This is a genomic window from Stenotrophomonas sepilia, from assembly GCF_003244875.1.
Lineage (GTDB): Bacteria > Pseudomonadota > Gammaproteobacteria > Xanthomonadales > Xanthomonadaceae > Stenotrophomonas > Stenotrophomonas sepilia.
Window position 1 is genome coordinate 1 of sequence record NZ_LXXZ01000063.1, and the last position, 56,910, is coordinate 56,910.

The window sequence follows — 56,910 nt, forward strand, 5'->3', positions numbered from 1 at the left end:
CGTACTTGCAGCGTCCCCGTACTCCGACACCGCCGCGCCATCCCACGGAGAGCGCGCTTTTGATTTTGCTGTTGAAGTTGCCGGCCAGCGGCCGGCACTACCGCGGGTGCAGGGCTGCAAGCCCTGCCGACAACCCCCTAATCGTGACCGCTGTCGTCCAGGCTGATGATGCCGCGCCGCAGCGCCTGGGTTACCGCATGCGTGCGATCACCCACGCCGAGCTTGTCCATCAGGCTTTTCATGTGCGCCTTCACCGTCTGCTCGGAAATCTGCATGCGCTCGCCGATGCGCTTGTTCGACAGCCCTCCGGCCACGTGCCGCAGTACCTCGGTCTCGCGCGGCGACAAGCGATCTTCCACCACGTGCGCGGCGATGCTGGCTGCCACCGCCGGGGGAATCGGTGCGCGCCGGCCGCCGGCGACCATGCGGATGGTGTCGACCAGTTCATGGCGCAGCATGTCCTTCAGCAGGTACGCGCTGGCGCCGGCCTGCAGCGCCCGCACCGCACGTACGTCACCGCGGTAAGTGGTCAGCACGATGATGCGCGCGCGTGGGTCCAGCGCGCGGATCCGCACGATGGCTTCCACACCATCCAGGCGGGGCATCTGCAGGTCCATCAGCACGACGTCGGGCTGCAGCTGCTGGTAGCGTGCGATGGCTTCCTCGCCATCGGCGGCCTCGCCGAGCAGGCGCAGGTCGGCATGAGCGCCCAGCAGTGCCGCCAGTCCATCACGCAGTAGCGGGTGGTCGTCGACCACCAGCACGCCGATCGGGGCAGGGGACTCAGTCATGGTTTTCTCTACTCCAGGGCCAATGCCAACGCGATCGGCGGCGGTGATACAGCCGCCGGGCCGGGACTGCCAGCGCGACTTCGGTACCCAGCCCGGGGCCGGTCCACAGCTGCAGTTCCGCGCCGAGGCGCTGGGCGCGCTCACGCATGCCCTGCAGGCCCCAATGGCCATGGCCGGCGTTCTCGTCGGCAATGCCGGCACCGTCGTCGCGCACGTGCAGCAGAAAACAACGCGTGCCATAGGACAGTTCCACTTCAATGGCACTGGCATTGGCATGGCGCAACGCATTGCGGATGGCCTCGCGCCCGATCAGGAACACCTCTTCGGCCGCGTCGGCCTGCAGCGGTGGCGTCGCGCCTTCCACGGTCAGGCGCAGGGGATTGATGCCATGCCCGGCGTATTCGGCGTGCACATCGGCCAGTGCCGAAGCGAGGTCGCGACCCGCGAACGGCCCCTCGCGCAGCGCATTGACCCGCTCGCGACCCTCGGCCAGGTTGCGCTCGGCCAGCTGCATCGCTGACTCAAGCTGGCTGCGCACCGGCTCTGGTGTCTGCGCTGACTGGCTGATCGCGTGCAGGCGCAGGATCAGGCCCTGGCTACCCTGCAGCAGGGTGTCGTGCAGGTCGCGCGCGATGCGTTCGCGCTCGCCATTGCGTTCCTGCAGGCGCGCGCGGAACAGTGCGGCCAGCTGCCCGCTGCGGATGCGCACCGCCAGCACCAGCAGTGCAAGCACGGCGGCGGTGCACAGCAGCTTGAACCACACGGTCTGCACGAAGGTGGGAGCGATGCGGAAGCTGCGGCTGGCCGGTGCGGTGCTCCAGATGCCGTCCTCGTTGGCGGCTTCCACCTCGAACCGGTAGCCGCCGGGCGCGAGGTTGGTGTAATACGCACGTGTGCTGCTGCCCGCGTCCTGCCAACCATCATCCACGCCCGACAGGCGGTAGCGGTATCGGTTGCGCTCCGGACGTGCCAACGACAGCGCCACGTAATCGATCTGCAGCTGGCTGGTGCCTGCCGGGAGGCGCAGGCCATCGCGTAGCGGCGCGTGCTCGCTGCCATACAGCACCTCGCCGATACGCACGCTGGGAGCCATCGTATTGACGTGCGAGCGGGTGGTGTCCAGCCAGGCCAGGCCCTGGTTGGTGGCCAGCCACAGCAGGCCGTCGTCGGCCAGGGCGGCGGTGGAGATCGGTCCGCTCTGCAGGGCGATGCCGGGCATGCCGTCGATGGCATCGAACAGGCGTGGCGTCACTGGCAGGCCGGAGCGCAGGGCACGGCGCAGCAACCCGCTTTCCATCCGTACCAGGCCACGGCTGCCGTTGAGCCACAGGTGTCCATTGGCATCGGCGACCATGCCGGTGATGCCTTCCAGTACGCCGGCCATGTCGGTGCGCACCGGAACGAACCGGCCGTTGCCCAGCCGTGCCGCCAGCCCCGCTTCGCCGGCGACCAGCAGAAGGTCCCGGTGGTGCAGCATCGCAGTGATCGGCCCTACCGACAGGCCGTCCCCGGCGCCGAAGCTCTCGGTGCCATTTGCACCCAGGCGGCGCAGGCGGCCATCGGCATAGCCGAGCAGCAGCTGGCCATCGGCATCCAGCGCCAGCGATGAGCAGGCCTGCTCTGGCAGGCGGATTTCACGTTGCCACTGGTCATGCTGGTAGTGCAGCACCCCGCGTTCTCCGGCGCAGACCCAGGCCTGTCCGTCATCGGGGAACAACAGGGCATGCAGCGGCTGCCCGGTGAACGGCGCCGGCAGCGGGATCAATGTGGTGCGGCCGGCGACCGTGCGCGCGAGGTTGACCCAGTCGAACTGCCAGATCGGCGTGGGTGCCTGGCGCGCGGCGGCCTGCAGCTGCGTGGCGCTGCCATCCAGCAGGGGGCGCCGCAGGTCGTAGGGCTTGAGGTCTTCGCCATAGCCATACACGCGCCCATCGCTGGCCCGTACCAGCGAGCGGTAGGGATCGCTCGGGCCGACCACCAGGGCGTGCACGCTGCGTGCGCGGAAGCGGTTGAGGCCGAGATTGGTGCCGACCCAGAGATTGCCTTCGCGATCGACGATGATCGGCACTGCCGATGTGGCGGTCAGTCCTTGCGGCGTATCGAAGCGTTCCATGCGCACGGCCCGGGTGCCGTCGAAGGTGATGCGGGCGACGCCGCCGTGCGGGCTCATCGTGGCCCACAGCGCGCCATCGGCAGTGAACTGCAGGCGCGCAGCAACCAGTTCCGGCAACCGCCGCGCCTCACGTTCGCCGGCCGCCAGCAGACCCTGCGCGTTGGCCAGCGGCGAGGTGCCGCGCACCCGGTCGGCCAGCCATACTTCACCCTGCGGGCTTTCGGCCAGCGTCGCCATCTGCGAGACCGCGATGCCGGTGTCCTCGAACGCGGTCTGGCCCGCCGCACGCATCCAGATCTTCAGGTCGGCCAGCACCCAGAACCTGCCCCGGCTGTCGTGCAGCACCCACTGCGCACGGCGCTCTGGCAGGCCGGCAGCGGCCGGCAGTGGCTGCCAGCGATGTCCGTCAAAGCGGCGCAGCCCGCCATTGATCGCCGCCCAGAGCTGGCCCTGGCGATCCTGGCTGAAGCGTGGGACCACGCCGACCGGCACCCCCTGCTCGCGGCCGTAGCTGCGCAGCTGCCCATGCGTGAACTGGCTGATGCCGGCCTGGAAGTAGCCGATCCACAGCGCACCGCCGACGGCATGCGCCAGCGTGACCATGTTGGTGGACGGGAACTGGCTGCCGGCGGGCGCCGCCTGCCGTTCGAAGCGTCGGCCATCGAAGCGGTACAGGCCCGAGCCGGTAGCCAGCCACAACAGGCCTTCGCGGTCCTGGGCAATGTCCCAGATATCGCCTGGCGCGCCCTGGCCGACACGCCAGGCAGTGTGCTCGTAATCGGGCAGCCCGCCGCTCACCGGCGGGCGCTGCACGGCAAAGGCGGGCAGGGAGGTCAACAGCAGCAGGCACGTCAGCAGCGTCGGCAGGCGACGCACGGACGGGAAGGGGCGGCCACGCATGGCGCGCATTCTGGCAGGTGTGGGGCAGTCCGGGGTGACCCGAACGGGGTAGGCGGCGTGCGTCGGCGTCCGTTATCACGCCGGCATGCCCTCCGGAGCCCCGCCATGCAGCGCCTGTTCGTGATGTTCCCCGACCGCGGTCCGGGCATCGGCCTGCTGTGGTTGCGGTTGTGCCTGTCCGCTGCGCTGTTGATGCCCGGCATGCAGGCGGGCGGGTGGTCGGCGTTGTGCCTGCTGGCAGTGCTGATGCTCGTGCTGGGTGCGTTGACGCCGCTGGCGGCGCTGATGGCGGCCGTGGGCATGTTCGCGCAGCAGGCGCCGTGGCCGCAGGCGGCGCTGCCATTGGCGCTGTTGATGCTGGGCCCTGGCGCCTATTCATTGGATGCGCGGTTGTTCGGGCGCCGCCTGCTCGGCCGTCGGCCTCCCCCATTCGGGTAGGTGCTGGCCTCGACCGACGGGGGTAGGGCATCACGCAGGGGTCACGCACCATGGGGCACCCCTTCGCGGCGTCCCGCATGGCCACCCTCTTCCCGCCTGATCCGCCCGCCGCTTCACTGGCACCGCAACAGGCCGCCGCGTTGCAGCGCGCCCTGCGCTATGTCGATGAGCATCTGTCGCAGCCGCTGCGGGTGACCGAGCTGGCGGCGGCCGCCTGCGTCAGCCGCTTCCATCTGGTACGCCTGTTCCGCGCCGGTACCGGCGCCAGCCCGCTGCGCTATGTCCGCCGCCGTCGCATCGAGCGCGCGCGCGAGCTGCTGCCGGGCGCGCAGCTGCCGATGGCCTGCCTGGCCCAGCAGCTGGGCTTCTTCGACCAGAGCCATTTCGTCCGCAGCTTCCGCGCGGAGACCGGCTGCAGCCCCGGCCAGTACGTTGCCGGCGATGCCGCCCTGTTGCATCCCCTTGATCGTGTTTCCAACGGAGTCCACCCATGAGCCTTGCCACCGCCACTCCCGCCCCGGCGCTGCTGTCGCCGACCGACCACGCCCTGGTGCTGATCGACTTCCAGTCGCAGATGGCGTTCGCCACCCACACCATCGACATCTCCGCGCTGCGCAACAACGTGTCGCTGATCGGCAAGGGCGCCAAGGGCTTCAATGTACCGGTCGTGCTGACCACAGTCGCCGAAGCGTCGTTCTCCGGGCCGATGTTCCCGGAACTGCCGCAGATCTTTCCGGGCCAGACGGTGTTCGATCGCACCTCGATGAACACCTGGGAAGACCAGCCTGTGATCGATGAGATCAACCGCATCGGCAAGCGCCGTCTGGTCATCGCCGGCCTGTGGACCAGCGTCTGCATCGTCGGCCCGGCACTGTCGGCGCTGGCGCAGGGCTTCGAGGTGTATGTGATCACCGATGCCTGTGGCGATGTCAGCGAGGAAGCGCACGAGCGTGCGATCACCCGCATGGTGCAGGCCGGCGCGGTGCCGATGACCAGCGTGCAGTACCTGCTCGAACTGCAGCGCGACTGGGCACGGGGTGAAACCTACGACCTGACCACCGGCATTGCGCGCGACCACGCCGGCGGCTACGGCATCGGCATCCAGTACGCCAAGCGGATGTTCGGTGCGCAGGAAGGCGGGCACTGAGCATGGTTGCCGGCCATGGCCTCGACCTGGCCCTGCTGATGCTGCGCGTGGCGGCAGGAGGCTTCCTGCTGCCGCACGCGCTGGGCAAGCTGTTCGGCTGGTTCGGGGGGCCGGGGCTTTCCGGCTTCGCCACCGAGCTGCGCGGTTTCGGGCTGCCGGCAGTGGCACCGTTGCCATTGCTGTTGGCCTTGCTGCAGGTGTTGTCCGGGCTGGCCGTGCTGCTGGGGTGGCAGACCCGCATCGCTGCGCTTGCAGCGGCTGCCTTCATCGGCTTCACCGTGCTGTTGGCCCTGCCCAAGGGCTGGTTCTGGATGCGCGGCGGCAGTGAGTACCCGTTGATGTGGACCACGGTGCTGCTGGCCCTCGCGCTGGCCGGCCCCGGCGCCTGGGCGCTGGACGGCCAACGCTTTCCGGGAGAATTCGCATGAGTCACGATCCCCTCGATCACGGCCGCCGCAACGTGGTGCTGGCCAGCGGCGCCGCTGTTGCGCTCGGCCTGGCAGGTCGTGCCGGTGCCGCACTCGATTCCACTTCCAAGGAGCGTCGCATGAGCACGCTGGTCATCCGCAATGCCCGCATTACCACCCTCGACCCGCAGCAGCCGCATGCGCAGGCGCTGGCTGTACAGGAAGGCCGCATCGTGGCCGTCGGCAGCGACGAGGAGATCATGCGCGGCTGGGGCAATGAAGCGACCTTGATCGACGCCCAGGGCCGGCGCCTGCTGCCCGGCCTCAACGACAGCCACACTCACCTGATCCGTGGTGGCCTGAACTACAACCTGGAGCTGCGCTGGGACGGCCTGCGTTCGCTGGGCGACGCCCTGGACATGCTGAAGGCCCAGGTAGACCGTACTCCCGCGCCGCAGTGGGTGCGCGTGGTCGGTGGCTTCACCGCCGCGCAGTTCAACGAGAAGCGCCTGCCGACGCTGCAGGAGCTCAACGACATCGCACCGGATACGCCGGTGTTCCTGCTGCACCTGTATGACCGCGCACTGCTCAACCGCGCCGCGCTGCGCGCCTGCGGCTACAGCAAGGACACACCGGATCCGCCGGGTGGCCAGATCGTGCGCGATTCGCTGGGCAACCCGACCGGGCTGCTGCTGGCCAAGCCCAATGCGCTGATCCTGTACGCCACGCTGGCCAAGGGCCCGCGCCTGCCGATCGAATACCAGGCCAACTCGACGCGCCATTTCATGCGCGAACTGAACCGGCTTGGCATCACTTCGGTGATCGACGCCGGCGGTGGCTTCCAGAACTACCCCGAGGACTACCAGGTCATCGAGCAGCTGCATCGCGATGATCAGCTGACGGTGCGCATCGGCTACAACCTGTTCACCCAGAACAAGGGCAGGGAAGTGGATGACTTCCGTGGCTGGAGCGAGATCCTGCAGCCGCGCCAGGGCGATGACCTGCTGCGCCACAACGGCGCGGGCGAGATGCTGGTTTTCTCTGCCGCCGACTTCGAACTGTTCAACGAGCCGCGCCCGGAACTGCCGCCGGAGCTGGAGCCCGAACTGCACGACGTGGTGAAGCTGCTGGTCGAGAAGCGCTGGCCGTTCCGCATCCACGCCACCTACGACGAGAGCATCACCCGCATCCTGGATGTATACGAACAGGTCAACCGGGAGGTGCCGTTCGATGGCCTGCACTGGTTCATCGACCACGCCGAGACCATCACTCCGCGCAATATCGAGCGCATCCGCGCGCTGGGTGGGGGTATCGCCGTGCAGCACCGCATGGCCTACCAGGGCGAGGCCTTCGTCGAGCGCTACGGCGTGCAGGCGGCACGGCACACGCCGCCGGTCAGGCGCATGTTGGCCGAGGGCGTGCCGGTGGGCGCAGGCACCGACGCCACCCGCGTGGCCAGCTACAACCCGTGGGTGGCGTTGTCCTGGCTGGTGACCGGGCGCACCGTGGGCGGGTTGGCCCTGTATGGCGAGGAAAACCTGCTCGAACGCGAGCAGGCGCTGCGCCTGTGGACCCAGGGCAGCGCCTGGTTCTCCGGCGACGAAGCAGTGAAGGGGACATTGACGGTTGGTCAGCTGGCCGACTTCATCCTGCTCTCGGCCGATTTCTTCCGCGTCGACGACGCGCAGATCGCCGACATCACCAGCATGCTGACCGTGGTCGGCGGGCGCATCGTGCACGCCGACGGCGATTATGCTGGGCTGGCGCCGCAGCTGCCGCCGGCGATGCCGGACTGGTCGCCGGTCAACCGGTTCGGTGGTTACCATGTCGGCGGTGCTGCCACCGGGTTGGCAGCTGCCCATCGCCACCATCACGGTGTGGCCTGCAGTACGCATGGTGCTCACGGGCATGCCGCGCAGCATGCGGCGCCCACCGATGACCTGACCGCCTTCTGGGGCGCGATGGGATGCTCGTGCTTCGCGTTCTGAGCCTGGCGCTGCTGTCCGTGCCCTCGCTGGCGCTGGCCTGCGAAGGCGGCCGCTGCAGCGACGCGGGCAACGGCGAGCTGCAGCTGGACGCATCGCTGCGCCTGCGTGGCCTGTACTACGACCCGACCCGGTTCGGTATCGGCGGCGGCGAAGATGGCTATGGCCTGCTGCGTGCACTGGCTTCGGCCACCTATGTGGAGGACACCTGGCAGGCAAAACTGCAGCTGGGCGTGCATGCCGAGAATGGCAAGGCAGGCGGCCCGGGCCGCACCGACCGTGGTGCCTTGGACGTGCAGCAGGCGTACTGGCGCTGGCAGCGCGGTGGCTTCCATGTGCAGCTCGGCCGGCAGGAAGCCGGCTATGGCAGCTCGCGGCTGTTGTCGGTGCGCGATGGGCCGAACATCCGCCTGGCCTTCGACGGTGCGCGCCTGGGCTGGAAGGGGCGGCTCGGCACGCTTGACCTGATGGCCCTGCGGCCGGTCGAGAACCGGCCGGGTGCCTTTGATGATCGCAGCGAACACGGTGCGCACCTGTGGGGTGCCTATGCCACCGCGGCACGCGGGCAGGGCGTGGGACAGTGGGATCTGTACCTGCTGGACTACCGCCGCGACGGTGCGCGCTTTGCGGCGGGCTCCGGAACCGAGCGCCGGCAGACCCTCGGTGCACGCTGGTTCGGCCAGGTTGGTGCACTGGACTGGAACAGCGAGCTGGTGGCGCAGGGCGGTGAGCTGCGTGCCGCCACCGGCACCCTCGACATCCGTGCATGGACGCTGGCGACCGACACCGGCTGGCGCTGGAGGGATGTGCCGCTGCAACCGCGCGTGGGCCTGAAGGCCGACGTCGCCAGTGGCGATGGCAACCTGCACGACCGGCGATTGGGCACCTTCAATGCACTGTTCCCGAAATCGGCCTACTTCAGCGAGGCCAGCCTGCTGGCCCCGGCCAATCTGATGGACCTGCAGCCGACCCTGTCCCTGCGCCTGCACGACGCGGTGACGACGGAACTGGGCGTACAGGTGGCCTGGAAGCATCGTCGTGCCGATGCGGTCTACACCACGCCGGCGCCGCTGGTGGCGTTGCCGGGCAGCGCCGGTGGCGCGCGCCGCATCGGCACCCAGTACAAATCCGAAACCCGCTGGCAGGCCAGCGAACACTGGCAATGGCAGCTGCAGCTGGCCTGGGTCGACGCCGGTCCTGCACTGAAGCAGGCTGGAGGCCAGGACACGCTGTTCGCCTCGATCGTTGGAGCATGGCAATGGTGAACGCAACCGCGTCGCAACCCCCCGTACAGGCCGCAGGGGCCTGGTCCCCGCTGAAGATCCAGATGTTCCGTTCGATCTGGCTGGCGATCCTGGCCAGCAACATCGGCACCTGGGTCAATGATGTGGCCGCCGCCTGGGTGATGGCCGAGCGCACCGGTTCGCCGTTGATGGTGGCCCTGGTGCAGTCGGCCACCACAGTGCCGATCGTGCTGCTGGCGCTCGCTGCCGGCACCCTGGCCGACATTGTCGATCGTCGGAAGTACCTGTTGGCGACCCAGGGCTGGATGCTGCTGGTGGCCGCAGCGATGGCTGCGTTGACCGCGATGGACCTGCTGACCCCGCAGTTGCTGGTGCTGCTGACCTTCTGCATGGGCTGCGGTGCGGCGATGGCAATGCCCGCGCAGGCCGCCATCGTCTCCGAACTGGTGCCGCAGCCGATGCTGGCCTCGGCGGTGGCGCTGAACTCGATCGGCATCAATATCGCCCGTTCGATCGGCCCGGCCATCGGCGGCGTGATCGTCGCCCAGCTGGGTGCGGTCTGGGCGTTCGGCTTCAATGCCATCACCTTCGCCGCAATGCTGTTCGTGGTGTGGGGCTGGAAGCGCGACCCAAAGCAGTCGAGCTTGCCGCCGGAAGGCTTCGGTGCCGGATTGAAAGCGGGCCTGCGCTACGCCAGCCGTGCCGGACGGCTGCAGGCGGTGCTGATCAAGTCGGTCGGCTTCTTCTTCTTCGCCGCGGCAATGAACGCGCTGTTGCCGGTGGTGGTGCGTGGGCAGATGCAGGGTGGGGCGGGGCAGTACGGCATGCTGCTGGGCTGCATCGGCATCGGTGCAGTGGGCGGTGCGTTGCTGCTGCCGAAGCTGCGCGCACAGCTGGATCGCGACCTGCTGGTACTGCTGGCGACGTTGTCGCTGGCCCTGAGCCTGGTCGGGCTGGCGCTGACCCGCAGCTGGTACGTGCTTCCGGCGGTGATGCTGGTCAATGGTTTTGCGTGGATCACCGTGCTGTCGTCGCTGCAGATCGCTGCGCAGACTGCGGTTCCGGCATGGGTACGTGCGCGTGCGCTGGCGCTGTACATCATGGTGTTCTCTGCCGGCATGGCCGCCGGCGGCCTGAGCTGGGGCGCGCTCGCTCAGCGCACCTCGCCCGAACTGGCGTTGCTGGTGGCAGCGGCCGGTGCGGTGATCGGCGGATTGCTGGTGTGGCGCGTGCGCATCGCCGGCACCGAGGACCTGAACCTGCGCCCGGCCGGGCACTGGCCGGCACCCGAGCTGTCGGTGCCGGTGTCGAACGATCGAGGCCCGGTGCTGGTCACCATCGAGTATCGCATCGATGATGCTGATCGTGCCGCGTTCCAGGCGCAGATGCGCGCGATGGGATCCATCCGTCGTCGCGACGGTGCGGTGGTCTGGGGCGTAGTCGAAGACGTGGCAACACCGGGAATCCACCTTGAGTATTTCGTGACCCCGTCCTGGCTGGAGCACCTTCGCCAGCACGAGCGCATCACCGCCGACGACAAGGCGATCCAGGAAGAACTACGCGGATTGCATCGGGGAGAGCGCGCGCCGGTGGTGCGCCACTTCGTGGGTGGCCATGATCCGCTGCCCGCCTCCGTGCCACATCACCATGCCGACATCTGAGCCGTCGCGGCTAGAGCCGGCCGCTCGCCGGCTGCGCAGGATCGCGATGGATTGATCGGGGTGCCGGCCAGTGGCCGGCACTACCGAAGGGGCGGCGGTTGACCTGCCAGTGGTAGAACCGGCCGCTGGCCGGCTGTGCAGGATCGCGAAGGATTGATCGGGGTGCCGGCCAGCGGCCGGCACTACCGAAGCGGAGGCGGTTGACCTGCCAGCGGTAGAGCCGGCCGCTGGCCGGCTGCGCAGGATCGCGACGGGTTGATCGGGTTGCCGGCCAGCGGTAGAGCCGGCCGCTGGCCGGCTGCGCAGGATCGCGATGGATTGATCGGGGTGCCGGCCAGTGGCCGGCACTACCGAAGTGGCGGCGGCACCGTTGCGGCGCCGCCGCGATACCTCACTTGCGTGCGAATGCCAGCAGGTCGGCGTTGAACTGGTCGGCGTGGGTGATGGTCAGGCCATGCGGCGCACCGGCGTACACGTTCAGTTCGGCATCCTTGATGATCTGCGAGGACAGCTTGGCCGAGGCATCGAACGGCACGATCTGGTCGTCATCGCCGTGCACGACCAGCGCCGGCACGTCGATCTTCTTCAGGTCCTCGGTGTAGTCCACTTCCGAGAATTCGTGCACGCAGTCGTACTGGCCCTTGACGCCACCGAGCATGCCCTGCAGCCAGAACGCATCGCGCATGCCCTGGGTGACGTTGTTGCCATCCCGGTTGGCGCCGAAGAACGGGGTGGTCAGGTCCTTGAAGAACTGCGAACGGTCGCCGCCGGTACCCTTGCGGATACCGTCGAAGACCTCCAGCGGGGTGCCGGCGGGGTTGCCAGCGGTCTTCAGCATCAGCGGCGGCACGGCGCCGACCAGCACCACCTTGGCCACGCGCGCGCTGCCGTGGCGGCCGATGTAATGGGCCACTTCACCGCCGCCGGTGGAATGGCCGACCAGGATCGCGTCCTTCAAGTCCAGCGCTTCGATCACCGCGGCCAGGTCATCGGCATAGGTGTCCATGTTGTTGCCGTTCCAGGTCTGGCTGGAGCGTCCGTGGCTGCGGCGATCGTGGGCGACCACGCGGAAGCCGTTCTGGCCCATGAACAGCATCTGCGGATCCCAGGCATCGGAAGACAGCGGCCAACCGTGGGCGAACACGATCGGCTGGCCGGTGCCCCAATCCTTGTAGAAGATGCGGGCGCCATCGGCGACGGTGACGAAGTTGCTCATTGCAGGTTCCTTGGCGGAAGGGAGGGAAGGCTTCGGCAGGATGCCGGTGCCTTCGGCAGTACAGCGCAGGCGCAGGCGACCGACTTGCACGGCTGTGCTGGATTGCATCGGATGTGACGCGTATCGCTCTGGCAGGACGGGAGCCGTATGCCGAGGATGAGCGCAGCCCGCCACAGGAACGCACGGATGCCCGCCATGCGATGGTCGCTGATGCTGTGCCTGCTGCTGCCCATGGCAGCGCCGGCACAGACCCATGTCTACAAGTGCGTGGATGGACCGCACCCGGTCTACCAGCAGACACCCTGCCAGGGGCGCGCCGCATGGCGCTGGGACGTGCCCGCGGAGCAGTCATTGTCCCGCGGCGCTGTGGCGCCAGCGGCCTCGACACCGAAGCCATCGCCCCGGCCACGGCGTGCGGCGCGGGCGCACGGTGCGCTGATCACGATCAGCACGGATGCGGCGGCCTGCGAGCGTGCCCGGCGTCATCGCGAGCAGGCGTTGCTCAAGCGTCGGCGCCTGGATTTCGTGCAGCGCCGGCAGCTGGATGACGCGGTCTACGGCGCCTGCCAGTGACGCGGGGACGCTGAAGTGCCGAAAACGACAACGGCGCCATAGGGCGCCGTCGCGTGGAGTACCGTGAGTGCAGCTCTCAGCGACCGTCGCTGGCGGCCGCCGGTGCGGGCACGCTGTCCGGCTTGGGCAGGCTCAACTCCGGGTTGCCCTGTTCGGCCTGCAGGATCTGGATGCGGCGCTGCAGGGCGTCCAGCTGGCTGTTGGTGCTCTGCACGTCGGTGCTGAGGCTCACGGCCTGCTGCTGGGCCTGCTGCAGGGCGGCGCTGACCTGAGCCGACTGCGCCTGCTGCTGTTCCATTTCCTGCTGCAGGGTACGCAGGCGTTCCTCGTTGTAGGCCACCAGGCGCTCGGTGTAGCGCTTGCCGGCTTCAAGGCGGGTGGTGTCGATGTAGACCTGGGCCAGCTGTTCGGACTGCTGCGCGAAGGTGCGATAGACGCGCTCGGCGTTGTCCACCGCATCGGTCTTGATCACCCGCCAGAAGTTCTTCTCCTGGAACAGGGCGACGTAGTAGGTCAGGGTGTTGGCATTGAACAGCAGGCTGGCGCCGTAGTTGCCGTTGTAGGTGGTGCGCAGCTCGGTCAGCTGGCGCGAGTCCATCAACTGCTTGAGTTCGTCCACGGTATTGCGCACCACCGGCGCGCTGCGCGCCGGTTCGGCTGCCGCCTCACGGTCGCCACGTGCAGCCATCGCTGCCGGTGCCACCAGCATCATGACCACGGCCAGCACTGCCGCGCTGCGCGCGTGCCGGGCAAAGACCGCGCCCCCTGAAGTTTCTCGCATGTCTAGACCATCCACGGATGAGTGTGGGTTGATATGAAGGTGGTTCCCCGCCGGGAGTCTAGCATGGGTGTGGGCGCCGCCAAGGGCGCCCGTCACGGGTCAGTAGACCAGCTGTGCGGCGCTGCACTGGATCGACTGCACGTTGACGTCGGTCCGGCCCAGTTCAAGGCCCAGCACGCTGGCCAGCAGGTTGGTCAGCAGGGTGCCGACACTGTTGAGCACCGGCCGCAGTGCGGCCAGGATCGGCTTCAGCACGGTGCACAGCAGGCCGCTGCAGCTGACGCTGCCATCGGGGTTGGTGACACCCGTTCCCCCCGCACCATCGAGAAAGCCGGCCGGTGCGGTCTGGATGTACGACGCCAGATTGTTGCGCACGCAGCCGTTGTAATCGATCAGGTTGCCGAGCAGGCTGTCGCAGCGGTTGATCAGCAGGCCGCCGACCAGCGAGCCAAGCAGGCCATCGAGCAGGCCCAGGCCCTGGCCGGTCACGGTCGTCCTGTAACCGGTCCACACCGAACCGTCTTCCCAGCAGGTGGTCAGGCCCAGCAGGCAGGGCTTGGGGACGCCATTCTTCACCGTCCAGTTGCCCAGCGGGGCGAGATTGCGTGCCGGATCGCCATCGCGCAGCAGCGGGATGACCTGGTCGACGTTGTAGCGTCCGCCAGTGGGAAAGGCCGCCTGCAGGTAGCGATCGGCCAGCGCCTTGGCGGTGTCGTTGGCGTTCATGCCCTGCTTGGGCGAATTGAGCATGCCCGACAGCACCCGTAGCAGTTCGTTCACCAGGCTCGACACTGCGTCACCGATCGCGAGCGGGTTGAACCGGGTCGAGCCGGTCTCACCGGCGGCCAGGGTCAGGGTCTGCGTGCTGGTCAGGGCAGGCAGGGTAATCCTGTCGTTGATCAATGGTTGGCCCAGCAGCTTCAGCAGCTGTTCGTCCTGCAGCGTGGCGTCGCAGACATTGGCCTTGGAGAAGCGCTGTGCAGGGTCGACATTGCCGACGCAGGCGCGCAGCACCGACGAGTCCACCTGGATCGTGGCCTTGGGTGGATTGCCGCCGCACTGGATGCCGGTCAGTGTGCCCATGCCGTTGGCCACGTCGACGTGCACCGGCAGGTGCAGGCGCGTGCCAAGCAGGTTCAGCAGCGGCCCCAGCGCGAACAGGTTGTTGCTGTCCACGTCCGCCATCAGCCGCACCTGCGCGTTGTAGGCACGGCTGCCGACACCGCCGATGGCGATCGATGGCGGCTCGACCACGCCTGCCTGGATGCTGATGCCCAGCAGGTCCAGTCCCTTGACCGCCACGCCGTTGCCATCGTTGGCGATGGAGATCGCGGTGCTGATCAGGTTGAGCACGTTGATCTGTGACTCCAGTGCGCTGCCGACGGTGCCGTCGGGCGAGACAACTTCAGCAAACAGGCCACCGCCGCCGGACTGGCTGCCAAGCACGATGTTGAGCTTGTTGATGTCCAGCTGGGTGGCAACCAGATCGGACAGGGCGCGCAGCTGCACCCCCACTGCGGAGTCACGGCCGACCACGGTGGCAGTAGCATCTACCAGCTGTGCCAGCGAAATCTTGTTGACCGACAGCAGGCGGTTGAAATCGGCCACGCTGAGGTTGGCGCTTACCGGTATGTTGAGCGCTTTCAGCAGGCCGGACGGAGTCACGTTGGCCTGCGCCAGGCCGTCATAGGACAGCACCGTGGCATTGGTGACGTCCAGGCCAACCAGGCGCAGGGTGGACAGCAGCACTGAATCGCCATTGGTCCGTAGCAGCTGCGAGCCGACCGCAAACACCGCGGTGGGTTCGGCACGGCGCGCCACGGCCTGCACGCTCACGGTGGGCAGGCCGGAAGTCTGCCCGAAGAAGGGCAGCACGCTGCGCTCGGCGATCACCTGAACGGCATTGCGGGGATTGCTGGCATCGACGCTGGTGACGAAGCGGGTGCCGGTGCCACGGCTGGCGCTCCAGTTGCCGCAGCGGATCTGCAGGGTGCCTGCGAACCCGTTCTGGGCCACCGCATTCTGCCGGGCAGCGCTGTTGTCGCTGTTGTCCGGGCTGCACAGCTCCAGTCGCTGTGCGCCGGCCAGAGCGGCAAGGTCGGCCACCTTCTGCGCATCACGCTTGGCCCAGAACAGATAGCCGATCTCGATCAGGCCCAGCATGGCCAACAGCGCCAGCATGACCAGCATCATCGTGACCGACATGCCGCCGCGTGCGCGGCTGAAACTGAACTGGCGTGGGCGTTTCATGGCCGACCTCAGCGTCCGGAGGAGGAGGCGTCCTTGGACCGGGAGACATCGGTCTCAAAGAAGTCCGGGATCTCGTGTTCAAAGCTCTTCAGGTAACGCGCATAGCTCAGCGTGGCCTGGTCACCCAGGATCGGCAGCCGCTGGCCGGCCTGCTGCCCGGAGGCCTGCAGGCGGAACAGATTGCGGGTCGCCTCGCCGCTCTGCAGGCGTGCACGCGGTGCGGCGGGCGGTGCTGGTGCGACGTCGTTTGCGACGGTTGCCGGTTGCGCGCCAGTCACCTCGGCGGATGCGGCCGGTGCGGCCAACTCCACGGTGGGGAGCGGTTCGGCCTGCATGGGCACCGTGGCCGCTGGCGACGGCGAGGGGCCACCGAGCATCTGTCCGGTCAATGGCTGTTGCTGCGCCTGCACGGCACCGGCAACAAGCAGGCAGCACAGCACGGGCAACAGGCGTCGGATCTGGCGCATCGTGGTCATGGTGTGCTTCCGGTCGGGTGGTCGGTGGCGCTGAAGCGTTCCAGCATCGAGGGTGGCAGGCGCTGCGGATCGCGTTGGTCGCGCGGGTCGCGGTGGGGTTCGCCCGCCAGCCGTGCGCCGCCCGATGCACGAGCGCCACTCTCGACGCTGGCCGTATGTGCAGGTGTGGCTGCGTTGGCGGCAGCAGCGGCCTGTCGTTGCTGCAGGCGCGTCCGGATCTGCTGGGCCTGCTGCTGGATGCTTCGGCGCGTTTCCTCGTTGAGGCTGGCCTGTGCCGATAGCCGCTCCGCCGTGGCCTGGTCGCCGCGCAGTACCGCCCAGAGTGCAAGGTTGGCCGTTGCCTTGGCGTTGCCCGGTGAAAGCTCCAGGGCCTTGGCCAGCGGCTCGCGGGCCTGATCGAACCGGCCGGCACGCAGCCGTGCATAGCCCAGGTCGCCAAGGTAGTCGGTGTTCAAGGGCTGCAGCTGCGTAGCGCGCGCCAGGGCCTGTTCGCTGCCGGCATCGTCGTCGCGACGTGCGGCGATCAGGCCCAGGCCATGTGCCGCAGCGGCGGCCTGCGGCCCGCTGGACAGCTCGCGATACAGCGCGACCGCCGCGTCGGTCTGGCCGGTCTCACGCAGTGCGTCGGCCTGCAGCAGGCGCAGGGCAGGACGATCACCATAGCGCTGGCGGAAGGCCTCCACATGGGCCAGCGAGGCATACCAGGCGCCCTGCTGCTGCATGCGTTCGATCAGCTCCAGATAGGCGTTGCGGCTGTCCTGCGGATCGGGTTCCGGCGGCGCAAGGCTGGGCGCCCGCACATACTTCGGCGTGGTCGAGGCGCAGCCACTGGCCAGGGCGGCGAGGGTGACGGCAAGCAGCAGGCAGGAGGTGTGCAGGGGAGGCATCAGGGGGATCCCATCTTGGACAGGGTGGTGGCCAGCGCGACCAGCGCCGGGCCGGCAAGCACCAGCATCAGTGCCGGCAACAGGGTCAGCATCATCACCACGGTCATCTTCACCGAGAGCTTGCCGACCTTTTCCTTCAACGCGTTGCGGCGCTGTTCGCGCAGGCGGAGGCTGAACTGGCGCAACGGCTCCTGCACTGCGCCGCCGTGCGCATGCACCTGCAGGATCAACTGCATCAGCCTGGCCAGGTCATCATCGGCGTAGACCTCGCTCAGCCGCCGCAATGACTGCGCGCGCGTGCGGCCATGGGTATAGGCCACATTGGCTTCCTGCAGTTCGCCGCCGAGTACCGGCAATGCATCGCGCAGCTTGTCGCCCAGCGTCTGCAGGCTCTGGTCCATGCTGAAGCCCACGCCCTGCAGCAGGCGCAGCAGGTCGATCAGCAGGGGCAGCTCGTTCTCGACCGCACGGCGGCGGCGCTTGACCCACGACGACAGCACGAACTTCGGCAGCAGCAGCCCGGCCGCCAGCGCACCGATCACCACCATCACCTTGGCAAGCCCGTGCGCGCTGCTGAACGCCAGCGCCAGCGCCAGCACCAACAGGGCAAGCAGCAGGCGCAGGCCGAGATAGATCGCGGTGCCGCGGCGCGTGTTCCAGCCAGCCAGGTCCAACAGCAGCTTGTCTTCGTTGGCAAGCAGTGCGGCCTCCAGGCGGCCGCCACTGAGCGAGCGCCCGAAGCGCTCGATCCAGCCCAGTGAGTCGCGGCGCGTGGCCTCGGTGTCGCGGCCTTCTTCACGCGGCTGAAGGGCGGTTTTCAGTGTGGCTGAGGTGCGGTGCTCGCGATGGCTGCGCACCCAGCCGGCGATACCGAGCAGGGCGACGCCGGCTGCCAGCACCAGCAGCGAAAGGGCGAACCAGGCGCTGGCGCTCATCGGGCACCTCCGGGGCGGCTGCGGGCGGTCATAGCGATTTGGCCAGGCGGTACAGCAGGAACGCCCCGAGCAGTTCCAGGCCCAGTGCGATCAGCAGGATCCTGTGACCGAGCGGGTCGTGCAGCACCGGCTGGAAGAACGCCGGGCTGGAGATCGCCATCAGCACCGCACTGGCGGGTGGCAGCAGCCCCAGCACCCAGGCCGACATCCGTGTTTCCGAGGTGGTGGCCGCCAGTTCCTGCTGGGCCTGTTCCAGGTCGCGCATGAAATCGCCCATGCGTTGCAGGATCTGGTCGGCGCGGCCACCGATGCGCACGCTCACGCCGATCACCACTGCCAGCACCTTCAGTACGTCCATCCGGTACGGCTGCGCGGCCAGGCTCAATGCACGATCCAGGTCCATGCCGCTGCGCGCATAGCGCACCGTGGTGTCGAGCAGGCCGCGCAGTGGCGCGCTGGTCTGCATCGAAGACACCTGGAACGCGGCCTGCAGGCTGTTGCCCAGCGCGGTGAGGCGGACCAGGTTGTCGAGAAAGTCCGGCATCTGGTGCAGCAGCTGCGCGCGCAGCTTCGTGATCCGGCGCATCACCCACAGCCAGCAGCCCAGCAGGTACAGCAGCAGGGTCAGCGGAAACATCCAGGCCGTGCCCAGCCGCATCGCCGCCACGACCGCAAGCACCAGTCCCGGCACCAGCAGCATCAGTGGCAGCTTCCAGCCCGGCTGAAGGCCGGCGCGCTGCAGGACACCGTCCCACGGCAGTACACGGGTTCCGGCGCTGGCCGGGCGGGTCGAATCGTTGGCCGCCGCAACGGCAGGCCCGGCCGGTACCGCGCCGGCCGCGCTGCCGCGCGCCAGCTGTTGCTCGGCATGCTGCAGCGAGGCCTGGCGCTGCTCACGGCTGGCGGCGGTGCCCCATAGCCAGACGGCCAGCGCCAGCAGCACCGAGATGATGCTCAACACGCCCAGCAGCAGGCCGGTGCCCATGCTCAGAAGTCCCCGTAGAGCGATTCACGCAGTTGCTGGCGGAACGGCTCCAGCTTGTGCGAGTGCGGATGGAAGCCCAGGCCGATCCAGCGGTCGGTCTCGCGGCCGGCGGCGTCGATCTGCACCTCGTGGCGGAACATTTCCTGGGTGGTGATCAGGTTGTCACTGACCCCGGTGATCTCGGTGATCGAGACCAGCACCCGGCGCCCGCTGCCCAGCCGCGAGATCTGGACGATGAAGTCGATGGCGCTGGCAATCTGCCGGCGCAGGCTGTCCTCGCTGCCCTGGAAGCCGGCAAAGCCGGCCAGCATCTCGATGCGGTACAGGCAGTCGCGCGGCGTGTTGGCGTGGATGGTGGCCATCGATCCGTCATGGCCGGTGTTCATCGCCTGCAGCATTTCCAGCACTTCCGCGCCACGCACTTCGCCGACCACGATGCGGTCCGGGCGCATGCGCAGACTGTTGCGCACCAGGTCGCGGATGCTGACCGCGCCCTGGCCCTCGGCGCCACCGATGCGGCTTTCCAGGCGCACCACGTGCGGATGGTTCAGCGAAAGCTCGGCGGTGTCCTCCACGGTGATGACGCGCTCGCTGGGTGGCACGTAGCTGGCCAGTGCGTTCAGCAGCGAGGTCTTGCCGGAGCTGGTGCCGCCGGAGACCAGGATGTTGCATCGGCCCAGCACCATTGCCTTCAGCAGGGCCTGCATCGGTGCGTCGAAGGTGCCCTTGGCGAGCAGTTCGTCGGGGGTGAACGGGTCCTTGCGGAACTTGCGGATGGACACCATCGGCCCGTCCACCGCCAGTGGCGAGATGATCGCGTTGAGGCGGCCGCCGTTGGGCAGGCGCGCATCGACCATCGGATTGGAATCATCCAGCCGGCGGCCAAGCGGCGCGAGGATGCGGCGCAGGATGCGCAGCAGGTGGGTGTCATCGGTGAAGCGCTGGGTGGCACGCCGGAGCTGGCCACCCTGCGAAACGTGCACGTCCTTGAAACCGTTGATCAGGATGTCTTCGATGGAGGGGTCGTGGAGCAGGTCGTCCAGCGGGCCGAAACCGGTCAGCTCCTTGACCAGGCCCTCGGCAACCACCTGCATCTCTTCTTCGTTGATCGGGATGCGCCATTCCTGGATGAAGCCCACGGTCTGTACCTGCACCCAGCGGGCGATGGTATCCGGGGCCCAGGAATCGATGTCGATGCGCTCGTCCTCGATGCTGTTGAGCAGGTGCTCATGCGCGGCCGACAGCACCTTCTGGTACTGCTCGGTCTGTGCGAACGGCAGGTGGCCCGGGCTTTCGTGCAGCAGCGGGCGGGCAACGGCATGCGGGAACGGGGTTACCTTGTCTTCCATTGCGATCCACCCAGGGCAAGGGAGAGTCTTTCCCGCAGGCCATGCGGCTGGACCGGGCAGGCAGCCGGGTCCAGCCGTGACACAAGCGGGGCGAGGGCACGCAGGTAGGGATCGCGCGGCGCATCCTGCAGCAGCAGGCGGCCCTGGCTGGCGGCAAGGCGCACACGCGGTCGTTCAGGCAATGTCGCCAGCAACGGCAGTTCGAAGCGGCGTGCGATCTGTTCCGGGCTCATGCCGCTGCTGTCGTCGTGGCGGTTGATCACCAGTTGCAGGCGTTTCTCGCGCTCGCGCTGGCCTGCAAGATGCTTCAGTGCCTGGTCCAGCGAGACCAGCGTGGCGATCGACGCATCGGTGACCAGCCAGATCTCGTCTGCCTGGTCCAGCAACAGCGGCGGCAGCTGCCGCAGCGGGCAGCCGCCGGCATCACACAGCACGCTGGCGAACACCCCGCGCAGGCGCTGCAGCAGCGCGCCAGGGTCGGACGGGGGCACGGCATCACTGCCGCCGGCACGGTCCAGCAGCACCAGCCCGGAGTCATGGCGCGCCATCGCGGTGCGTGCAAGGGTGGCGTCGATGCGGCTGGCGTTGCGCAGCGCATCCTCGTAGTGGAAGCGGCTGTCGAGATTGAGGTACAGCGCAAGGTCACCGGCGGGCTGCGCCAGTTCCATCAGCAGGCCGTCCTGCTGCACTGCATCGCCCTGGGCGAGGGCCCGCGTCTGTTGCGCCAGCACCGAAATATGTGCGGCCAGGGTACTGGTGCCGACGCCTGCGCGCACGCCCAGCAGCACGATCAGGCGCGCCTTGTGCGCGTGCTGCGCCACCGCGGCCGGGCGCGGTGACAGCGCACGCCGCAGGGCCGCCTCGATGCCGGCGTTGTCACTGTCCAGGTCCAGCACATCGCGCAGGCCGGCGCGCAGCGCGATCACCACGCCTTCGACCTGGCCGGCGCTGGTGGCGCCGACCGCGACCAGCGCCAGGTCCGGTTGGGTCTGCTGCAGCTGCTGTGCCAGCACGCTCGAGGCAGCCGCGTGCTCGGGCCGGAAGTCAAGCAGCACCAGGCTCTGCGGGCCGCGTTGCAGGTCCTGCGCAGACGTCGGCGCACTGCTGTCCTGCCAGTGCAGGGTGGTGGTCGGCGGCAGCTTGGCGGCCAGCCGGGGCAGCAGTTCGCGGTCAATGCCGTACAGGACCAGGTTCATCGGCGGTCCTTGCGGATGCAGCGGCTGGGCGGTGGCGTAGGGCATGGGCGTGGTTCCGCAGGCGTCATGGAAGTCAGCGCGAGAAGCCGGGCACCGGGTCCTGGCTGACCGGCCCCAGCAACCACGACCCCCATTCGGGAAGATGCGGCTTGGCTTCGCGCTCGCCAGGCAGCGGCAGTTCGGTGTTGCGTGCCAGCGGCTGCACCAGACGCGGGGTGACGATGATCACCAGCTCCTTGTCCTGGCGCTTGTAGTCGAAGTTGCGGAAGAACGAACCAATGATCGGCAGGTCGCCCAACAGTGGAATCTTGTTGACGTTGGAGACGATGTTGGAGCTGACCAGGCCACCGATGACGAAGCTCTCGCCATCACCCAGCTCGACCGTGGTATCGGCGCGACGAGTGGTGATCGAGGGAATCTGCACGTTGTTGAGCACGATCGCGTTGCTGTAGTCCAGGTCGCTCGCCTCCGGCGCGACCTTCAGCGCGATCCGGTTCGGCGCCAGTACCGTTGGGGTCACGGTCAAGCCGATGCCGAAGGGCTTGTAGGTGATGGTGGTGGTGCCAAGCCCCTGCGGCTCCAGGATCGGCAGCTCGCCACCGGCCAGGAAGCTGGCGCTCTGGCCGGACAGTGCCACCAGCGTCGGCTCGGCCAGCACGCGCGCCATGCCATTGCTCTGCAGCAGTTCGACATCGGCGTTCCACAGTCCCTTGGTCGAGCCGAACACCAGCCGGAACGCCGAGGAAATCGGCGACACGGCCTCGTTGCTGCTGTTGCCCTCCTTCATGCCGGGCAGCAGGCCGGTATTGCCGGGCAGGCCAGTGCCGGGCCGCGCGAAGCCATAGGCGAAGCCGCCGTTACGGTTCTGGAAGTTGATGCCGATCTGCTTCATCGCGGTCTTGTTGAACTCGACCACCTTGACCTCGACCTGGACCACGCCCCCACTGTTGATGGTGGACGCATCGGCAAGCACCCCGTCCTTGCCCAGCGCCATGGCCGCAGTGCGCTGTTCCTGCATGTGCGTGAGCATGCTGTCGGTGCTTCCCTGCAGGAGGCCCTGCTGGTCCTGCTGGGTGAACACCAGCCCGGTACCGCCGGTGCTGGCGGCGCCCTGTACGGCGCTCTGCACCCGTACCGTCAACCGCTGTGGCTCGGCCTGTCTGCGGTGCCACAGCAGCAGGGTGGTGGTGCCAGGCGTCTTGCCGACCAGCAGCGCCTGGCGCTGCCCGCGCAGCATCACGATGTCGGCTACACCCGGGTCGGCAATGGCCACCCGCTCCAGGTCGGCCGGCAGGTTCCAGGGACGCTGCTCGCGCGCCTGCAGCACCAGGTCATCGGCGGCCACGCTCGCTGCCGGCGCCAGCAGCACCAGCAGCAGGGCCAGCCAGCGCTGGCGGAGGGAGAGGCGTGGACGGCGGCGACGTTCGGTCATGGATGCACTCGATGCAGGTCAAAGGGAGGCACGGGATGCGGAACTGTCGCCGCGGATGATCTCGATCCCCGACGCGCGCGGTGCACTGCGACGTGACGCCGGCGCGCGCGCCGGTGCATCCGGGGTGCTGCGTGGCGGTGCACTGCCACGTCCGGCCAGCGCGTCGCTGTCGATACCGGCAAAGGCGTGGTTCTCCGGCCGCTGTAGGGCGAGCTGCTGTTCGGCGTCGAGCCCACGCAGCGGGTCGATCACTCCGCGCGATTGCGGGAACAACGCCAGGTCGGGCAGGCCGGTATCGGCGGGATTGCGCAGGGCCAGGAAAAGTTTGCCCTGCTGCGCACCCAGCAGCAGCCGGTTGGCGTCGGCCACCGGTACCGCAAGCACCGCGCTGCGTGCGGGTTGCGGCGCTTCATTGCTGCTGCTCTGCGTGCTGCCACTTCCGGTGATGTCGGCAGCGCGCGGGTCGTTGCGGGTGTCGGCCTCGCTGTCGGAAGTAGTCTCTGTGGCCAGCGGCACGATGTCCTGCTGGCCGTAGCTCAGAACGCGCAGGCGCGACAGCAGCAGGCGCGTCTGCGCCGCTTCGCCAGGGCTGTTGATGTTGGGCTGGGCGTTGCGCAGGTTGAGGAAGACGTCGACGAAATCACCGGGAAGGATGCGGTTGCCGGCACCGACCAGTTCGTCCACGGGTACGGCCAGGGCACGCTCGCCCGGCCGCAGCTGCAGCGAGAAGCCCTGAGCCAATGCGCTGCCGTTGATCACACTGCCTTCGGCAATGTCCTGCACCGGCACCTTGCCGGTCACGGCGGCAATGCTGGTAGCGGCGCCGGGGACGGGTGCGGTGCGCTGGGCCAGGCGCAGGCCGTTGGCGCTGATCGGCTCGCCCGCAGGCAGGCGTGCCACGGCTTCGACCACGGTGATCGCCTGGGTCTCGTTGTGAGCGACCGGCGCGACCGTTGCAGGTGCGGCGGGTTTGCGCCCGATCATGAAGGCGATCAGCGCCAGCAGCACGGCCAGGCCGATCAGGGCGACGGCAGCGATGCGGGTCAACTTGAGCATGGAACCATCTCCAAAGTACCGATCATCAATTGCCGCTGCCGAGATCGAGCTGCGCGACCGCGACGCTGCGGATGGGGGCCTGCATCACCCACTTGTAGAGCGTGGCGGTGCCGGGCAGGAAGGGATGGCTGGCGTAGTCGTAGCTGACCGTCACGGTCATGCACTGGGCCGTGGCCAGACCGGCGCAGGGTGCCTGTGCCGACACCACGATGGCGTTGCTGCCCCCCGCGCTGCAGTCCACGTTCTGCCTGGAAAACTGCAGCAACCATTGCATCGAGGTGCGTGCGGCGACGCAGGCGGCGGTGCGTCGTTCGCTGGCGGTGCCGTAGCGCAGCGAGGCACGCGCGCCTTCGGCCGATGCGGTGGCCAGGGTCTGTTGCGCCGCCATGATCATCACCCCGGAGAAGGTGAACAGCAGCAGCGGCAACAGGCCGAGCATCAGCATCAGGGCGAACTCGATGCTGGCGACACCGCGTTGCAGGCGTGGGCTGCGGATGTTCATGGTGCACCTCCGTAGATGCTGGCCAGCACCCAGCCGATGGCGGCCAGTGCCAGGTAGGCTGCATAGGGAATGCCACGTCGTCCCTGGCGGGCGGCCTGCATGTCACGCAGCACCGGATGCGCTTGCCACTGCGTGCTGGTGCGATTGACCTGCATCTGCAGGTGACCGGGCAGCAGCACGCCCAGGCGGCGACCGGCCAGCACCAGTACGGCATGCAACCCAGCCGCGAGGCTTGCCACCAGCCAGACCGGCAGCAGCGCCTGCCAGCCCAGCATCAGGCCCAGCACGGCAAAGAACTTCACGTCCCCGGCGCCCATCAAGCGCAGGGCATGGAACGGCAGCAGCGCCAACAGGCCGATCGCCGCGCCGGCAAGGTGGGGCAGCCACGGCTGGCGCGGCGCACTGAACTGGCCGACCACGATCACCGCAGTGGCGATCACGCATGCGGCGACCAGCCAGTTGTTGGGCACTCGACGGGCATACAGATCACTGATCGCGATCCGCAGGCACACGCCGATGGCCAACAATCCCAGCACTGTCATCGCACACTCCATCGTCCGTCACTGGACGGTCTTCGCCTGGTTCCATGCGCCCCGCCGTCGCGGCTCTGCCGGCCGCGCGCGGTCGCCGCTCAGGTCGTCGAGCCCGAAGCCTTGGTGGCCAGTGCGGAGAGGTTCTTGAACAGCGTTTCGAAGAACCCCTTGATCTGGTCGTTGCCGACCGCAATCAGGACGCCAGCTATCACGGCAGCCAGCAGCCCGTACTCGAGCGCGGTGACGCCGTCTTCTTCCTTCAGGAATTTGCGGATCGATGCGTTCATGACCAATGTCTCCCTCTACCTGTCTGCGGATGCAGTACACCTGCGTTGGGCGGTGGCCCGGCTCCGCCGGGATCGTCCGTGGGCCTCCGCGCGTCCTGGCGGAGGAGGCACGGCGGGATAGGCCCGCTGTGCTCAAGCAGGGTGATCATTTCCAGGCGGGACATCGGCCGCACGGTCGCGACCGGACGGCCCGGGGCCGGTGGTCGAGGCATCCAATGATGCGTGCGTGGTCATGCTGTCCCCCTGGGTGCGGCCAGATCAGATGGCTCGATCACCGTAATGTCGACTTTGCCTGAATGGCGGTTGGCTGCAACCGGAACCTATATGCAAATTCGGCAGAAACCCCGGAATCCTGAAAATTTCAGATGGTTTTTGTGACGAAAATCCGTTCGCAGGCAAAACGATTCATTGTCGTGCAGATAATGTGATTCGCCTTGTGGTTCCATGCGAAAACCGTGCCACCTGCTCAGACATTTTCTTCACTTGTGTATCCCGTTTCATCATTCAGCGCCGCGGGTTTACCTTTGCCGATTATTGGGCATACTCGTATTCAAGCTCTTGCATTGATTTGTACGATCGCATCGACGCCGGCGCTGTCGGCGTGGCAACGGAAATGGATTCTGGATCGTTGCGCGCCCTGTCAGGCAGTGGGGGCCGCAGCGGATGGCGGATCAACGGGGGGACAACACTGTCATGGTCGATGGTGGGGTAGAGGACAGCGACGACAGCGGCCTTCGGTCGATAGACCTGGCCACGCTGAGCGGCGTGCTTCGCGTCTGCGATGTCGAACTGCTGCTGCTGGATGGCAACGGGCCACGGGCGGCGTTCGCTTCGCGCGTGCACGAGGAAGCCCTGTTCTGCAGCATCAGCTGCGGCTTCCATTGCCGTGGCCGTTTCATGCTGCCGCCGGACTGGGTGATGCTGGGGTACCTGCACGCCACCGATGAAACGATGAGCTGGTGCCACGGCGTGCGGCTCTCGCCGGGCATGGCGCTGACGATCATGCCGGAGGGCATCAGTGAGTTCACCCTGAGCCCGGGCACGCACATGACCCTGATGCTGGTGCCGGTGGCCCGCGTCCAGCGCAAGCTGACCGAACTGAGCCTGCGCAGCACGCCACCTGCTGGCCAGGCACTTTCGCTGTTCAACCTGGCCAGCGATGCCACGCCGCTGGCACGCCATTACCAGCAGCTGCACCTGCAGCTGGGGCAGGGTGCAGGCCTGCAGCCGGATGAGACCGAGAACCTGCTGCATGAGCATGTGCAGGCCCTGCTGGGCGCCGGTGCGGCGGATCGCCCGGGCTGCACCCGTGCGCGGCGCACGCATTATCTGATCGCGCAGCGTGCAGAGAACTTCATGCGGCTCAACCTGCGTCGCAATATCTACATGACCGAGATCTGCGATGCCGCCGGCGTCAGCGAGCGCGGCCTGCGCTATGCGTTCGAGGACCTGTTTGGAACCTCGCCGAACCGCTACCTCTCCATGCTGCGCCTGTGCGCGGCCTGCCGCAGCCTGTCGATGGCGGACTCCAGCCGTCGCTCGGTGAAAGCGATCGCCCTGAGCTGCGGGCTGTGGGACCTGTCGCGCTTCGCCGACAATTACCGCAAGGTATTCGGCGAACTGCCGCGCGACACCCTGATGCGCGCACCCGCGCAGATCGGCCAACCGGCCTGATCCAGGCCCGGCAAGGGTTTTTGCGGAGTTTATGCCGGAATTGCGTATCCGCTTGCCGAACGTGTTGCCGCTTATGCATAGCCGGCTGCCGATTCCGGCCGTGGATTTGCCGGAATGCGCGATTGCCGTGCCGGATTGAAGTGCACCGCCCTTGTTGCAACCGCTGAAATGTCAGTCACGTGCCTAGCGGCAAGTCCACTGACATTCCAGTTGTTCGCCTACGGGGGAAATGCTCATGAACCGCATCTACCGGCGTGTATGGAACCGCCAGCTCAATGCTCTGGTTGTGGCCTCGGAACTGGCCACCGGCGACAGCGGCGGCAGCGCCGCACGCGATCCGCGCGCCTTCCTGCTGATGCCCACGGCCCTGGCCCTGGCACTGCTGTGTGCGCTGGCCAGCGGCCATGCAGGGGCCTCGGAAACCAATCAATCGCTGCGTGACCTGCAAGCACTCGCGGCAAAGTATGCGCAGCCGATGCCGGTCAAGGTTGACGCGGAAGTGGCCCTGGCTGCCGCCGCGCGACAGGCGCAGAACAGCCCCGCGCTCAGCGCGGATGCTCGTCTGGGCCTGCAGTTGAACACCACGTCGCTGCCGGTGGTACGTGACGTGTTGCCGGCCACCGTGCAGGTGAAGCTGGCAGCGAACACCGTGCCGAAACAGGTGGCCGTGCCGGCACTGGCGGCTGATGTCCGCGCCAATGTTGGCGTGGGCAACGCTGCAGCCAGGGCGGCACAGGTGGATGCATCGCTGGCTGCGCACGTTGCGCCCGGCGCGCAGGCGCCGCTGGGCGTTGCTGCCAATGCGCGCGCCAGGGCCAAGGTCGGCATCGCTGGCCGCCAGGTCGCTGCGATCGATACGGGTGCCCAAGCGGCCGCCGGCCTCAGCGGTGCAGCCGCCGGATCACTGCCTGGGCTGAAAGCCACCGTCGACGGCAAGGCCGACACGCATCTGGCGGTCGCTGGCCATCACATCGAGGGGCATGGCCAGGCCCGGGCGACGACGGCAGTCACGCTGCCGGCCAAGGAAGAACTGCCGGGTGAAACCCATGATCGTGCCATCAGTGCCGCGTTCGATGCCGGCCTCGCTGGCAAGGTGCGCGTGCAGGCGCCAGACGGCCAGGAGGTAGTGGCCGATCGCAATCTGAAGCTGGCCGGACAGGCGACGGTGGCCGCACAGCACAGCGCGCTGGGCGTCGGCAACCTGGTCGGTGGTGCGGTGGGTGCTGTCGGCGGGACGCTTCACGGTGCCGCGGGCGCAGTTGGTAGCGCGGTGGGTGGCGCGCTGAACGGTACTGTCGGTACCGTTGGCGGCGCACTGAACGGCACCGTCGGCCAGGTCGGCGGCGCACTTGGTGGCACGCTCAACAACACGGTGGGCGCAGTCGGTGGCGCAGTTGGCGGTGCTCTGAACGGCACTGTCGGTACCGTTGGAAGTGCAGTGGGCGGCGCACTGAACGGCACCGTCGGCCAGATCGGCAGCGCAGTGGGCGGCACGCTCAATAACACGGTAGGCGCAGTCGGTGGCGCGCTGAACGGTACTGTCGGTACCGTCGGCAGTGCGGTGGGTGGTGCTCTGAACGGCACCGTCGGCCAGGTCGGCGGCGCACTTGGCGGCACGCTCAACAACACGGTAGGCGCGGTCGGTGGCGCAGTTGGCGGTGCACTGAACGGCACTGTCGGTACCGTTGGAAATGCAGTGGGCGGCGCACTGAACGGCACCGTCGGCCAGGTCGGCAGCGCAGTGGGCGGCACGCTCAACAACACGGTAGGCGCGGTCGGTGGCGCAGTTGGCGGTGCTCTGAACGGCACTGTCGGTACCGTTGGAAGCGCAGTGGGCGGCGCACTGAACGGCACCGTCGGCCAGGTCGGCAGCGCAGTGGGCGGCACGCTCAACAACACGGTAGGCGCGGTCGGTGGAGCAGTTGGCGGTGCTCTGAACGGTACTGTCGGTACCGTTGGAAGTGCAGTGGGCGGCGCACTGAACGGCACCGTCGGCCAGGTCGGCGGCGCACTTGGCGGCACACTCAACAACACGGTAGGCGCGGTCGGTGGCGCAGTTGGCGGTGCTCTGAACGGCACTGTCGGTACCGTTGGAAGCGCAGTGGGCGGCGCACTGAACGGCACCGTCGGCCAGGTCGGCAGCGCAGTGGGCGGCACGCTCACCAACACGGTCGGCACGGTCGGCGGCGCCGTGGGCGGCATTCTCAACGGCACCACCGGCAGCACCGCCGGCGACCTGGGCGGTGTGCTGGGCAGCACGCTGGGCAGTGTCGGAAGCGCGGTGGGCAACCTGCTCAACGGCAATCTCAATGGCACCGTCGGCAACCTGGGCAGCGCCGTGGGGGGCCTGGTGGGAGGCACGCTGGGCAGCCTCGGCCTGACCCAACCCTCGGCGATTCCGCCAACCAGTCCGAAGGCGCCCGCGCCGGCCGACCCGAATGCTGGTCTGATCATCGGCACCGGTGGCCTGGTCGGCAATGTCGGCCAGCTGATCGGGCCGACCACCACCAGCCTGTTCGGCGGCAACGGCTACCTGAGCAACGGCAATCTCAAGCTCAGCAACGCCAACGTCATGCAGACCTATTCGACGGTCAATGTGCTGGGCCTGCCGGTGGTCAACCTGTCGCCGGTCGGCAGCACGCTCAACGGCCTGGGCGGCGCAGCCACGGGCGGCAGCTCGCACCTGACCCTGATCGGTGGCGTGACCTCCGACAGTTACATCTACAACATCAACAACGGCAATCCCGGTGGCCTGCTGGGCCTCCTTCTGCCAACCGACTCGCCGGCGTGGGCGGCCAAGTGCCTGGACATCGCGCTGGCCGATATTTCCTGCTGGGCGGTCAACGCGGCACAGGACTACCAGGTGTTGATGGGCGATGGCGCCTTCGCCAACGGGTCCAAGGAAGTGGTGATCGGTGCCAACGCACGCCATGAACTGCCGAAGGTCGATGCCAATGTCGCCTTCCCCGGCGATGGCGTGAACGATCCCAGCAATCCGACCGGCGTGCCGACGGCCGACTATGCCGCCCGCATGGGCCACTCGGTCGTCGTCGGTGACAGTGCCGTGGGCACCGCCAACGGACAGACCCTGCTGGGTGCCGAAGCCACTTCAAACCAGGCCAACTCGGTCGCGCTGGGTTACCGCTCCGCTGCACTGCGCGGCGCGCAGGCCAGCTACAGCGCCTACGGCCTCACCGCACCCCAGGTCTCGGCCGGCGAAGTGTCGGTGGGCACGGCCGGTGGTGGCGAGCGCCAGATCACCAACCTTGCCGCGGGCAGCGCCAATACCGATGCTGTCAACGTGGCCCAGCTGAAGGGCGCCATCAGTCTGATCGACGATGTGGCCTCCGCAGCGGTCACCTATGACCTGGACGGCTCGGGCAACCCGAACTATCGCCGGGTCACGCTCGGCGCAGGCACCGGCACCACCACCATCGGCAATCTTGCCGCTGGCGCGGTCACCGCCGGCAGCCTGGAGGCGGTCAACGGTGGCCAGCTGGCGGCGACCAACAGTGCCATCGCCAGCTTCTTCGGTGGTCGTGCGGCTTTCGATCCGGCCAGCGGCATCTTTACTGCACCGTTGTTCGAGATCAGCACGATCTCCACTGGCGGTGCCATCGCCAAGGGCCTGTATGAGAATGCCACCGATGCCTTCGCCGCGGTCGATGGCTCGCTGGTCAACCTCAACACGCAGATCACCGACATCCGCAACGGTGGCACCAAGTACCTGCGGGTGAACTCGACCGGCACTGAGGCGGTGGCCAGCGGCGCCGACTCGATCGCGGTGGGTACCAATGCCCGCGCCACTGCCGCCAACAGCATCGCGGTCGGCGCCGGCAGCCTGGCCGACCGTGCCAACAGTGTCTCCATCGGTGCGGCCGGTGCCGAGCGCCAGGTCACCAACATGGCCGCCGGCACGGCGGCGACCGATGCGGTCAACGTGGGCCAGCTGCAGGCCTCGGAGCAGGGCGCCCTGCGCTATGACCTCAACGGCGACGGCAGCGTCAACTACGCCAGCGCCACGTTGGGCCAGACCGGCACGGCAACCACGCTGCGCAACCTTGGCCCGGGCCAGGTCAGTGCCACCAGCAGTGAGGCCATCAATGGTGCCCAGCTGTTTGCCGCCAACCAGGCGGTGGCCACCCATCTGGGCGGTGGTGCCGCGGTCGATGCCAACGGCGTACTGACCGCACCGACCTACTCGATCAACAACGTCGCCGCCAACGGCACGATCACCAAGGGCAACTACAACGACGTCGGTACCGCCTTCGATGCCGTCAGCAACTCGCTGGCCAACGTCGCGGACCAGACCGGCGAGATCGACAAGCTGGCCGTGAAGTACGACGTCGATGGCAGTGGCAACGTGCTCAACAGCGTGACGCTGACGGGTACCGGCACCGGCGCGGTGAAGATCACCAACGTCGCCGCCGGCAGCATCCTGGCCGGCAGCAGTGATGCCATCACCGGCGACCAGCTGTTCAGCACGAACAGCACCATCGCCACCTACTTCGGTGGCACCACCGCCTACAACGGCACCACCAACGTGTGGACCGCGCCGACGTTCAGCATCTCCAGCATCGCCACCGATGGCACCTTCACCAGCGGCGATTACAACAACGTCACCGCCGCCTTCACCGCTGTCGACGGCTCGCTGAAGGTCCTCAACCAGCGCATCACCAATGGCGGTGGTGGCAGTGCGTACCTGGCGGTCAACTCAACGGCGGCCGCAGCCACTGCAGCCGGTGCGGAAGCCGTGGCGGTCGGTCCGCAGGCCAGTGCCGCCGGTGCCAACAGCGTGGCGGTCGGCAACGGTGCCAGCAGCAGTGCCGGTAACAGCGTGGCGCTGGGCGCCGGTTCGGTCGCCAGCGTCGGTGCACAGAGCGGCTACACCGGCGCCTACGGGCAGACCGGTGCCAGCAACTCGGCCGGTGAGGTCTCGGTCGGCAGCACCGGCAGCGAACGCAAGATCACCCACGTTGCCGACGGCTCGGACACCTACGACGCGACCAATGTCGGCCAACTCAAGAACGGCGTGAACTACGCCATCGACGAGTCGAAGAAGTACACCGACCAGAAGATCCAGAACATCACCAACGTGGCGGGCAGCTTCCGCGCCAACAACACCAACAACCTGGCCGATCCGTCCGCCAGCGGCGCCAACTCGGCCGCCGGTGGTGCAGGCTCCACTGCCGCCGGTGCCAACTCGACCGCGCTGGGCAATGGTTCGCAGGCGCAGGCCGACAACTCGGTGGCATTGGGTGCGGGTTCGGTGGCGAACCGGGCCAACACGGTCTCTGTCGGTGCCGCCGGTGCCGAACGCCAGGTGGTCAACGTGGCAGACGGCTCGCAGGCCACCGATGCGGTCAACGTGCGCCAGCTGCAGGCTTCGCAGCAGGGCACGATCCGCTACGACACCACGGTGAACGGCGCGACCAACTACAACAGTGTCACCCTGGGCAGCACCAGCAGCGGCCCGACTACGGTGCGCAACGTCGCCGCCGGTACTACTGGCACCGATGCCGTCAACGTCGACCAGCTGAAGTCGGGCATGGCGCAGACCCTGGACTGGTCCAAGGCCTACACCGACGAGCGCATGGGCGGCTTCGAGCGCGACCTGCGCAAGACCGACAATCGTGCTTCGGCCGGTATCGCGTCGGCGATGGCCACCGCAGCGCTGCCGCAGCCGAGCGAGGCGGGCCGCAGCATGGCCTCGATCGCGGCTGGCAGCTACAACGGCGAATCGGGCGTGGCGGTCGGTATCTCCGGTGTCTCCGAAGGCGGCCGCTGGATCTACAAGTTCAGCGGTTCGACCAACAGCCGTGGCGAGGCCGGTGTGGCCGTCGGTGCCGGCATCCAGTGGTAATCCCCGCCGCCGGGCCGCACCCGCGGCCCGGCATCGCGGAAACGTCTACAGGGGGAACGACATGAAACAGCATCGCATCGCCCGCGCCGGCCAATGTGCCGCCACGCTTGGCCTGATCCTGGGGATGGGCCTGCTGGCCGCCTGCCGCAGCCATGCGCCGGCCGCCGACGGTCCTGCCGACGCCACCGCCGTGCACTTCCCGGAGGCCTCCAAGGCCTCGCTGAAGGAAGGCATCTATCCCGACGTCGCCGACCTGCGCCGCTTCGCGCCGGGCATGAGCAAGCGGCAGCTGTACACGCTGCTGGGCACGCCGCACTTCAATGAGGGTATGTGGGGCGTGCGCGAGTGGAACTACCTGTTCAATTTCCGCACCGCGCAGGGCGCGGAATACTTCACCTGCCAGTTCCAGGTGCGCTTCGACAGCAAGGGCATCGCGCAGGGCGGGTATTGGAAGCCGGAGTCGTGCGCGGCCGTGCTCGAACCACCGCGGCCACCGGCGCCGCTGGCACCGGCACCGCTGCCGGAGCAGCCCCTGCGGCTGTCGGCCGACGCGCTGTTCGGATTCGACAGCGCGGTACTCAGCGCCGAAGGCCAGCAGGCGGTGCAGGGCATCCTGGCGCAGGTACGCGAGGCCGCGCAGGTGCAGTCGATCAAGGTAACCGGCTACACCGACCGCATTGGCAGCGCCAGCTACAACCAGGCGCTGTCGCAGCGCCGCGCCGACGCCGTGCGCAACGCGCTGGTGCAGGGGGGCGTGCCTGCAGCCAGCATCAGTGCCGAGGGACGCGGCGCGGCCGAGCCGATCGTGCAGTGCGAGCAGCGCAACCGGCGCGAGCTGATTGCCTGCCTGGCACCGAACCGGCGCGTGCAGATCGCCGGGATGGCACAGCCACATTGACCTTCCTGCGCCGGGGCGGTGCCCCGGCATTCCGAGTCCCCCCTGACCGCCGGCAGGCGTGGCAACGTCTCCCCCGTCGTCCACGCCTGCCTGCGGCTCAGGTTTTCAAACGGTGCACGCGATGAATGCCCAATTCCTGCCACTCTCCATGAAGACGGAAGCTACGCTCAGCGTGTACGGCCAGCTCGGCAATCATGCCGTGGTGCGCATCCCCGGGCGGCGCCTGCCGGGCCTGATCCTGCAGGCCGACACCGTGGCCGGATTCCTGGCCCAGTTGCAGGAAGCCCAGGCCTGCCTGCGCAGCGGTCGCGCACAGCGCGCCGACGCCGAGCTGGACATGCTGATCGACGTGCTGCAGCAGTGGTACGCCCTGATCGAATCGCGCCTGGCCGACGCCGGCGAGGCCCTCTAGCAAAAAAGGGGACGGAGGGGATTAAGTCGTTTCCGGCACAGCCGGGGCATATGCGACTTAATCCCCTCCGTCCCCTTTTTTCAAGCGCGGGCGCGGATCAACCAAGAGGCGGCATCCACACGAACGCGGTCACCTTCGATGAACGGCGCGAATGCGGCCAATGCTTTTCCGCGAAGCATTGTGGCGCGGGCTTCCGGCATCGATCGCAGGGCCAGTCCCAACGGTCCCAGGTGGCCGACATAGGTCGGCAGGTCTTCGCGGGCGAGCGAACAGGGCAGGTCCACCGCAACCACTTCCACGTCATTCCAGCCGGCGGCCTGCAACAGGCGCTGCACGCGCTCGCCATCGGCAAAAGCGAACTGTCCCGGTGCGCCGGGTACGCGGGGCGGGAGATCCAGTACATCGCCGATCGCGCGCTCGGCCGTGGTCATGAATGGATTTTCGTCGGCACTGCGCCAGGCGATGAAGCGCAGCCCAGCGCCGGGTGTCGTGGCACGATGCAGGTTGGCGAACGCGGCCTGGCTGTCCTCGAAGAACATGACGCCCAGCCGCGACTGGATCCAGTCGAAGTGCGCGGGCGGCAGCGGATGGCGCTGCGCGTCTGCCACGATCAAGTCCGCGTCCAGTCCCGCAGCCTCGGCGCGCTGGCGGGCCAGCGCCAGCATCGGCGCGGAGATGTCCAGGCCGGTGCAATGTGCCCCGGGGCGCGCTGCGGCCGCGGCCAGCAGGCTGGCGCCGGTGCCGCAGCCGATGTCGAGCAGTTCGGTAACGGTCTCAGGAAGTTCGGTGACCAGCAGGTCGGCCATCGGCTGGAACAGGCCGTCAAGAACGGCCTGCTGCGCAACCCACGCCTGGCCGCCAGGGCCGTTCCACAGGGCGTACTGATCAATGGGAGATGTGCTGGCCATGGCCTTGCCTCGACGGGTAGTTGCCCATAGCTTGGTGCTTGAAGGTCACTTGAGGTCAAGCCCGTGCGTGAACTGGATATCGGCGAGGTGGTCAAGCGCAGTGGCGTGCCGGCCTCGACCTTGCGCTACTACGAACAGCTGGGGTTGTTGCATGCGCTGGGGCGCCGCGGCCTGCGCCGGCAGTACGACAAGCGGGTGCTGGAACGGCTGGCCTTGATCGGCCTTGGCCAGGCGGCCGGCCTTTCGCTGCAGCAGATTGGTGCATCACTGCCGTCGCAGCATGGACGCATCTCACTGGACCGCGAGGCACTGCTGGCGCAGGCCGACGTGCTGCAGCGGCAGATCACCCGGTTGCAGCGGGTGCGCCGTCAGCTGCAACGCGCGGCGGCATGCCCGCTGGCGGAGGATGCCCGGTCGTGCAGTTCGTTCCGGAAACTGTTGCGCGCGCAGCAGCGGACGAGGGGATGAGAGAAGAGCCTCCACGCCCCGCGTGGATCATCAATCGCGGGTGCTGACTTCCCAGGTGGCATGCAGCACGCCCGGCACCTGCTCCATCCGTGCCAGCACCACGTCCAGTTCATCGGCACTCACGGCCGTACTGACCAGCACTGCGATCACATCGGTAGGCGCGTCGGCATGCTCGACCACCTGCACATCGCCCACCGGATACTGCGCCGCTTCCAGCGCATCGACCAGGCGCTCGCGCACCCGCGGCACGGCGTCGGCATCCACGCTCAGGCGCACCTCGTAGGTGGCTTCGGTCGCTGCCTCGTTGATCGGAATGCGGTTGATGGCATTCACCAACGGCCGCAGCAGGGTGTTGCCGGCGATGATCAGCACGGTCAGCAGCACGCCCTCGGCCAGCATGTCCGCGCCGGTGCAGCTGCCGACCGCTGCAGAGCACCACAGGGTGGCGGCGGTGTTCAGGCCACGCACGTTCATGCCTTCCTTCATGATCACGCCGGCGCCGAGGAAGCCGACACCGGAGACCACGTAGGAGATCACCCGCACCGCCTCGGCACTGCCGGCGATGCGCATGCCGAGGTCGACGAAGACGGCGGCACCGACTGCCACCAGCACGTTGGTGCGCAGGCCGGCGGTGCGTTGCCGGTACTGGCGCTCGGCACCGATCAACGTACCCAGCACGAAGGCGGCCAGCAGGCTGACCACGGTGTCGGCGAAAGGACCGGCCTGGAAGGTCTCAATGAAGCGCATGGCCGGAGTCTACCCGGTCGAAGTGACAGTAGATCCACGCCATGCGTGGATACCCGGAAGTGCCAGAAACGACTTAATCCCCTCCGTCCCCTTTTTCGGGGTCAGTCGGTGTCGTCGACGCGCTCGCCCATCAGTTCGCGCTGGCGCTTGTCCAGTTCCTCGGCATAGCGCTTGCGTACGAAGGCTTCGGACACCACGCCCAGCACCTGGCCGTCGGCGCCGACCACGGCCAGTTCATCGGCCTGGGTCTGGTCGAAGCGCTGCATCACGCTGACCACGTCCGCGGACGGCGACAGCGAGATGTCACGGTTCTCGGCAAGCTCACCGATCGCGGTCTCCGGCTTCACGCCATCGCCGTACACGCGTGGGATCTGCACGATGCCCGCGTAGTGGCCTTCGCTGTCGATCAGGATCACGCGGCTGCCCGAGCCCAACGGGAAGCGCTGGCGGAAGGCGGCGGCGTCGAGGTCAGCGGGAGCCGTGGAAACCCCTTTGCGCATCATCCGGCCGGCATTGAGGTTGTGCACCCAGCCGACGTCGCGCGCGCTCCTGATGGTTTCGCCACGCAGGTGCATGCGCCAGGTCGAGAACGAATAGCCGAACCACTGCCGCACCAGCGTGCTGGACACCAGCACTGCACTCATCACCGCGCTGGTCAGCAGGAAATCGTGGGTGCCCTCCAGCACCAGCATGGCCATGGTCATTGGCGCACCGACCACGGCAGCGGCCAATGCGGCCATGCCGGCCAGCGCCGCAGAGGTGGCGTCGACCACGGGCACGCCAGTGGCCATGCCGAGCAGGCCCGCGAACAGCGCGCCGACCAGGGTGCCCATGAACAGCGAGGCAAAGAACAGGCCGCCGCGGAAGCCGAAGCCCAGCGAGATGCCCGAGGCCAGGCATTTCAGGGTCAGCAGGCCGCCGATCCAGATCAGCGGCAGATGCGTGGTCAGGTCAAGATGCAGCGCGCCGTGGCCTGACGACAGCACCTGTGGGCTTGCCATGGCCAGCGGGATCAGCAGCAGGCCGCCCACCACCGGCCGACCCCAGGCAGGCAGCGGGCTGCGCTTGACCGTGCCCTCGATCGAGGCGATGAGCCGCATGATGACAATGCCGACCATCGCGCAGCAGCAGCCGAGCAGGCCGTAGATGGCGTAGTCGGCGGCGCGCACGTCGATGGTCGAGGCGGCGGGCAGCAGGTAGGCCTCGATGCCGGCCTGGTCGGCCACAAACGCGCCGGCCAGCGCGGCGACCGCCACCGGGGCCAGTGCGGCCGGCGTGTAGGCGCCGATGACGATCTCGAAGGCATAGAACGCACCGGCCAGCGGCGCACCGAAGGCGGCGGCAATGGCACCGGCGGCACCGGCGCCGACCAGGATGCGCACGTCGTTGCGGCGCAGGCGCATCACCCGGCCCAGCTGCGAGCCAGTGCCGGCCCCCATCTGCGTATACGAAGCTTCCAGCCCGACCGAGGCGCCGCAACCATTGGACAGCAGGGTCTGGGTCAGCACGATCAGGTTGTCGCGCATCGACATGCGGCCGCCGTGCAGGGCATTGGCTTCCACCGCATCGAGCAGGGGCCGCTTGAGTCGCGTTGCCGCCAAACTGACCAGGCCCACCAGCAGGCCACCCAGCGGCAGCACCAGCAGCGCGGTCCAGGTCATCGAGGGCAGGGAGCTCAGGCGCATCCCTTCATCCAGCCCGTACAGCGTGCCCTGCAGCCAGCGTGCGATGCCGGACTGCAGCAGGGTCAGGTAGCCGGCAAGCAGGCCGACCAGCAGGGCAAGTGCGATGAACCACAGGTCGCTGCCGCGCAGCCGCAGGCGCAGGCCCTGGAAGGCCGAATGCAGGCGCGATGGCGAAACAGGCAGTGACATGGTGGCGGCATGATACGCCGCCACCGTGATCGCCACCGTCACTGCATCGGGCGGCTACCGCTTCAGAAGCGGTAGCGACCCTGCACGTAGAAGGTGCGCGGTGCGGCCACCATGCGGCCGGCGTTGCCATCGACGTTGCGGGTGTACCAGCGCGTGTCGGCCAGGTTGTTCACGCCCAGCGCGATCTCGCTGTCACCCAGGCCCGGCACCTGCCAGGCCACCTGCGCATTCCACAGGCGCACGCCCGGCACGCGGCCCACGCGCGCATCGGCGGTTTCTTCCCAGGTGTTGGCGGCATCGGAGAACTGGCCGCTCTGGTGGGTGCTGGAGACATTGAAGGTCCAGCCGGCCAGCGCGTAGCGGGCGCCGACGCTGTCGGTGTCGCGCGAGTAGAACGGCACGTCCAGGCCACGGTTGTCACCGGACTGCTGGACCGCCTTGGTCCAGGTGTAGTTGGCGTACAGCTCCAACCCGGCCAGCGCACTGTCCTCGGCGAAGTGGTACTCCACCGCGCTCTCCACGCCCTTGTGGTCGGTGGCGCCGATGTTCTGGAAGGTCGGCGGGGTGATGCCCGGCACCTGCAGGATCTGGTTGTCGAAGCGCATCTTGAACACGGTCACTTCCGCGCGCAGGGCGCCGTCCTGCCAGCGCGCGCCCAGCTCGGTGGTCCTGGCGATTTCCGGGTTCAGCGGGTTGCTGGCCGTCTGCGAATTGAGCTGGATGTTCTGCACCGGCCCGAACGAGGTGGTGTAGTTGCCGAACACGGTCAGCTGCGGAGTCAGCAGATAAGCGATGTTGAGCGAGGGCAGAGCCTTGTCGTTGCGGCTGCTGAAGGTCGCCGCGCCACCGGCCTGGCGGCGGTCCATGTCGATCCACTCCATGCGCACGCCCGGGGTGATCCGCCACTGGCCGATCGCGATGCGGTCGTCGATGTAGAACGCGTGGGCGTCTGTGGCGTTGTCGAAGCGGTTGGTGGCGCCGGCCACGCCGGTGCGGCGGGTGACGGTGTAGCTGCGGTCGTTGCCACGTTCGCGCAGGAAACGGTAGCCGGCGGTGATGTCGTGAACGCTTGCACCCCAATGCAGGCGCTGGGTGTAGCGCGGCTCGATGCCGAGCACGCGGTAGTCGCGCGGCTGCACGGTCAACTGGGTGTTGGCGGCGTTGATCAGCGAGCTGGCACGGGTACTCTCGTTGTAATAAGCCAGCACCTCGAACTCGCTGTTGGCCGACAGCGTGTTGGTGTAGCCCAGGTCGATGCCGGTGCGATGGCCCTTCCAGAAATCGGTGGGGCGGGTGTTCTGGAACGGGTCGGCCTCGTACTGGGCGCGAGTCAGGCCGCCCGGGGTCAGCGAGCGCACATCGTAGTAGGACAGCTTGGCGCGCAGTTCCTGTTGTTCGTCGATGGCATAGGCGAACTTCAGCGCCAGGTCGTTGAAGCGGTCATCGCTGCCCTGGCGCCAGCCGCGGCCGTCCTGGCCGGAGTACAGCAGGGCCGCGCCCAGGCCATTGTCGCCGGTGCCGCCGAGGAAGGCGTTGTACTGGGTGCTGTCGCCGCCGCCGTGGTCGTAGGCGGTGTAGCGCACACCGGCTTCGCCATGCAGGCCGGTGCCGGTGGGAATGGCACGGGTACTGAAGTTGATGATGCCGCCCACGTTCTGCGGGCCGTAGCGTACCGCGCCGCCACCACGCACCACGTCGATCGATTCGATGTTCGACAGGCTGGTCGGCGCGAACGACAGCTGCGGCTGCCCATACGGCGCTACGGCCAGCGGCACGCCGTCCAGCAGTACCGTCGAACGCGGCGAGTAGCGGCCGGTCAGGCCACGAACGCCGATGTTCAGCGACACGGAACTGCCGGCGGTGCCGGAGTTTTCGGTGACCTGCACGCCGGGGATGCGGCGCATGGCATCGCCGATGCTGGCCGCGCCGCTGGCCTCGATGCGCTGGCGGTCGACCACCGTGCGTGCGCCGGCAAAGCGCTTGACGCTGTCATGCAGGCCGGTGCCGAGCCAGCTGCCCGAGACCTGGATGCTGTCCAGCGTAGTGGCGCTGTCCTGGGCAAAGGCGCGGGTGGCCGGAAGCAGGCACAGGGCGAGGGCGGCGGCCAGGGGCAGGCGGGCCGGTTGCAGGGCGTGGATGGCCATCGGTAGAGGTTGTGGAAGGTCGCAAATGAGAATTATTGCTGATTCCATTCGCTATTGGAATGCGCCCCCGGTTCATGCCCGTGCCCCGGTGATAGAGTGGGCGATTGTTTCCTGACTCGCTGAGATCCGCCATGTCCCAAGCCGCCTTCTACCCCGTCGGAACCCCTGGCCAACCGTGGGGAGCGGCGGAACGGGAGCTGTGGCGTGGCCGCCAGCAGCGCCTGCGTCGGTATGACAAGGAGGTGCTGCCGCGCATCGAGTCGCTCGCATCGCGCTTCGACAAGGTGGCCTATGGTCAGCTCGACTACGCCGGCGAGAGCTATACCCTGTTTGCCCTGCGCAGCCGCGACTGGAACCCGGCGCTGCCGGCCGCACTGGTCACCGGTGGCGTGCACGGCTACGAGACCAGCGGCGTGATGGGCGCGCTGGAATTCCTCGAGAAGCACGCCGCCGACTATGCCGGCAAGGCCAACCTGCTGGTTGCGCCGTGCGTGAACCCGTGGGGTTTCGAGCGCATCAACCGCTGGAACTTCGATGCGATCGACCCGAACCGCAACTTCCGCGCCGATGGCCCGGCGCGTGAATCAACGGCAGTGATCGAGCTGATCGCGCCGTACGAGGGCCAGTTCGTGCTGCACATCGACCTGCACGAGACCACCGACAGCGACGAGAGCGAGTTCCGCCCAGCGCTGGCCGCACGTGACGGCAAGCCGTTCGAGCCGGGCCTGATCCCCGATGGCTTCTACCTGGTGGATGACAGCGAGAACCCGCAGCCGGCCTTCCAGCAGGCGGTGATCGCTGCGGTGGAAAAGGTGACCCACATCGCCCCGGCCGACGACAAGGGCGAGATCATCGGCTCGCCGGTGGTGGCCCACGGCGTGATCGAGTATCCGCTGGTGAAGCTCGGACTGTGCGCGGGCATCACCGGTGCGAAGTTCACTACCACCACCGAGGTCTACCCGGACAGCCCCCGGGCGACCCCGCAGCAGTGCAACGACGCGCAGGTGGCCGCGGTGTGCGCGGCGCTGGATTACGCGCTCGCCCATCGTTGACCGGTAGTGCCGGCCGCTGGCCGGCAACTGAAAAAGGGGACGGAGGGGATCAAGTCGTTTGTGGCACAAACGACTTGATCCCCTCCGTCCCCTTTTTTGTGTCATCCCAACGCGTCGGCCCACCACAGTGCGGCCGGTCCCGGCGGCGCGTCGCGGCGCCAAAGCAGGTCGCTGTGGATGCGTCGTGGCCAGCCGGGCAGCGTCAGTTCCACCAGCTGCCCGCGGTCGTAGCGCTGTACCAGCGCGCGTGGCAGCTCGGCCCAGCCGATGCCGTCCTCGGCCATCTCCATCACCATCAGGTAGTCGGTGGCGGTCCACGCCAGCCCGGTAACCGCCCGCGCATGGTCGACCTCCGCGCTCAATCGCACCTGCCGGTACCGTGCCAGCTGGGAAGCTGCGCGACGGCCGGCGTCGGCCAGCGCATGGTCGCGCGCCACATACACCGACAGCTCGCTGTGATGGGCCAATGGCCGTGCCACCAGACCATCCGGATAGGTTTCCTGGCGCGGCAGCAGGCCCAGCGCGGCGCGGCCGCTGCCGACCAGCTCCAGCACGTCATCGCCTTCGGCATCCAGCCATTCCAGTTCGATCTCCGGGAATGCTTCGGCAAAGCGCTGCAGCACGCGCTGCTCCGGATCGAGCTGGTACACGTCGGAAAACACCACGGTCAGCCGCGCTTCGACCGGCGCGGCCAGGCGCACACTCAACTGCTGCAGGCGGGCATCGGCGGCGAGGATTTCATGGGCATGGCCAAGCACCTGGCGCCCGGCCTCGGTCAACCGGGGGTAGCGCCCGCTGCGGTCGAACAGGCTCACCCCGAGGTCGGCCTCCAGATGGGCAATGGCGGTACTGACCGTTGACTGCGTCTTGCGCAGGCGGCGCGCCGCCGCCGAGAACGAGCCCAGCGCGGCGGCTTCCACGAAGGCCTGCAGGGATTCGGGGGAATAGGGCATTGAACCATCGCTCCTGTCGATGGAATCCATTTTGATACCACCGTAAAAGGCGATGATACTGGCCGCCGTCGCCCTTGTCTGCGGGGCGTTCCGGACCGTCCACGCATGCCGTGGACCCATTGAAGAGGCGGCGCGGTCCCCGCCCTGCAAGGAGCTTCACATGTCCCGTACTGTTGCCGCCCGTGGCGCGCTCGCCGCCTGGGCCTGCCTGACCGTGGCGATCGTCGCCGAAGTGGTCGGCACCTCGTTCATGGCCCATGCCGCCCGCGATGGCGGCTGGACCGGCTACCTGATCATGGCCGGCGCGCTGGCGCTGTCCTACTTCTTCCTGGCGCAGTCGGTGCGCCGCATCGCCGTGGGCGTGGCCTACGCGGTGTGGGAAGGCCTCGGCCTGACCCTGCTGACCGTGGTCGGCCTCACCGTGTTCGGCGAGAGCCTGTCGCTGCAGCAGCTGGCCGGCCTGATGCTGGCCGTGGCCGGCATCGTCTGCGTCACCCTCGGGGAGGCGCACTGATGAATACCCTGGCCCTGTTTTTCGTGATCTGCTCGGCGTTGATCGACGTCGCCGCCAACATGATGGTGGCCAAGTCGGAAGGTTTCCGTCGTTGGCGCTGGGGCGTCGGTGCGATCGTCCTGGTCTGGATCGCCTTCGCCCTGCTGGGCCAGGCCGTACGCTACATGGATCTGGCCACGGCCTATGCGATGTGGGGGGCGATCGGCGTGATCGGCACCGCCAGCTGCGGCCGCCTGTTGTTCGGTAACCGCCTGCGGCCGATCGGCTGGATTGGCATCGCCCTGGTCACGGCGGCGGTACTGCTGCTCAGCACCGCCAAGTAGCAGCACGTCCGGTCGCGAGCGGGGCGGCGATGATGCAGCGATTTGCGAAGTCGCCCATGCTCATCGACACTGCGGTTTTCCACATGGAGTGCCCGCATGTTCAGCCACATCACCGTAGGAACGAACGACATGAATGCCGCACGTCGCTTCTACGACGCCCTGTTCGCCGCGATGGACGCGCGGGCGGGCGTATTCGACGAGAAGGGACGGCTGCTGTACTTCAAGGATGGGCGGATGTTCGGTGTAACCGCGCCGATCGATGGGCAGCCAGCGTGCCATGCCAACGGTGGCACCATCGGTTTCAGTCTGGGCAGTGCAGAGGCCGTGCGTGCCTGGCAGGAGGCTGGAGTGGCTCACGGTGGCACCGCCATCGAAGATCCGCCCGGCGTCCGCAACATGTCCGGTCGCCAGGTGTTCCTGGCCTATCTGCGTGACCCGGATGGCAACAAGCTGTGTGCGGTGCACGTAATGTCGTGATCGGACAGGATGTGCGTGGCCGCGCCGCAGCCCGCGCGGGCAAGGTGGCACTCCGGCGCGCGCGTGATACCACGGAATGAGCGGACGGGCCTGCGACCGCAGGCCGCAACTTCATGCTCTGTCCACTGCGCGGTTCAGCCAGAATCGGTCGGCTAACCCTTTGATCTACCGGAGAACGCCGCCCCATGGAAGTACTGGAGCCGCAACAATCCCCGGTGCGCACCCTTCGGCCTGTGTTCGCCTTCGCGGCGATCATTGTCGTGGCGTTCGCGCTGTTCGTCAGCCTGTTCCCGCTCGGCGCGGGCCGCCTTCTGCTCAAGGCACAGGATTGGGCCGCCCTCAACGTCGGCTGGTACTACCTGCTGGCCATGACCCTGTACCTGGTGTTCGTGGTGGGCGTGGCGCTGTCCAAGTACGGTGGCATCAAGCTGGGTGCCGACCATGACGAGCCGGAGTTCAGTTACCTCTCGTGGGCCGGCATGCTGTTCGCCGCCGGCATCAGCATCACCCTGTTCTTCTTCTGCGTGTCCGAACCGCTGACCCACTACCTGCAGCCGCCGCAGGGCGATCCGGCCGCAGGCGAGGCTGGCGCGCGCCAGGCCATGCAGCTGCTGTTCCTGCACTGGGGCCTGCACGGCTGGGGCGTGTTCGCGCTGGCGGCGATGGCGATGGCCTACTTCGCCTATCGCCACAACCTGCCACTGGCCCTGCGCTCGGCGCTGTACCCGCTGATCGGCAAGCGCATCAACGGCCCGATCGGATACACCGTGGACGCGCTGGGCATCGTCGCCACCGTATTCGGCATCGGTGCCGACATGGGCTTCGGCGTGCTGCACCTCAATGCCGGTCTGTCGCATCTGTTCGACATTCCGCACTCCAACCTGGTGCAGATCATCCTGGTGGTCAGCATGATGGGCGCGGCGGTGGCCGTGGCCGTGTCCGGCGTCGAGAAGGGCGTGCGCTGGATGGCCAACATCAACATGCTGCTGGCGATCGCGCTGGTGCTGTTCATGCTGTTCGCCGGGCCGACGCAGTACCTGTTCAGCACGCTGATGCAGAACCTGGGCGACTACCTGGGCAGCGTGGTCGGCAAGAGTTTCGATGTGTACGCCTATGGCGGCCGACCGGAATGGCTGGGCGGCTGGACGGTGTTCTACTGGGCCTGGTGGATCGGCTGGGCACCGTTCGTCGGCCTGTTCATCGCGCGCATCTCACGCGGCCGCACCATCCGCGAATTCGTATTCGGGGTGCTGCTGATCCCGCTCGGCTTCACCCTGGCCTGGCTGTCGATCTTCGGCAACAGCGCGCTGGACCAGGTGCTCCACCACGGCCAGCAGCAACTGGCGCAGCTGGCGGTGGATGATCCACCGACGGTGCTGTACGCGCTGCTGGACGGCTACCCGTGGAGCCGCACGGTGATCGCGGTGACGGTGCTGGTGAGCTTCATCTTCTTCGTGACCTCCGCTGATTCAGGGGCGGTGGTGTTGTCCACGCTGTCGTCGCATGGTGGATCACCCGAAGACGATGGTCCGCGCTGGCTGCGCGTGTTCTGGGGCACGGTGATCGCGGTGCTGACCGCCGGGTTGTTGCTGGCCGGCAGCATCGATGCATTGAAATCGGCGGTGGTGCTGGCATCGCTGCCGTTCTCGGCGATCCTGTTGCTGATGATGTGGGGCCTGACCCGCGCGTTCAGTGACGAGTCGCACCGCAAGCGCGCGCTGCAATACCGGCCATCGCCCTTGATCGGAGACGATCGCCATCATCAGGGCTGGCGCCAGCGCCTGAGCCAGGCCATGCACTTCCCGGTACGCGACCAGGTCTACCGCTTCATGGATGACACGGTGAAGCCGGCGATGGAGGCGGTGGCCGAGCAGCTGCGCGGGCAGGGTTGGGATGTATCCACCCGCTTCGAGGCCGGCGACATGGAGCTGACGGTGAACCACGGCGAGCAGCAGGACTTCCTGTACCGGGTGATCCTCAGCGGCTACCTGACCCCGTCGTTCGCCGCCCAGCAGCTGCGCAATCAGCGCTACTACCGCGCTGAGGTACATCTGTTCGAAGGCAGCCAGGATTACGATCTGGTGGGCTACAGCCGCAAGCAGATCATCAACGACATCATCAGCCAGTACGAACGGCACCTGCAGTTCCTGCACCTGAGCCGTTGATGCGGTGGGTGCGGACCGCGGGACCGCACCGACCTGTAGAGCCGAGCCATGCTCGGCTGCGTGGTGCCGAAGAGCAGCCGAGCATGGCTCGGCTCTACAGTGGCAATCAGAACCGGTAGCGCGCACCCAGCGAGACGAACTGCCCGCGCAGGTTGTACTGGCTGATGTCGAAACCGTTGGAACCGCCAGCCGGGTCGAACGGCGGGTCCTTGTCGGTCAGGTTCAGCGCCGACAGCGACAGCGTGGTGTTGGGAATCCCTTCGTACGCCACATACAGGTCCAGCTGGTGATAGGGCTTGACGCGGTCACGCAGCCCCGGGTTGCTGGTCGCCGTCGCCACGCGCTGGTCGTAGCCGCTTACGTACTGCAGGCTCAGCGTGCTGCTCCAGTCGCCCACCGCCCAGTTCAATGAGGTGGTGCCGCGGGTGCGAGGCAGCGCGCCGTGGCGGTTGTTGCCGGCGCCGTCATACGGTGCTTGGCCGGCCACCAGCGGTTGCTTGAAGCTGAGCAGGTGGGTCCAGCTGCCGGCCACGGTGAAGGTGCCCCAGCCGTCGGTACGGAAGGTACGGCTGGCGTCCAGGTCCAGCCCCGAGGTGGTCAACTCGCCCTGGTTGGCGTACTGGTTGGTGATGAACTGGATGCGTCCCTGCGCATCACGTTGCACGCGGCCCGGGAACAGGGTCGGGTTGTCGACGATGAACTGCGCGCTGTCCGGCTTGACCAGGTTGTCCTGCTCGATGCGGTACCAGTCCAGGCCGATGCTGGTATCGCCATCCGGCGACCACACCGCACCCAGGTTGAAGTTGCGCGAACGTTCGGCCTTCAGGTCCGGGTTGCCGGTGCGGATGTTGGTGATGCCACGGCTGCCGCCGGGCTGCAGCGGATCCAGCGGATCGATCACCGAACCATAGCTGACGGTCTGGCCGGGTGCGATTTCCGGCAGCGACGGTGCACGGAAGCCGCGGGAGAACGAGCCGCGCAGCAGCAGGCTGTCCAGCGGTTGCCAGCGCAGCGCCACCTTCGGTGAGAACGCCTTGCCGAAGTCGTCGTAGTGGTCGCCGCGGCCCGCAACCTGCAGTTCCAGCGTGCGATGCAGCGGCACGCTCAGTTCGGCGTAGGCGGCGCTGACCTGGCGCTCGCCGTTCACCACGTTGATGGCCGGGCGCAGTTCGGTGCCCGACAGCACCTGTGCACTGGTGCGCGCGTCCAGTGATTCCTTGCGGAACTCTGCACCCCAGGCGAAGCTGATCGCACCGGCCGGCAGCTCCCACAGCGAGGTCGAGGCCTTCAGGTTCAACGAATGCAGCTTGTACCAGCCCGGACGCTTGGTCTGCAGGCGCAGTGCATCCAGTGCCCCCGGCGTGCTGGACGGGTTGAGGAAGTTGTAGCTGCCATCGCGCAGGATCTGTTCGAACGCGTAGCGGTTGACGAAATTGTCGACGTACTCGCGCTGCGCACTCTGCGAGGTCAGCGCCGAGACTTCCCAGTCCCAGCGTTCACCGCTGCCGCGCACGCCGGCCAGTGCACGGTAGAACACCTGGGTGTTGTCCTTCAGGCGCGGGCCGAGGTCGAAGAAGGTGTACTCGAACGGCAGCGGCGTGCTGCCCGGATTGTTCGGGTGGCCGACCGGCAGCACCGCCGGCACGTCGATCAGCGTGCCGGTGGCCGGGTTGTACGCGCGCAGGCCGGGGCCAACGGTCAGCGGCGCGCTGAAGATCTGGTCGGCCTTGTTGTGGCTGTACAGCACATCGGCGAAGGCCTCGACGCTGTCATTGAAGCGGTAAGTCGCGCTCAGCGAGGCCTGCAGGCGCTCGGCGCCGGGCTGCAGGGTCTTGAACGGCTGCGCATTGAAGGCGCAGGCCTGGCCGGGCAGGGTACTGCCGAAGTCGCTGTACGGGCGCAGCTGGCTGCCGTCGGGGCAGTTGGCGAACGGCTGAGGTGCGCGTGGGTTGCTCAGCCAGTTGCCACCGGCGGTGGGCCAGCCGGCCAGGCGTCCGCCGGGCTTGTCGCGGAAATCGCCGCTGCGGGTATAGGCGCGCTGGTCGGCGTCGAGGCGATCACGCTTGAGCAGGTCCAAGCCGAACAGCACGTTCCAGCCCTGCTGCTCCAGGTCGCCGAAGCCGGCCAACAGGTTGGCCTTGCGTTCGTTCAGGCCACCCTCGGTGGCGGCACCGAAGCCGCCACCCACTTCCACGCCCTGGAAGTTCTTGCGCAGGATGATGTTGATGACGCCGGCGATGGCATCGGAACCGTACACCGCCGAGGCGCCGTCCTTGAGCACTTCGATGCGCTCGACGGCGCTGATCGGCAACGCGTTGAGGTCGACGAACGTGTCCTGGGTATTGAGTGCGAAGCCGAAGTTGGACACGCGGTAGCCGTTGACCAGCACCAGCGTGTTCTTCGGTGACAGGCCACGCAGGCCGATCGAGGCAGAGCCGGCGGCGAAGCTGCCGGTGTACTGCTCATCGAAACTGTTGCCGGCATTGGCCGACAGGTTGCGCAGCACGTCGGTAAGGGTGGAGCGGCCGGTCTGCTCGATCTGTTCGCGGCTGACGATCTGCACCGGGTTCGGCCCGGCGGTATCACTGCGCTTGATGTTGGAGCCGGTCACCAGCACGGTGCCGAGAGTGGTGCTGTCCTTGCCGGTATCGGCCGATTCAGCGGCGCCGGCAGCGCCGGCGGTGAGGCTCAGCGCAATGGCGCCGGCTAGCAGGTTCAGGGTGGTGCGGTACATGGAAGCGACAACGCCAAACGGGGAGGAGCCGTCAGTACCGCACGCAGGTACATGCGCCTTCCAATGACGAAAGCGCATTCAGTTATACAGCACAGGTTCTTAATGAACGGAGCGAGGAGTGCGGAGCATTTGGTCCGCACGCTCCTGTAGAGCCGAGCCTACGTTCGGCTGCGCACACTGACCGGAAAGCAGCCGAGCATGGCTCGGCTCTACAGAAGGCAATGCCAGCCCATCACGGCCGCAGCAGCACCTTGCCGTTGCGGCCCGAGCCTCCTGCGACCTTCGCTGCCTGGGCGATGTCGTCCAGCGCGAAGATCTGCTCCACCGGCAGCGTCAGCTCGCCGCCAGCAGCACGCTTCAGCAGCTCGCCCACCAGCCGGCGCTTGTCCTCCACCGCCATCGCCTGGCTGACCTTGCTGCCCCAGAAGCCCTTCACCGTGGCTTCCTTGTAGATCAGGCCGCCGGCCGGGACGCGCATCGGTTCGCCGCTCATCACCCCGAACGACACCAGCGTGCCGTTGTGGCCGAGCAGGTCGACCAGGTCACCGCTGGCGTCGCCGCCGATGGAATCCACGGCGGCCGCCGCCTGTGCTTCGCCGGTCGCTTCACGAACGCGATCCTTCCACCCGTCCAACGAGGTGTCGAACACATGATCGATGCCCAGCGCCTGCAACTGCGCCACGGCAGCGGCGTTGCGCACCAGGTTGGCCACATGCACGCCACGCGCCTTTGCCAGCATCGCCAGCGACTTGCCGACCGCGCCGTTGGCGGTGTTCTGCACGATCCACTGGCCTGCTTCGACGTGCAGGAACTCCAGCAGCATCAGAGCGCTCAGCGGCATGGCGATCAGCTGTGCGGCCATCTCGTCCGGGATCGCCTCCGGCATCGGAATCACCATGCGTGCCGGTGCAATGAACGCTTCGGCCCAGGTACCGTGCACCGAGGCGGCGGCAACCCGCTGACCGATCTGCAGGCCGTCCACGCCATCGCCGAGTGCATCGACCACGCCCAGTGCTTCACTGCCACCGATCGCAGGCAGTGTCGGCTTGTACCCGTAGAGGCCACGCACGGTCAGCAGGTCGTGGTTGTGGATCGAGGCCAGCACGGTGCGGATGCGCACCTCGCCGGGACCGGGCTCGGGCAGGGCGGCATCGGCAATGGCGAGGACGTCGGCCGGGTTGCCGAAGGAGGAGTACTGGGCAGCGCGCATGGACGGTGTTCCGGGGAAAGTGGATGTTGTACCGAACTGGGGACGCAGGGCATGTCGACAAGGCGTCGCTGCTGCAACACGGCATCCTGCGACTGATCGTCGCGGCATGTCGTGATTACCGCATCTTGTGTTGACGGTTCAAGTCATCCCCACTATGTTGTGGCCGTCACTCCCGGTCAGCCGCCGCCGCCGGACATGCAGCAAACGTCCCACGGCCCGCCCCTGAAGGCTTGCCGTGTCGACGCGGCCGCCACCGTGCGGACGCAGGTCGCCCCCACGGCCCGGATACCGGCCGCAGGCGCAGGCAGATGCCGACGACCTCCGTTCCCGCACCCTGGCAATCCACCCGTTTGCCCCGTGCGCCGGTATCGCGTCCAGGGCCGCCATGGCATCGACCGCCAAAGCGCGTGCGAGCCTGGAGTTTCACCACCATGACCGACAGTACCTTCCGCGCGGCCGATCTGGCCGGCGCCGCCGACGCTTTGCGCGCTGGTGGCGAGCGCGTGCCGACCTGGATCACCAAGGAGGCCGGCAACCGCCGCCTGCCGTTCGACGCTGAGCGGCTGCAGCGCAGCATCGATGCCGTGCATGCCGAGTTCCCGCAGCTGGATGTGAGCGACTACCGCCGCGTGGTGCAGGCAATGGTCGAGCGCAAGCCCAGCATCAGCGCCGATGACCTGGTCGATCTGCTGATCCGCGAGGCGGAATCGCGGGTGGACCTGGTCGCGCCCGAGTGGGAACAGTTCGCCGCGCGCATCTACCTGCGTCGCCTGTACAAGCGTGCCAGCCGCAACCGCTTCTACGATGTCAGCCTGAAGTACGGCTCCTACGTGGGCCTGCAGGAAAGCCTCGCCGATCGTGGCATCTACAGCAACGACATCCTGCGCTGCTATTCTAAGGAAGAGCTGCAGCAGGCCGGTGAGATGATCGATCCGGAACGCGACCGCCTGTTCGCCTACAACGGCCTGTACCTGCTGGCCACGCGCTATCTGGCCAGCGACCGCAGCCGCGAGGTCTATGAGCTGCCGCAGGAGCGCTGGCTGACCATTGCGCTGTACCTGATGCAGGAGGAAAAGCCGCGCGAACGCCGCATGCAGCTGGTCGGCGAGGCGTACTGGGCGCTGTCCAACCTGTACATGACGGTGGCTACGCCGACCCTGGCCAACGCCGGCAAGGTGGGCGGCCAGCTGTCCAGCTGCTTCATCGACACGGTGGACGACAGCCTGCAGGGCATCTATGACTCCAACACCGATATCGCGCGCGTGTCCAAGCACGGCGGCGGTGTTGGCGCCTACCTGGGCTACGTGCGCAGCAGCGGCGCGCCGATCCGCGGCGTGGCCAATTCCTCCGGCGGCGTGGTGCCGTGGATCAAGCAGCTCAACAACACGGCGGTGTCGGTTGATCAGCTTGGCCAGCGCAAGGGCGCGGTGGCGGTGTACCTGGACATCTGGCACCGCGACATCGAAGCCTTCATGGACCTGCGCCTCAACAACGGTGACCAGCGCCTGCGCGCGCACGATGTGTTCACCTCGGTGTGCGTGCCCGACCTGTTCATGGAAGCGGTCGAACGCCGCGCCGACTGGTACCTGTTCGACCCGCACGAGGTGAAGCAGGCCAAGGGCTGGTACCTGCAGGACTTCTACGATGAGAAGCGCGGTTCGGGCAGCTTCCGCGACCGCTATGCCGAGCTGGTGGCCGATGAGCGCATCAGCCGCCGCACGGTGAAGGCCATCGATCTGTTCAAGCGGATCATGCTCAGCCAGCTGGAAACCGGCAACCCGTTCCTGTTCTACCGCGACGAGGTCAATCGCAGGAACCCGAACAAGCACGCGGGCATGATCTATTCCAGCAACCTGTGCACCGAGATCCTGCAGAACATGAGCCCGACGCGGATGATCCAGGAGATCGTCAGCGGCGACCAGATCGTCACCACGCGCCGTGCCGGTGACTTCGTGGTCTGCAACCTGTCCTCGATCAACCTCGGCCGGGCGATCAGTGCACCTGATGACCTGCTGGCCACCGATGTGCTGGAGCGCCTGATCCCGATCCAGGTGCGCATGCTCGACAACGTGATCGACCTCAACGCGTTGCCGGTGCCGCAGGCCACGATCACCAACCACAAGTACCGTGCCATCGGCCTGGGCACGTTCGGTTGGCACCACCTGCTGGCGCAGCAGGCGATCCAGTGGGAATCTCCGGATGCCGAAGCATTGGCCGACCGTCTCTACGAACGCATCAACTTCCTGACCATCCAGGCCAGCGCGCAACTGGCGCGGGAGAAGGGCAGCTACCCCATGTTCGCCGGCAGCGATTGGCACAACGGACGCTACTTCCGTGACCGCGGCTACAGCGGCGCGGCCTGGGACAGCCTGGCCCGCGAAGTCGCCAGACATGGCCTGCGCAACGGTTGGCTGCTTGCAGTTGCGCCGAACATGAGCACCGCGCAGATTGCAGGCTCCACGGCCTCCATCGACCCGATCTACAGCGCGTTCTACTACGAGGAAAAGAAGGACTTCCGGCGGCCGGTGGCGGCGCCGGGTCTGTCGCTGGAGACCTGGCCGTACTACGAGAAGGGTGCCTACAAGGTCGACCAGTTCGCCAGCGTGCGCCAGAACGCGCGCCGCCAGCGCCATGTCGACCAGTCGATCAGCTTCAACCTGTACGTGCCCAGCACCATCCGCGCCAGCACGCTGCTGGAGTTGCACCTGAGCGCCTGGCGCGAAGGCCTGAAGACCACCTACTACGTGCGCTCCAACGACATCGACATCAGCGAATGCGAGTGGTGTTCAAGCTGACCACCGGCGGCCCACGGTAGTGCCGGCCGCTGGCCGGCAACACGAAGGAAAGAGAACGAAGGCATAAACCATGGCAACCCCCCTCGATCGCATCAAGATACTCGAACCACGCCATCCCAACCGCAGCACCGGCATCATCAACGGCCAGACCAGCGGCATCCTCAACTGGAACGATATCCCGTACCCGTCGTTCTATCGGGCCTACAAGGAGCTGTCGACCAACTTCTGGATTCCCGACGAAGTGGACATGAAGATGGATGCGCGCCAGTACGGCGAGCTGTCAGGGCGCGAAAAGAACGCCTACGACTCGATCATCGGCCTGCTGGCCACGCTCGATTCGCCGCAGACGCGCTTCATCTACAACGTGGCCGAGTACATCACCGATCCGGCCGCGCACGCCAACGCGGCGATCATCGGCCAGCAGGAAGTGATCCACAACGAGAGCTACAGCTACGTGCTGGCCTCGATCACCGACCTGCCGAACCAGAACCGGATCTTCGAGATCGCCCGCACCCACCCGACCATCATCAAGCGCAATGCCCCGATCATGGGCGCGTATGACGATTTCATGCGCGAGAAGACCGCCGAGACCCTGCTCAAGTCGTTGATCCAGTCCTCGATCCTGGAGGGCATCAACTTCTATTCCGGTTTCGCCTACTTCTACAACATGGTGCGGCAGAACCGCATGAACGGCACCGGCAAGATCATCAGCTTCATCAATCGCGACGAGCTGGCCCATACCAAGTTCATCAGCGAGCTGATCCGCGCCATCATCGGTGAAAACCACGAGCTGCAGACCAATGAGTTGACCGCCTATGTGCACCAGTCATTCGAACATGCCATCGAGCTTGAGACGCAGTGGTCGTCGGAGGTGCTGGATGGCATCGATGGCATCGACGTGGACGAGATGGTGCGCTACGTGAAGTACCGCGCCAACAAGATGGCCGGCATGCTCGGGATCGAGCGCCTGTACAGCGACACCACCGACAACGTGATGCCGTGGATCAAGGCCTACGCCGACAACTTCACCGAGACCAAGACCGACTTCTTCGAGATGCGCAATGCAAGTTACAAGAAGACCAACGTCGACAACGGCTTCGACGATCTCTGAGCCCGGCGCCGCGCTGAGCATCCTGATGGTGGTCGCCTCCTTGAGCGGCAACACCCGCGAACTCGGCCGGCAGATTGCCGAGCGCTGCCGCGTTGCCGGTCATGCGGTGCACTGGCAGGAGGCCGACGACCTGCGCCAGGCACCGCCGCTGGCGGCCGATGAGGCCGACCTGGTGCTGCTGGGCTGCTGGACCGATAACGCCGGGCGCACGCCAGCGGAGATGAAGGCGTGGGTGGCCGGCATTGCCGAGCGCGGTCAGCAGCCACGCCAGCTGGCGGTGTTCGGTACCGGCGAAACGCAGTGGGGGCAGGCGTACTACTGCGGCGCCGTGCACCGGCTGATCCGCTATTTCCGCAGCGACTATCCGCCGCTCGAGATCGAGCAGATGCCGCATGGCGAGCGTCACGCCGCAGCCATCGACGCCTGGACCGATGCGATCCTGGCCCACTACTGGAGCAACCACGATGCAGATCATCGACGCCACCACGCCTGAGCAGTTCCAGCAGCTGCTGGCCGAGCACCCGCGGGTGCTGGTGGATTTCCACAAGGACCAATGCCCGGGATGCCGGATGCTGGAGATGTCGCTGCACCGGGTGGCCAACAGCGTCGCGGGGCAGGGCACCACGTTGCTGCGCGTGCAGCTGGAGGTGCTGGGTGAGGCGTTCTTCAGGGAGCTGGGGCTGCGGCAGACGCCGACGCTGTCCCTGTTCCGTGACGGCGACGAACGCACGCGCCTGGCCGGGTTCCAGTCGCCGCAGCAGATCGAAGCCGCGATCGCGTTGCATTTGTAGAGCCGAGCCCATGCTCGGCTGCCGTTCGCGCGGTGAGCGATGAGTCGAGCATGGCTCGACTCTACAAGGTATCCACGCATGGCGTGGATCTACCGGGGCAGGGTCCGTGGTTTGGCGTCAGGCTCCGCTGAAGGTATCCACCAGCAGCTTCACATTCAGCACCACAATCACCAGCGCGATCACCCAGGCGATCGCGCCCAGCCAGCGCGGGGCCACCAGCGCGCCCATCGTCACCTTGTCGGTCACGATCCGTACCAGCGGGATGATCGCGAATGGCAGCTGCATCGACAGCACCACCTGGCTCAGCACCAGCAGCTTCACCGCGCCCTGGTCGCCGAACAGCAGGATCACCACCACCACCGGAATGATCGCCAGCGCACGTGTGATCAGCCGTCGCAGCCATGGCGGCATTCGCAGGTGCAGGAAGCCTTCCATCACGATCTGGCCGGCCAGCGTCGCGGTGACTGTCGAATTCAGGCCTGACGCCAGCAGCGCCACCGCGAACAAGGTCGCCGCCGCACCCACGCCCAGCATCGGCGCCAGCAGCTGGTGGGCCTGCTCGATGTCTTCCACGTCGAATCGGCCATTGGCATGGAACACCGCCGCCGCCAGGATCAGGATGCTGGCGTTGATGAACAATGCGAGTGTCAACGCGAGGGTGCTGTCGGTGACCGCCCAGCGCAGCGCGCTGCGGCGGCCTTCATCCGTGCGCGGGTAGGCGCGGGTCTGCACGATGGACGAATGCAGGTACAGGTTATGCGGCATCACCGTGGCACCGATGATGCCGATCGCAATGTACAGCGCGTTCGGATCGGTCACCACCTGTGCGCGCGGAATGAATCCGCCCAGCACCGCCATCACTGGCGGGGCAGCCATCGCGATCTGCACCACGAAGCAGGCGAAGATCACCATCAGCAGCGCGATCACGAAGGCTTCGAGCGCACGGAAGCCGCGGTTCATCAGCAGCAGAACCAGCAGCGTATCCAGCGCAGTGATCACCGCACCCCAGAGCAGTGGCAGGTCGAACAGCAGTTTCAGTGCGATCGCGGTGCCGATCACCTCGGCCAGGTCGCAGGCGATGATCGCCGCCTCGCACAGCGCCCAAAGTGCCAGGTTCACCGGCTTCGGGTAGCGGGCGCGGCAGGCCTGCGCGAGGTCCATGCCGGTGGCGATGCCGAGCCGTGCCGACAGCGCCTGCAGGATCACCGCCATCAGGTTGGAAATGAGGATGACCGACAGCAGCAGGTAGCCGAAGCGCGAACCACCGGCCAGGTCGGTGGCCCAGTTGCCCGGGTCCATGTAGCCAACCGAGATCATGTAGCCCGGGCCGAGGAAGGCCAGCAGGCGGAACCACCAGTGACCCTTGTCGGGTACCGCCACCGAGGCGTTGAGCGCGCCCAGGCTGGCCGGAGTGGAGGCCGAAGGGTCGCGGGGCGCCAGGGTGTTCATGGCCCGAATATAGCTCCTGCTATAGTCATTAGCAATGTGAAACAATCGTCTTTATCGCTTTACTGGTCCAGAATTCAGGTTCAACACCGGATCACCCCGGAAGGACAGGCGCAGGCGTGGGCAAGACCGACGATTCGACATCGCTGAAGAGCACCCCCTTGATCGAGGCCGAGCGCCAGGTCGAGAGCTTCCGGCAAGTGCGCGAGGCGCACCGGATGGAGCTGGTGGAGGACTATGTCGAGCTGATCTCGGACCTGCTGGCCGACGGCGGCGAGGCCCGCCAGGTCGACATCGCGACGCGTCTGGGCGTGGCCCAGCCTACGGTGGCGAAGATGCTGCGGCGCCTGGCCCGTGATGGTTGGGTGGTGCAGCGGCCGTACCGTGGCGTGTTCCTGACCCCGGAAGGTGAGGCGCTGGCCCATGCCAGCCGCCAACGCCACCAGACCGTGGAGCGTTTCCTGCTGGCGCTGGGGGTGGACGCAGATACCGCGCGGCGCGATGCGGAGGGCATCGAGCACCATGTCAGCGAACAGACACTGGCTCTGTTCGAGGCATTCGTGCGCAGGGCCGAGGGCGGCTGAGCCACGTTTCCTGTAGAGCCGAGCCATGCTCGGCTGCTGTTCGCGCGATGACAGGGAGCATCCACGCATGGCGTGGATCTACAATCCAGGCGGGCAGCGCGCCTGCTGCTGCGCGCACGCGCGTCTCGTCCATTCCTTCAACACCGGCTGCAGGCCTTCATAGCGCCGGCCCTGCCATCCGTTGGCCAGCACCTTCCCATCCGCATCGATCAGCACCAGGTTCGGTGGTGCCAATCCGGCCAATGCCTGCAGTGCCGGCATGCGCGCGGCGCGGCGCGGGTCCAGCACCGGCCACGGCATGTCCTGCGCGTGCATGTAGCGGCGAAGCGCGCTCTCGCTCTCATCCTGGCTGACGTACACCACTTCGGTATCGGCGCCGGCTTGGCGCAGGGCATCACGCACGCTGCGCAGCGTGGGTACGAAGGCATGGCACGGTGCACACCAGTCGGCGCCGAAGTACAGCGCCACCAGTTTCGGCGGCGACGACCACTGCATCGGCCGTAGCGATCGCTGCTCCGGCCGCATCAGCGAGGCCGAAACCTGCGCGTGCAGGTCCGCAGCCATCGCCGGTGCGGCCAGCAGCACGGCACAGGCCAGCAACAACGCTCGCAGAGCTTCAGAAC

At 67.3% G+C, this 56,910-nt stretch carries 49 protein-coding genes (2 of these 49 cut by a window edge); 23 read left to right on the top strand and 26 right to left on the bottom strand.

Annotation, left to right across the window (positions count from 1 at the left end; all coding sequences use genetic code 11):
- Positions 1-137: 137 nt before the first annotated feature.
- Both A7X97_RS12780 and A7X97_RS12785 read right to left on the bottom strand, forming a co-directional pair.
- On the bottom strand, positions 138-791 hold the full coding sequence (locus A7X97_RS12780) for a response regulator (RefSeq protein WP_069138296.1): 654 nt from the start codon (positions 789-791) through the stop codon (positions 138-140).
- Entirely contained in the window at positions 784-3,813 is a 3,030-nt protein-coding gene (locus A7X97_RS12785) for a sensor histidine kinase (protein WP_111008018.1), read from the bottom strand. Before A7X97_RS12785 ends, A7X97_RS12780 begins: the two co-directional genes overlap by 8 nt.
- A gap of 96 nt (positions 3,814-3,909) precedes the next feature.
- Between A7X97_RS12785 and A7X97_RS12790 the strand changes: the two genes are divergently transcribed.
- From A7X97_RS12790 to A7X97_RS12820, 7 genes are all read left to right on the top strand, one after another.
- Positions 3,910-4,242, top strand: coding sequence for a hypothetical protein (locus A7X97_RS12790; protein ID WP_088497894.1), 333 nt, complete (start codon positions 3,910-3,912; stop codon positions 4,240-4,242).
- 50 nt (positions 4,243-4,292) lie between these two features.
- A complete protein-coding gene (locus A7X97_RS12795; protein WP_072167487.1) occupies positions 4,293-4,736 on the top strand; it encodes a helix-turn-helix transcriptional regulator in 444 nt (147 codons plus the stop codon).
- Positions 4,733-5,389 carry a hydrolase gene (locus tag A7X97_RS12800; RefSeq protein WP_005417006.1) on the top strand — a complete coding sequence of 219 codons (657 nt, stop codon included), beginning with the start codon at positions 4,733-4,735 and terminating at the stop codon, positions 5,387-5,389. The genes A7X97_RS12795 and A7X97_RS12800 overlap by 4 nt, the downstream gene beginning before the upstream one ends.
- Before the next feature lie 2 nt (positions 5,390-5,391).
- Entirely contained in the window at positions 5,392-5,817 is a 426-nt protein-coding gene (locus A7X97_RS12805; protein ID WP_005417004.1) for a DoxX family protein, read from the top strand.
- Between the two features lie 119 nt (positions 5,818-5,936).
- Positions 5,937-7,784, top strand: coding sequence for an amidohydrolase (locus A7X97_RS12810; protein ID WP_172412163.1), 1,848 nt, complete (start codon positions 5,937-5,939; stop codon positions 7,782-7,784).
- Entirely contained in the window at positions 7,763-9,046 is a 1,284-nt protein-coding gene (locus A7X97_RS12815) for an alginate export family protein (protein ID WP_088497892.1), read from the top strand. Before A7X97_RS12810 ends, A7X97_RS12815 begins: the two co-directional genes overlap by 22 nt.
- Positions 9,040-10,686 (top strand): MFS transporter, encoded by a 1,647-nt coding sequence (locus tag A7X97_RS12820; RefSeq protein ID WP_088497891.1) that lies wholly within the window; start codon positions 9,040-9,042, stop codon positions 10,684-10,686. Before A7X97_RS12815 ends, A7X97_RS12820 begins: the two co-directional genes overlap by 7 nt.
- A 391-nt stretch (positions 10,687-11,077) precedes the next feature.
- Here the strand turns inward: A7X97_RS12820 and A7X97_RS12825 are convergent, their stop codons facing one another.
- On the bottom strand, positions 11,078-11,902 hold the full coding sequence (locus A7X97_RS12825) for an alpha/beta fold hydrolase (protein WP_088497887.1): 825 nt from the start codon (positions 11,900-11,902) through the stop codon (positions 11,078-11,080).
- Positions 11,903-12,088: 186 nt separating this feature from the next.
- Here A7X97_RS12825 and A7X97_RS12830 point away from each other — a divergent pair, with 186 nt between their 5' ends.
- A complete protein-coding gene (locus A7X97_RS12830; RefSeq protein ID WP_088497886.1) occupies positions 12,089-12,475 on the top strand; it encodes a hypothetical protein in 387 nt (128 codons plus the stop codon).
- A gap of 76 nt (positions 12,476-12,551) precedes the next feature.
- Here the strand turns inward: A7X97_RS12830 and A7X97_RS12835 are convergent, their stop codons facing one another.
- The 13 genes from A7X97_RS12835 to A7X97_RS12895 all read right to left on the bottom strand — a co-directional run bounded on the left by A7X97_RS12835 (position 12,552) and on the right by A7X97_RS12895 (position 25,144).
- On the bottom strand, positions 12,552-13,256 hold the full coding sequence (locus A7X97_RS12835) for a DUF2968 domain-containing protein (RefSeq protein WP_032954256.1): 705 nt from the start codon (positions 13,254-13,256) through the stop codon (positions 12,552-12,554).
- A gap of 99 nt (positions 13,257-13,355) precedes the next feature.
- Positions 13,356-15,506 carry a TadG family pilus assembly protein gene (locus A7X97_RS12840; protein ID WP_088497885.1) on the bottom strand — a complete coding sequence of 717 codons (2,151 nt, stop codon included), beginning with the start codon at positions 15,504-15,506 and terminating at the stop codon, positions 13,356-13,358.
- 8 nt (positions 15,507-15,514) lie between these two features.
- Entirely contained in the window at positions 15,515-15,982 is a 468-nt protein-coding gene (locus A7X97_RS12845) for a DUF3613 domain-containing protein (protein WP_088497884.1), read from the bottom strand.
- Positions 15,979-16,869, bottom strand: coding sequence for a tetratricopeptide repeat protein (locus A7X97_RS12850; protein WP_072167498.1), 891 nt, complete (start codon positions 16,867-16,869; stop codon positions 15,979-15,981). Before A7X97_RS12850 ends, A7X97_RS12845 begins: the two co-directional genes overlap by 4 nt.
- Positions 16,869-17,804, bottom strand: a complete 936-nt coding sequence (locus A7X97_RS12855) for a type II secretion system F family protein (protein WP_088497883.1) — start codon at positions 17,802-17,804, stop codon at positions 16,869-16,871. Before A7X97_RS12855 ends, A7X97_RS12850 begins: the two co-directional genes overlap by 1 nt.
- Before the next feature lie 28 nt (positions 17,805-17,832).
- Positions 17,833-18,789, bottom strand: coding sequence for a type II secretion system F family protein (locus A7X97_RS12860; protein ID WP_088497882.1), 957 nt, complete (start codon positions 18,787-18,789; stop codon positions 17,833-17,835).
- A 2-nt stretch (positions 18,790-18,791) separates the two neighbouring features.
- On the bottom strand, positions 18,792-20,138 hold the full coding sequence (locus A7X97_RS12865; RefSeq protein WP_061479830.1) for a TadA family conjugal transfer-associated ATPase: 1,347 nt from the start codon (positions 20,136-20,138) through the stop codon (positions 18,792-18,794).
- Positions 20,123-21,379, bottom strand: coding sequence for a CpaE/TadZ family protein (locus A7X97_RS12870; protein ID WP_088497881.1), 1,257 nt, complete (start codon positions 21,377-21,379; stop codon positions 20,123-20,125). The genes A7X97_RS12865 and A7X97_RS12870 overlap by 16 nt, the downstream gene beginning before the upstream one ends.
- A 28-nt stretch (positions 21,380-21,407) precedes the next feature.
- Entirely contained in the window at positions 21,408-22,766 is a 1,359-nt protein-coding gene (locus tag A7X97_RS12875) for a type II and III secretion system protein family protein (RefSeq protein ID WP_072167500.1), read from the bottom strand.
- An 18-nt stretch (positions 22,767-22,784) separates the two neighbouring features.
- Positions 22,785-23,822, bottom strand: a complete 1,038-nt coding sequence (cpaB, locus tag A7X97_RS12880; protein ID WP_061479833.1) for a Flp pilus assembly protein CpaB — start codon at positions 23,820-23,822, stop codon at positions 22,785-22,787.
- Positions 23,823-23,847: 25 nt separating this feature from the next.
- A complete protein-coding gene (locus A7X97_RS12885; RefSeq protein WP_072167502.1) occupies positions 23,848-24,324 on the bottom strand; it encodes a TadE/TadG family type IV pilus assembly protein in 477 nt (158 codons plus the stop codon).
- Positions 24,321-24,866, bottom strand: a complete 546-nt coding sequence (locus tag A7X97_RS12890) for an A24 family peptidase (protein ID WP_072167503.1) — start codon at positions 24,864-24,866, stop codon at positions 24,321-24,323. Before A7X97_RS12890 ends, A7X97_RS12885 begins: the two co-directional genes overlap by 4 nt.
- Positions 24,867-24,955: 89 nt before the next feature.
- Complete coding sequence (locus A7X97_RS12895) at positions 24,956-25,144, bottom strand: Flp family type IVb pilin (RefSeq protein ID WP_005416979.1); 189 nt, start codon at positions 25,142-25,144, stop codon at positions 24,956-24,958.
- A 693-nt stretch (positions 25,145-25,837) separates the two neighbouring features.
- Here A7X97_RS12895 and A7X97_RS12900 point away from each other — a divergent pair.
- The 4 genes from A7X97_RS12900 to A7X97_RS12915 all read left to right on the top strand — a co-directional run bounded on the left by A7X97_RS12900 (position 25,838) and on the right by A7X97_RS12915 (position 33,991).
- Positions 25,838-26,818 carry an AraC family transcriptional regulator gene (locus A7X97_RS12900; protein WP_111008019.1) on the top strand — a complete coding sequence of 327 codons (981 nt, stop codon included), beginning with the start codon at positions 25,838-25,840 and terminating at the stop codon, positions 26,816-26,818.
- A gap of 235 nt (positions 26,819-27,053) precedes the next feature.
- A complete protein-coding gene (locus A7X97_RS12905; protein ID WP_111008020.1) occupies positions 27,054-32,681 on the top strand; it encodes an ESPR-type extended signal peptide-containing protein in 5,628 nt (1,875 codons plus the stop codon).
- A 61-nt stretch (positions 32,682-32,742) separates the two neighbouring features.
- Complete coding sequence (locus A7X97_RS12910; protein ID WP_072167506.1) at positions 32,743-33,579, top strand: OmpA family protein; 837 nt, start codon at positions 32,743-32,745, stop codon at positions 33,577-33,579.
- A 148-nt stretch (positions 33,580-33,727) separates the two neighbouring features.
- On the top strand, positions 33,728-33,991 hold the full coding sequence (locus tag A7X97_RS12915; protein WP_231352155.1) for a DUF6959 family protein: 264 nt from the start codon (positions 33,728-33,730) through the stop codon (positions 33,989-33,991).
- A gap of 80 nt (positions 33,992-34,071) precedes the next feature.
- Here A7X97_RS12915 and A7X97_RS12920 read toward each other — a convergent pair whose 3' ends face one another.
- A complete protein-coding gene (locus tag A7X97_RS12920) occupies positions 34,072-34,899 on the bottom strand; it encodes a class I SAM-dependent methyltransferase (protein WP_088497878.1) in 828 nt (275 codons plus the stop codon).
- A gap of 63 nt (positions 34,900-34,962) precedes the next feature.
- Between A7X97_RS12920 and A7X97_RS12925 the strand changes: the two genes are divergently transcribed.
- Entirely contained in the window at positions 34,963-35,367 is a 405-nt protein-coding gene (locus A7X97_RS12925) for a MerR family transcriptional regulator (protein ID WP_088497877.1), read from the top strand.
- 30 nt (positions 35,368-35,397) lie between these two features.
- On the opposite strand, the gene A7X97_RS12930 is transcribed toward A7X97_RS12925, so the two are convergent.
- The 3 genes from A7X97_RS12930 to A7X97_RS12940 form a co-directional block, all read right to left on the bottom strand.
- Positions 35,398-36,114 (bottom strand): MgtC/SapB family protein, encoded by a 717-nt coding sequence (locus A7X97_RS12930; protein WP_111008021.1) that lies wholly within the window; start codon positions 36,112-36,114, stop codon positions 35,398-35,400.
- A 101-nt stretch (positions 36,115-36,215) separates the two neighbouring features.
- A complete protein-coding gene (locus tag A7X97_RS12935; protein WP_245885010.1) occupies positions 36,216-37,988 on the bottom strand; it encodes a chloride channel protein in 1,773 nt (590 codons plus the stop codon).
- Positions 37,989-38,050: 62 nt separating this feature from the next.
- Entirely contained in the window at positions 38,051-40,132 is a 2,082-nt protein-coding gene (locus A7X97_RS12940) for a TonB-dependent receptor family protein (RefSeq protein ID WP_088497875.1), read from the bottom strand.
- Positions 40,133-40,263: 131 nt separating this feature from the next.
- Here A7X97_RS12940 and A7X97_RS12945 point away from each other — a divergent pair, with 131 nt between their 5' ends.
- A complete protein-coding gene (locus A7X97_RS12945) occupies positions 40,264-41,184 on the top strand; it encodes a M14 family metallopeptidase (protein WP_088497874.1) in 921 nt (306 codons plus the stop codon).
- Between the two features lie 101 nt (positions 41,185-41,285).
- On the opposite strand, the gene A7X97_RS12950 is transcribed toward A7X97_RS12945, so the two are convergent.
- Positions 41,286-42,137, bottom strand: a complete 852-nt coding sequence (locus A7X97_RS12950) for a LysR family transcriptional regulator (RefSeq protein ID WP_088497873.1) — start codon at positions 42,135-42,137, stop codon at positions 41,286-41,288.
- 160 nt (positions 42,138-42,297) lie between these two features.
- On the opposite strand from A7X97_RS12950, the gene A7X97_RS12955 reads away from it, so the two are divergent.
- The 4 genes from A7X97_RS12955 (at position 42,298) to betT (ending at position 45,616) form a co-directional block, all read left to right on the top strand.
- Positions 42,298-42,651, top strand: a complete 354-nt coding sequence (locus A7X97_RS12955) for an SMR family transporter (RefSeq protein WP_088497872.1) — start codon at positions 42,298-42,300, stop codon at positions 42,649-42,651.
- Positions 42,651-42,974: a DMT family transporter gene (locus A7X97_RS12960; RefSeq protein WP_072167515.1), complete on the top strand. Its 324-nt coding sequence runs from the start codon at positions 42,651-42,653 to the stop codon at positions 42,972-42,974. Before A7X97_RS12955 ends, A7X97_RS12960 begins: the two co-directional genes overlap by 1 nt.
- Positions 42,975-43,070: 96 nt before the next feature.
- Positions 43,071-43,451, top strand: coding sequence for a VOC family protein (locus A7X97_RS12965; RefSeq protein ID WP_088497871.1), 381 nt, complete (start codon positions 43,071-43,073; stop codon positions 43,449-43,451).
- Between the two features lie 185 nt (positions 43,452-43,636).
- Entirely contained in the window at positions 43,637-45,616 is a 1,980-nt protein-coding gene (gene betT, locus A7X97_RS12970; protein WP_072167517.1) for a choline BCCT transporter BetT, read from the top strand.
- A gap of 106 nt (positions 45,617-45,722) precedes the next feature.
- Here betT and A7X97_RS12975 read toward each other — a convergent pair whose 3' ends face one another.
- Together A7X97_RS12975 and A7X97_RS12980 are read right to left on the bottom strand one after the other, a co-directional pair.
- Entirely contained in the window at positions 45,723-48,350 is a 2,628-nt protein-coding gene (locus A7X97_RS12975) for a TonB-dependent receptor (protein WP_088496852.1), read from the bottom strand.
- Between the two features lie 232 nt (positions 48,351-48,582).
- Positions 48,583-49,560 carry a zinc-binding dehydrogenase gene (locus tag A7X97_RS12980; protein ID WP_072167519.1) on the bottom strand — a complete coding sequence of 326 codons (978 nt, stop codon included), beginning with the start codon at positions 49,558-49,560 and terminating at the stop codon, positions 48,583-48,585.
- A gap of 431 nt (positions 49,561-49,991) precedes the next feature.
- On the opposite strand from A7X97_RS12980, the gene A7X97_RS12985 reads away from it, so the two are divergent.
- The 4 genes from A7X97_RS12985 (at position 49,992) to A7X97_RS13000 (ending at position 54,257) form a co-directional block, all read left to right on the top strand.
- Positions 49,992-52,355 carry a ribonucleoside-diphosphate reductase subunit alpha gene (locus A7X97_RS12985; RefSeq protein ID WP_088496851.1) on the top strand — a complete coding sequence of 788 codons (2,364 nt, stop codon included), beginning with the start codon at positions 49,992-49,994 and terminating at the stop codon, positions 52,353-52,355.
- 70 nt (positions 52,356-52,425) lie between these two features.
- Complete coding sequence (locus A7X97_RS12990) at positions 52,426-53,466, top strand: ribonucleotide-diphosphate reductase subunit beta (protein ID WP_111008023.1); 1,041 nt, start codon at positions 52,426-52,428, stop codon at positions 53,464-53,466.
- A gap of 25 nt (positions 53,467-53,491) precedes the next feature.
- Entirely contained in the window at positions 53,492-53,959 is a 468-nt protein-coding gene (locus A7X97_RS12995) for a flavodoxin (protein ID WP_088496849.1), read from the top strand.
- The gene (locus A7X97_RS13000) at positions 53,931-54,257 is read left to right on the top strand and encodes a thioredoxin family protein (protein WP_005409967.1); all 327 of its coding nucleotides are present in this window, start codon (positions 53,931-53,933) and stop codon (positions 54,255-54,257) included. The genes A7X97_RS12995 and A7X97_RS13000 overlap by 29 nt, the downstream gene beginning before the upstream one ends.
- Before the next feature lie 117 nt (positions 54,258-54,374).
- Here the strand turns inward: A7X97_RS13000 and A7X97_RS13005 are convergent, their stop codons facing one another.
- Positions 54,375-55,706, bottom strand: a complete 1,332-nt coding sequence (locus tag A7X97_RS13005) for an Nramp family divalent metal transporter (RefSeq protein ID WP_061479854.1) — start codon at positions 55,704-55,706, stop codon at positions 54,375-54,377.
- 116 nt (positions 55,707-55,822) lie between these two features.
- Here A7X97_RS13005 and mntR point away from each other — a divergent pair, with 116 nt between their 5' ends.
- Positions 55,823-56,287, top strand: a complete 465-nt coding sequence (gene mntR, locus A7X97_RS13010) for a manganese-binding transcriptional regulator MntR (RefSeq protein WP_005416934.1) — start codon at positions 55,823-55,825, stop codon at positions 56,285-56,287.
- A 78-nt stretch (positions 56,288-56,365) separates the two neighbouring features.
- Here mntR and A7X97_RS13015 read toward each other — a convergent pair whose 3' ends face one another.
- Positions 56,366-56,910: the 3' portion of a thioredoxin-like domain-containing protein gene (locus A7X97_RS13015; protein WP_111008024.1), read on the bottom strand. The gene runs 4 nt beyond the window's last position; only the last 545 of its 549 coding nucleotides appear in the window; its start codon lies beyond the right edge, outside the window — the gene reads right to left on this strand; the stop codon is at positions 56,366-56,368.
- Positions 56,904-56,910, bottom strand: the 3' portion of a protein-coding gene (locus tag A7X97_RS13020; RefSeq protein WP_088496847.1) for a TonB-dependent receptor plug domain-containing protein. 2,153 nt of this gene lie beyond the right edge of the window; only the last 7 of its 2,160 coding nucleotides appear in the window; the start codon falls outside the window, past its right edge; it ends in the stop codon at positions 56,904-56,906. Before A7X97_RS13020 ends, A7X97_RS13015 begins: the two co-directional genes overlap by 11 nt.

Bases quoted from the DNA above. Each gene is read 5' to 3' on its own strand.
- A7X97_RS12780 (WP_069138296.1), bottom strand. From the start codon at position 791: ATGACTGAGTCCCCTGCCCCGATCGGCGTGCTGGTGGTCGACGACCAC.
- A7X97_RS12785 (WP_111008018.1), bottom strand. From the start codon at position 3,813: ATGCGCGCCATGCGTGGCCGCCCCTTCCCGTCCGTGCGTCGCCTGCCG.
- A7X97_RS12790 (WP_088497894.1), top strand. From the start codon at position 3,910: ATGCAGCGCCTGTTCGTGATGTTCCCCGACCGCGGTCCGGGCATCGGC.
- A7X97_RS12795 (WP_072167487.1), top strand. From the start codon at position 4,293: ATGGGGCACCCCTTCGCGGCGTCCCGCATGGCCACCCTCTTCCCGCCT.
- A7X97_RS12800 (WP_005417006.1), top strand. From the start codon at position 4,733: ATGAGCCTTGCCACCGCCACTCCCGCCCCGGCGCTGCTGTCGCCGACC.
- A7X97_RS12805 (WP_005417004.1), top strand. From the start codon at position 5,392: ATGGTTGCCGGCCATGGCCTCGACCTGGCCCTGCTGATGCTGCGCGTG.
- A7X97_RS12810 (WP_172412163.1), top strand. From the start codon at position 5,937: ATGAGCACGCTGGTCATCCGCAATGCCCGCATTACCACCCTCGACCCG.
- A7X97_RS12815 (WP_088497892.1), top strand. From the start codon at position 7,763: ATGCTCGTGCTTCGCGTTCTGAGCCTGGCGCTGCTGTCCGTGCCCTCG.
- A7X97_RS12820 (WP_088497891.1), top strand. From the start codon at position 9,040: ATGGTGAACGCAACCGCGTCGCAACCCCCCGTACAGGCCGCAGGGGCC.
- A7X97_RS12825 (WP_088497887.1), bottom strand. From the start codon at position 11,902: ATGAGCAACTTCGTCACCGTCGCCGATGGCGCCCGCATCTTCTACAAG.
- A7X97_RS12830 (WP_088497886.1), top strand. From the start codon at position 12,089: ATGCCCGCCATGCGATGGTCGCTGATGCTGTGCCTGCTGCTGCCCATG.
- A7X97_RS12835 (WP_032954256.1), bottom strand. From the start codon at position 13,256: ATGCGAGAAACTTCAGGGGGCGCGGTCTTTGCCCGGCACGCGCGCAGC.
- A7X97_RS12840 (WP_088497885.1), bottom strand. From the start codon at position 15,506: ATGAAACGCCCACGCCAGTTCAGTTTCAGCCGCGCACGCGGCGGCATG.
- A7X97_RS12845 (WP_088497884.1), bottom strand. From the start codon at position 15,982: ATGACCACGATGCGCCAGATCCGACGCCTGTTGCCCGTGCTGTGCTGC.
- A7X97_RS12850 (WP_072167498.1), bottom strand. From the start codon at position 16,869: ATGCCTCCCCTGCACACCTCCTGCCTGCTGCTTGCCGTCACCCTCGCC.
- A7X97_RS12855 (WP_088497883.1), bottom strand. From the start codon at position 17,804: ATGAGCGCCAGCGCCTGGTTCGCCCTTTCGCTGCTGGTGCTGGCAGCC.
- A7X97_RS12860 (WP_088497882.1), bottom strand. From the start codon at position 18,789: ATGGGCACCGGCCTGCTGCTGGGCGTGTTGAGCATCATCTCGGTGCTG.
- A7X97_RS12865 (WP_061479830.1), bottom strand. From the start codon at position 20,138: ATGGAAGACAAGGTAACCCCGTTCCCGCATGCCGTTGCCCGCCCGCTG.
- A7X97_RS12870 (WP_088497881.1), bottom strand. From the start codon at position 21,379: ATGCCCTACGCCACCGCCCAGCCGCTGCATCCGCAAGGACCGCCGATG.
- A7X97_RS12875 (WP_072167500.1), bottom strand. From the start codon at position 22,766: ATGACCGAACGTCGCCGCCGTCCACGCCTCTCCCTCCGCCAGCGCTGG.
- cpaB (WP_061479833.1), bottom strand. From the start codon at position 23,822: ATGCTCAAGTTGACCCGCATCGCTGCCGTCGCCCTGATCGGCCTGGCC.
- A7X97_RS12885 (WP_072167502.1), bottom strand. From the start codon at position 24,324: ATGAACATCCGCAGCCCACGCCTGCAACGCGGTGTCGCCAGCATCGAG.
- A7X97_RS12890 (WP_072167503.1), bottom strand. From the start codon at position 24,866: ATGACAGTGCTGGGATTGTTGGCCATCGGCGTGTGCCTGCGGATCGCG.
- A7X97_RS12895 (WP_005416979.1), bottom strand. From the start codon at position 25,144: ATGAACGCATCGATCCGCAAATTCCTGAAGGAAGAAGACGGCGTCACC.
- A7X97_RS12900 (WP_111008019.1), top strand. From the start codon at position 25,838: ATGGTCGATGGTGGGGTAGAGGACAGCGACGACAGCGGCCTTCGGTCG.
- A7X97_RS12905 (WP_111008020.1), top strand. From the start codon at position 27,054: ATGAACCGCATCTACCGGCGTGTATGGAACCGCCAGCTCAATGCTCTG.
- A7X97_RS12910 (WP_072167506.1), top strand. From the start codon at position 32,743: ATGAAACAGCATCGCATCGCCCGCGCCGGCCAATGTGCCGCCACGCTT.
- A7X97_RS12915 (WP_231352155.1), top strand. From the start codon at position 33,728: ATGAAGACGGAAGCTACGCTCAGCGTGTACGGCCAGCTCGGCAATCAT.
- A7X97_RS12920 (WP_088497878.1), bottom strand. From the start codon at position 34,899: ATGGCCAGCACATCTCCCATTGATCAGTACGCCCTGTGGAACGGCCCT.
- A7X97_RS12930 (WP_111008021.1), bottom strand. From the start codon at position 36,114: ATGCGCTTCATTGAGACCTTCCAGGCCGGTCCTTTCGCCGACACCGTG.
- A7X97_RS12935 (WP_245885010.1), bottom strand. From the start codon at position 37,988: ATGTCACTGCCTGTTTCGCCATCGCGCCTGCATTCGGCCTTCCAGGGC.
- A7X97_RS12940 (WP_088497875.1), bottom strand. From the start codon at position 40,132: ATGGCCATCCACGCCCTGCAACCGGCCCGCCTGCCCCTGGCCGCCGCC.
- A7X97_RS12945 (WP_088497874.1), top strand. From the start codon at position 40,264: ATGTCCCAAGCCGCCTTCTACCCCGTCGGAACCCCTGGCCAACCGTGG.
- A7X97_RS12950 (WP_088497873.1), bottom strand. From the start codon at position 42,137: ATGCCCTATTCCCCCGAATCCCTGCAGGCCTTCGTGGAAGCCGCCGCG.
- A7X97_RS12955 (WP_088497872.1), top strand. From the start codon at position 42,298: ATGTCCCGTACTGTTGCCGCCCGTGGCGCGCTCGCCGCCTGGGCCTGC.
- A7X97_RS12960 (WP_072167515.1), top strand. From the start codon at position 42,651: ATGAATACCCTGGCCCTGTTTTTCGTGATCTGCTCGGCGTTGATCGAC.
- A7X97_RS12965 (WP_088497871.1), top strand. From the start codon at position 43,071: ATGTTCAGCCACATCACCGTAGGAACGAACGACATGAATGCCGCACGT.
- betT (WP_072167517.1), top strand. From the start codon at position 43,637: ATGGAAGTACTGGAGCCGCAACAATCCCCGGTGCGCACCCTTCGGCCT.
- A7X97_RS12975 (WP_088496852.1), bottom strand. From the start codon at position 48,350: ATGTACCGCACCACCCTGAACCTGCTAGCCGGCGCCATTGCGCTGAGC.
- A7X97_RS12980 (WP_072167519.1), bottom strand. From the start codon at position 49,560: ATGCGCGCTGCCCAGTACTCCTCCTTCGGCAACCCGGCCGACGTCCTC.
- A7X97_RS12985 (WP_088496851.1), top strand. From the start codon at position 49,992: ATGACCGACAGTACCTTCCGCGCGGCCGATCTGGCCGGCGCCGCCGAC.
- A7X97_RS12990 (WP_111008023.1), top strand. From the start codon at position 52,426: ATGGCAACCCCCCTCGATCGCATCAAGATACTCGAACCACGCCATCCC.
- A7X97_RS12995 (WP_088496849.1), top strand. From the start codon at position 53,492: ATGGTGGTCGCCTCCTTGAGCGGCAACACCCGCGAACTCGGCCGGCAG.
- A7X97_RS13000 (WP_005409967.1), top strand. From the start codon at position 53,931: ATGCAGATCATCGACGCCACCACGCCTGAGCAGTTCCAGCAGCTGCTG.
- A7X97_RS13005 (WP_061479854.1), bottom strand. From the start codon at position 55,706: ATGAACACCCTGGCGCCCCGCGACCCTTCGGCCTCCACTCCGGCCAGC.